Raw genomic sequence first — 57,671 nt, forward strand, 5'->3', positions numbered from 1 at the left:
CGCCGCCTCGTCGGCTGGCACGACCTGACCACAATCAGCGAACAACCGGAGGCAGCGTAATAGCAAGTTGATACTTCAACCGCTCAACTCGTCGCCTGGCCGATGCTTACTGCTTTTCCACCACTTGACCGACACTACCGCCGCCAAGGTCGCTGACAGATTGGGCATATCAATACGACAATTACCGCTATCGACTGATTATCCCATGATTAAGTGCAACATAAATCAAAAGAGCAAAATCTACCATCTTCCCTTTGACCAGCAATATGACCGCGTGAAAATCTGCAGCAAAGGCGAGTGTTATGTAAGAACTGTCGATGAAGCAGAGAGATTGGGTTTCAGAAGAGCAAAAAGATATTTCGGCTAAATTCCACAGACACTGCTCCGGCTCGCCCCGCTGTTTCCATGTTTCACTAACGGTAAGTGTTGCAGCGTTGTGAAAAGCCCCCTAAATCTGGCTTGAACGTTGCAAATATTCGTCGCAAAAAAGAAAGCGTGGTCGGCGCCACCCCATCGATGCCAAACCAGCCTGCCCACTTGTCTCATCGATCTCTATCCTCCATCGGCCAAATCGGCGCGCCGCGCAGCGTGACGGAGTCTCGTCGTGATTGTCAGCATATCTTCAGACGACTTGAAGCGCGGAGCGGAAGTGCGCTAAACGATCATCAAGGCGGAAAGCGTGACGGCACCTCGGGCCGTACCCGCGACAATCACATCCGCTGGTCGTCAGGAGGCTCCCATGCACGTCGGCTACGGCGCGGTTTTTCAGAACCCCGGCAATGCTCTTTCCGATACTGAGGTTTGGCGGCACGAGGTGCGGCTGGCCGAGATGGCCGAGCCATTCGGCTTTGATTCGGTCTGGTCGATCGAGCATCACTTCGACGACTACACGATGTGCCCCGACCCGCTGCAATTCCTGAGTTACATGGCCGGCGCGACCAAGAAGGTGAAGCTCGGCTCGATGGTCGTGGTGCTGCCGTGGCACGATCCGATCCGCGTCGCCGAGCAGGTTTCCGTGCTTGACCCATCTGTCGAACGGCCGCTTTATTCTCGGGATTGGGCGCGGGCTGGCGAAGGGCTATGGGGCTAATGGAGGGCGGCGCGATGACCAAACAGCCGCGCCGCGATATCCGCCCCTTCCCAGCCCGATCATTTCGCGGGCGCACTTACGCCGCCGCGGCCTCGCCAGAATCGATGCCGATCATGGCGAAGCTCGGGGTCGGCGTGCTGGTCATCCCGCAGAAGCCGTGGGACGCCGTCAAGCAGGACTTCGCGGTCTATCATAAGGTCTGGCGCGAGGTGAACGGGACTGAGCCTCCTCATCCGCTGAGCGGCGGCTATCTAAAGCCTTTGCGCCGAGCGGCATCAACAGCTATGGCGTCATGCGGTTGCCAATCGCGGGCCATTTTTTGCGCTTCCGCTCTTTGATCGGGGGTAATTACTATTTCAATTAGTCAAGATTTTGTCGAGCCTTGTGATTACCTTGCGCAGCGGCGAGAGAAGACCACATATAGGCGAGCACAAAGTTATGCGGCACGCCGTCGCCGTTGACGTACATTGAGCCGAGATTAATTCGGAAGGCGGGTCGCCCTGCTCGCCTCCCTTTCGATACCACTTCGCTGCTTCGGTCTCATCGTGCGGCACGCCCTCGGCTTTGGCATACATCCCGGCGAGATTAAATTGGCCGATTGCATTACCCTATTCAGGGCCTTTCGAAACCACTTCACCGCTTCGGTCTCATCGCGCGGCACGCCCGCGCCTTTGGCATACAATTAATTTCGGAAGGTGCGTCGCCCTGCTCGGCCTTGGCGCGTTCCATATCGAGCGAGGGTTCAGCGGCGCGGGCAACCGCGAACAGCACGAGTAGCAGAATAAGAAAAAAAAGTAGTGACCTAATTTGCGGATACCACATTAAACCCAGCTTCTACCGAAAGATCTCTCGCCTGCTGCTTCAGGTGGTCTTCTACCCAAAAAGAGCCATATCCTAGGTCGCCTTTGGTGCGTAGCATTCAATGTGGTGCGACCTCAGGGATTGCGCACATTCCAGTAGTTCTGCGGAGACTTCTCGCCGTTTTCGCGGCAAAAGATAGATTTGCTTCATGGTTACGTTCGATACCATCCTTAAACATCTCACAGCTTAATCTGATAAAATATCGATCGAATCGAAATGAAACACTTCTGGCTTGCAAATAGGGTAAGTTTTGCAGCGTTGTAAAAAGGCCCGTGAATACTGGGTCTAAAATGTTGCAAATGATCGTTGCAAAAAAGAAAGCGTGGTCGGCGCCACCGCCAAACCAGCCTGCCCTACTTGTCTCATCGATCTCTTCCTCCATCGGCGAAATTGGCGCGGCGCGCAGCGTGACAGAGCTTCGCCGCGAGTGTCAGCGCGCGGCAGCGAGACGCTCTGGCCGCGCGGCGCGCGCTTGCTGTTCGAGCGCGTCGAGGCGTCCGGCAACGCATCGATTTGTGCGTCCTTCCGCTTCAGCGCGGACACCTGATGCTAGAGCGTGGCGATTTGCGCATCCTTATGCGCGAGTTCGCGGGCCTGCTTCTGCACCTCGTTGAGCAGCATCGCTGCACTATTCACACCATGATTCAATTGGGTTCGCGCGGCGCAAGCGGTAAAAAGCCCGCGGAAATGCTACGGATTCGTAGTTTCCAGTTGACGCGCCGACTATCTCGCTCTAGACTGCGACGACAACCTCAACCAAGCATTCGCATCCTGATGGCCGCCTATACCGAGCTTAATAAATCCTTCGTTCAGGAGCTCGCCGAGGATTACAGTTTCGGCCGCGTAACCAAATACGCAGGCATTCCGGAAGGATCAATCAACTCGAATTACGCGGTTGAGACTGGTCGCGGACGCTTCTTGATCCGGATCGACGAGGTCAAGGGCGAGAGCGAAGTTCGGCGAGAACTCGATCTGCTGAGCTTCCTGCGCAAACACTCGTTTCCCTGTCCCCACCCTTTGCAAGATCGCTCGGGGCGCTTCTATCGCGACTACAAGACCAAATGCACGTCGGTTTTCCGCTACTACGACGGCCGTGTAATCAACCCGGAGCGCTTGCGGGCGAGTCAGCTCGAAACGATCGGCCGCACCCTCGCCGATCTGCATACCATCGGCAAAGGCTACAAAAAGGGCATCGACAACCGCTTCAGCTTCGAGCGCGTGGCCGACCTCTACCTCGGCGTGCGCGACCGGCTGCCGAGTTATTTCCGCAAGATTACGCGGACGCTCGAAGACGAAATCGATTATCTGACCCAGTATCTCGAAAATAAGCTGCCCAAGGGGATCATCCACGGTGATCTGTTCGCCGATAACCTGCTGTTTCGTGGCGAAAAACTGACCGCGGTGCTCGATTTCGACGCCGCCTGCCGCGGCAAGTTCATCTTTGATATCGCGACCGCGGTCAATGCCCTGTGCTTCGTGGACGGCAACTATTCGCTCGAAAGGTTCCTCCAGTTGCTCGCGGGATATGAGTCGGTGCGGACACTCTCACTGGCGGAATGGGACGCCTTTCCGAACGAGCTGCGCTATTCGTCATTGCGCTTTACCGTCACCCGGCTGCACGATTTTTTCCTCCGGCCGGTCGATGGCGATCAGCGCGTGCATAAGGATTTCCGCGAGTTCTACGAACGGCTGCGGGTGCTCCGCCGCGAAACCGAGGGCGGAATGGAGCCGCTGCTGATGGCGATGGCGACCGGCTACGATTATCGTAAATATCAGAAGGTCAAGGCCGACGAGCGGGTCAAGGCCTGAGGCCGCCGGCGCGCCGGCGAGCGCGATAATCAAATCAGCCAATCATCGGAAGATTTTCGCAGGATTTTCCGCCAATTTTTGAGCATCGCGGGTGACTTCGGTACTCGATAACCCGGTTAGCGGCGGCAGCCTTTTATGGGTTGAAGTCGCGCCGCCGCGCGGGATCAATCCCGAGGCACTGTTGGCCCGGCTCGCGCCGCTGCGCGGCGTGGTCGACGCGATCAACTTGGCCGACAACGCGCTCGGCCGGGTCAAGATGTCGTCGCTGGTGTTCGCGGCGATGGTCAAGGCGCGGTGCGCCATTCCGGTCGCGATCAACGTTTCATGCCGCGATCGCAACCGCTTTGCGCTCCGCTCTGATCTGCTCGGCGCCGCCGCGCTCGGCGTCGATGCGATCGTCGCCCTGCAAGGCGACAAGCTGCCGCCCGACGGCAGCGCCGGCGCGCGTCCGGTCCACGAGCTCGACACCTTCGGATTGCTCGAGCAGATCGCAGCGCTGAACCGCGGCGACACCGGCGAAGGTCGCGCGGCGCTCAAGACGCTGCCGCGGCTGCTCGCCGGGGTGGTGGGTAATCCGAACCGCAAGAACCTCGCGCGCGAGTTCGAGTTGTTGCAGCGCAAGGCTGCGGCGGGCGCGCGCTTCGTGATCACGCAACCGGTCTTTGAACAGGAGACCGCGCTCCGCTTCGCCGAGGAGGCGCATCGGCACGGCCTCAAGGTGCTGCTCGGAATTCTGCCGGTCAAGCGCGAATCGATGGCGGTTTACATGAAGGAAAAGATCAAAGACCTGAGCGGCGCGGCCCATCATTTCGACCGCTACGGCGGGATGAGCGACGCCGACGCGCGGCGCGCCTCGATCGCCGCGAACCTGGCCTTGATGGAGGGGCTTGCGGGGCGGGTGGCGGGTTTCAATATTATGAGCGGCGGCGGCCCTTCACTCGCCATCGAGCTGGCGCTCGCGTGGCGGCGCCGGCAAAGCGGCGCGGAGGCAGAGCAGTAAGATGGAACGTGATCGGACCGCGGCGGAAAATGCCGTCCGCCAGCTTCTGCATCATATCGGCGAGGATGCGAGTCGCGAAGGTCTTGCGCGGACGCCCGCGCGCGTGGTCAAGGCCTATGAATTCCTGACCAGCGGCTACGGCCAAGACCCCAAGGACGCGATTAACGGCGCGCTCTTCACCGAAGAGGATTACCAGGAGATGATCCTGTGCAAGGACCTCGACTTCTACTCCTTGTGCGAGCATCATCTGCTGCCCTTCAACGGCAAGGCGCACGTCGCCTATCTGCCGAACCGGCATATCGTCGGCCTCTCCAAGATCGCGCGGATGGTCGAGATTTACGCGCGCCGTCTGCAGGTGCAGGAGCGGATGACCACGCAAATCGCCCACACGATCATGGACGAGATCAAGCCGCTCGGTGTGGCAGTCGTGCTCGAAGCGGAACATTTGTGTATGCGCATGCGGGGTGTCGAGAAGCAGAATAGCTACGTCACCACCTCGGCGATGCTTGGGCGCTTCCGCACGCATCTCGAAACGCGGCAGGAATTCATGAATCTGCTGCGCAACAATAAATCCTGAGAGCGGGAGCGTCGCGCCGTGCAGAATTCCAGCTCTGCATCGGGTCTTGACGCGCTCGGCCGATACGCGCTGCGCTACGTCCGGGCTGGGCAGACGCTCGGTCTCGGCACCGGCCGCGCGGCGAGCGCCTTCATCCGCGCAGTCGCGGCGGCGCAGCTTGGCATATGCGGCGTGCCGACCTCGGAAGCCAGCGCCGCGCTGGCCCGCTCACTCGGGATCGAGCTGGTGGAGTTGAAAGCGGCCGGGCGCATCGCCACCGATTTCGACGGCGCCGACGAAGTTGATCCGCGGCTCAATCTGATCAAGGGTCTGGGCGGCGCGATGGTGCGCGAAAAGATCGTCGCGGTCTCGTCGCGGCGGCGAATCTTTCTCGTCGGTGAGGAAAAGCTGGTCAAGCGGCTCGGCGCGCGCGGCAATTTGCCGGTCGAGGTCGTGCCCTTCGCGCTCGCCTACATCACGCGCGAGCTTAAGAAACTCGGGCTGAAACCGAAGACCCGGGTCGGCGCGAACGGGGGCGAATTCGTCAGCGACAACGGCAATTATGTCATCGACTGCGGCGTGCGAGCGATTAGCAATCCCGCGCACCTCGAGCGCGAGTTGCTGGTGATTCCCGGCGTCGTCGGCACCGGACTTTTTGTCGGCCTCGCCGACCTGGTGCTGGTCGCGATGCGCGACGGCACGATCAAGACGTTTGCGGCCACCCGCGCGCAAATGATTCGTCCGACCTAGTCTTCTTCGCTGCTTCCAGTCTGCTTCATGCCGAAGGCGACGCCGCGCTTGCTCGCGCGAATAAAGGCGATCATTTCTGCGACCTCCGGCGCTGGCGGCCCGGCTTGTTCGAGCCGCGCGAGCGCGGATTTGAGATTTTGCCGCTCGCCAAAGAGACTGATAAAGGCGGCGCGCAGCTCCCGAATCTGATCGCGGTTAAGCCCGGCGCGCCGCAAGCCGATGGCGTTGATCCCGCGCAGCGTGTGGGTCAGGTCCATGATGCAGAAGGGCGGCACGTCGCGGCTGGTGCGGCTCAGCCCGCGCATCAGGGCAAGCCGGCCGATCCGCACGTACTGATGCACCACGCAGTTGCCCGAGACCAGCGCGCCGTCACCGACCTCGACCCAGCCGGCGAGCAGCGCACCGCCCGCAATAATCGTGCGATCGCCGACACGGCAATCGTGCGCCGCGTGCGCATTCTGCATGAAAAAGTTATCGCTGCCGATAGCCGTGTAGTCGCCGCGCTCGCTCCCGCGATGGATCGTCACACCCTCGCGAAAAATGTTGCGGTCGCCGATCATGACGCGACGCTGTCCGCCGGTATAGGCCAGGTCTTGCGGCTCGTCGCCAATCACGGCGTTCGGATGGATGACGTTGTCGGCGCCGATTTCGGTGTCGCCCAGAATCGTAACGTGGCCGATCAGGCGGGTCCGCGCGCCGATTCGGATGCGGCCGTCGAGGATGCAGAGCGGCCCGATCTCAACATCGTCGTCGAGCGTGACCTCGCCGCTCAGCACCGCGCTCGGATGTATGCGACTCGCCATCGCTCAGAGCAGCGCGTCGTTGAGCTCATAACCGAGCAGGATTTTGCCGGTGGTCTCCTGAAGCTTGAGCGAATTCATGGTGTGCTGGTTGATCGTAATCAGATCGCGCAGCGGCCGATCGAATGGCCCGGCGGCATAGACCGACGAACCGCCGAGCGCCTTGTAGAGCCCCTCGACCGCTTCGAGACATACGGTGTGCGCGTGCGCGAGCGCAATCCGGTAAGTGGCGCGCTGCCGGAGCGACAGCCGCTTGCCGGCCTGCAAGGTCGCCCAGATATCGCCGATCTGCTCGAAGATATAGGCGCGGGCCGAACCGACCAGCGCCTCGGCCCGCGCGATTGTAGTCTGCGCGTAAGCTTCGTCGCGGAGCATCACGGGATGACCCGTCGTCATGCTGATCGTAGTCGCCTTGCGCGCGGCCAGCTCGGCGAAAGTGTTGATCGCACCGCGAGCGATCCCGAGCGTCACGCCAGGCAGATTGTAGGCGAACATCAGGGGCCAGACGTACAGCGGCTCTTTGCGCAACGGCCGAAAGGGAAAGGCGGCGCTGCGTTCCGCCGGCACGAAGATGTCATTAATCGCGACGTCATTGCTGCCGCTGCCGCGTAGTCCGGTCGTATGCCAGGTGTCGAGGATTTCGCAGTCAGCGGCCGGAACAAAGCATACGCGACGCTCGGCCACGCCCTCCGCGACCAGCTTCGGCGCGTCGTTTTCATAGACGACGCAGGTGCCGGCGATCCAATCGCTATGCTGGCAGCCGCTGACGAAGGGCCAGCGCCCCTTGACCCGATAACCGCCAGCGACGCGGTCGGCGCGGCCGGAGAAGACCAGGCTGCTGCCGGTGGGCGCTTCGAGGTCGCGATACATTTCGCGAGCGACGCCATCCTCGAGGAACGCGCTGTAATAGCCGCCGTCGCTGTTGATCATCGCGCACCAGCCGACGGAGCCGTCGGCCTCCGCCAGCGCCTCGATCACCCGTATCTGCATCAGCGGATCCAGTTCCGGACCGCCCCACGCGCGCGGCATCGTCATGCCGAAGATACCCGCGGATTTCATCGCGCCGACCAGCTCGAGCGGCAGCCGGCGCCCCTGCTCGATCGCGGCCGCCGACGCGCGAATCTGCGGACCAAGCGCGCGCGCCGCCTCCAGGATCCGGTTGCTGACTTGTTCGCTTTCCGCACTCATGCGCGATGCCTCGCTCAACCCTAAGCCCGCAAATTGCTTCCTTCAAGCAGGCACTCTACGCTGGCGTCAATCCTGACTCAGTGGAGTTCGCGATGCCCAAAGCCGTGAAGCCCGCCAAAGCCGCTCCGAGTAAAAAGGCCGTCGCCGAGAAGCATCCGCTCGAGGGCAAGGCGGCGCCCGCTTTCACACTGCCCGACGAAAGTGGCGCCCCGGTCGCGCTCAAAGAATTAACCGCCGGAGGTAGCGTAGTCCTCTATTTCTACCCGAAGGATATGACCACAGGCTGCACCACCGAGGCGTGCAGTTTTCGCGATACTGCCAGCGCCTTGAAGGCAGCCGGCGCGCAGGTCGTCGGCGTCAGCGCGGACTCCTCCGCGTCGCATCAAAAGTTCATCGACAAATACGACCTTAACTTCAAGCTGCTGGCAGATCCCGACAACAAGGTCACCAAAGCCTACGGCGTGTATAAGAAAAAGTCGCTGTACGGGCGCGAGTACATGGGGATCGAACGCTCGACCTTCATCATCGATCGCACGGGCGTGGTGCGGAAGGTCTTTCCGAAGGTCAAGGTCAACGGCCATACCGAGGAAGTGCTCGACGCGCTAATGGAACTAGCTTGAGTCCTGCCAGCGCATCAGCGTTCGAGTTCTTCGCGAATCGAGTACATCTTCTGGCGCGCTTCGGAAATATAGGCGTCGAGATTGCGCCGATGGTTTGCGAAGATGCCGGTCGGCGCGTCGTTGAGGACGATCAACGGCTTCATAGTCGCGGCCTGCTGCAACGGGTCAAGCGTATCCTGCATCAATGAGGCGACGATCGGCTTGGTCTTCTGGGTCTGATTATATTCGCGAATCACGGCCTGCATCATGTAGTACATAACGTGCGCATAACCTTGCGCGTGATAAAAATAATCGTCGTCGTTCCACGGATAGATCGGGCTGCCGTCTTGCTTATGGCTCTCGTAGAGCATCGCGTGGGCGTCGCCGAGCAGGTCAGTCCAGGACTGGAACAAGCGGATCAATTCGACATTGCGCTGATTGAGTTGGCTCGAAGTCGGCGGATTCGCGTGCAATCCCGCGGCGTACATCCGCAGATGGCTGACGCCGTCGCGGTACTTGTCCTCGGCCGAGGGCAGAATCCATTTATTCGGATCGTTGCGGAAATCGGTATCCGCGATCACCAGATTCGGATCGTATTGGTTCGAGGAGATCTTGGTGAGATGGTCCTTGAAGACCCGCATCGTTTCGCGCAGCGCCATGATGATCCCCAACTGGCGATTGGCGTTGTTGTCGGCGAGCACGCGCGGGCCCCAGAGAAAAAAATCATTCGGACGCCAGCCAAAGCCGCTGTGCAATTCGTGATCCATGATCTCCGCGAGCGTGGTCGCATAAATCTCGCCGGGAATGAATGGCTTGTCGGGCGGAAAAGTCTGCTCGATCGAATAGTCGAGACGGTCATGCCGTTTCTGGCCAAAATGGAGCGCTACGATTATCGCGAACCATCCGGCAAGGATCGCCCCCGCGATGATGCTGTATTTCTTCAGCCGCATCCGCTGATTGTGCCCCGCTGAGCAACTCCGGCCAAGTCGCGCCATGGAAGTGCGAGGGGCTTCTAACATCCAGCTAGGGCGCGGGCGGCATCGGCACGGCGCCGACCGCATAGGCCGCCGCCGCGCTGGCGGTCAGCAGGTCAGCGGTTGATTGGATCATCGTATAGCGCGCGTTGGCGAGATCGCGATCGGCGCTCAGCAATTCGACGATCGTGCTGAGCCCCTGGCGATAGGTATCGAGCAGCGAGTCGTAGGATTCCTGCGAGGCGCTGAGCAGCGCCCGCGCAAAGTCATAGCGTTTGCGGGAAGACTGGAACTCGTAGTAGGCGCGCCAAACTTCGGCGATCGCTGCCAGTTCGCGGGATTGCAGGGTGGCCGCGCGCTCGCGGCGATTGGCCTCGGCCTCGCGGACTGCGTTGAGCCGTGAAAAGCCCGTAAAGACGTCCCACTTGAGCGCCAGCAGCGCGGTATATTGCGGCAGATTGCCTTGAATCTGCGGCGCCGCGTTGAAGGTATAACCCCAGTTTTGCTCGCCGTAATTGCCGAGAATATCGACTTCCGGCATGAATTCAGATCGCGCCCGGCGGATGCTGGCGTCGCCGGCTCGCACCGTCGCGACCGCGGCGGCGAGGTCAGGGCGGGTAACGATCGCCTGGTTGATCAGATCGTCAACCTGCGCGGCCAGCGTAGTGGGAATTTGCTGATGCGCGAGGCCGTTGACCTCGATCGCGTCGTTCGCCGCGATCCCGAGCGACAGCGCAAGGTTGGCCTGCGCTTCCTCCACGGACAGTTCGGCATTCGCGACGTCGTATTCAGCTTGCGCCACGCGTTGGCGCGAGAGCAGCAATTCCGGCCGAGTGGCGAGGCCGTGAGCGACGCGCTGGCTGACGGCGTCGTCGTCGGTGCGGGCGAGCTCGAGATTCCGATGAGCCGCCTGCACCGCAGCCTTCGCGGCCGCCAGCGCATAGAAGAAGCGCTCGGTGTTGAAGACCACCTCCTGCATCGCGCGATTGAAAGAGAAATTGGCCGCGGCAAGCTGTTCGCGGGCCGCATCGCTGCTCGCGCGGCGGCGGCCGAAGTCCAGCAGCGTATAGGTCAGCTCGACCATCGGGGTGATCTGCGCGGTCTTGATCCGCCCGTTGCCGCCGCCGATCTGGAAAATCGTCCGCGAGTATTCGAAGTCGGTTTCGGTCGCGACTTTCGGATAGTAGGCGGCCCGCACGCGGCCCCAGGCTGCGGCGTCGGCCCGTGCCTGCTCCCAGGCGACGCGCGTCTCCGGGTTGTGCGTGAGGGCGACATCGATCAGCTCGGCCAGCGAGTAGGGCGAGTCGCTGCGATCGCGAACGGGCGGTGACGCGGCCAGGCTCGCACCGCCGATCGTGTCGGGCGCATGGGATGTCGTGCCGGCGGCGGACCATTGTTGCGTGACTGAGCTGGCGACGTAACTGTCGGGCGTCAACTCAGGCAGTCGCGGGACTTCGCCGCAGCCGCCGAGCGTCAGCGCCAGGGCTGCGGCGGAGAGGAGGGAGAGGCGGCAGCGAGTTGCGCGGTCGGGCGACGTTTTCAGTCGGAGAAGATTTGATTTCCCGGGTTCCATCATGCTCCTCTCGCGGACTCAAAGTTATCAAAGGCTCCGCGTTGCGCGGGCGTTTTCGCTCGGTCATAGTTTCGACGGGTGACAGTATAATGATGCCGCGCAGTGCAATCAGAGTGAGTAACCCGATCCTGACCGCGACGCTCGCGGCGGCGACGTTGGCGGTTGCGATCCGGTCGTCAATATCGCCGGCGCCAATTTCCCGGCCTGGCTGCTCTGCGCGATTATTGGGGCGATCGGGATCGCGATGCTCCATCCGCTTTTTCTGCTGAGCGGACTTGACCCTTACCTGTGGTGGCGGCCGGGCTTTTACTCCAGCCTCGGCATCATGATCGCCTGCGTCGCCTGGATCATCTTCTTCAATCGGACCTGAACGCGTATGGCGCCTGTCGCGTCAGCAGCGCCGCGCGACACCCTGAGGCGATTCGCCGGTGGTTTGATAAGCGTGGCAGTTTTCGCCGCCGCCGCGGCCGGCCTGATCTATGCCACGCGCCAATACTATGTCTATCCACGCACGGATGACGCCTACGTGCGGGCGAATACGATCGGCGTTGCGCCGCATGTCAGCGGGCCGATCGTCGAGTTGCCAATCGTGGATAATCAGCAGGTGCGGGCCGGGCAGATGCTGTTCGTGGTCGATCCGCGGCCCTACCAGGCGGCCTACGACAACGCAGAAGCCAAGCTCCAGCTCACCCGGCTGCAAGTTCAGGCGTTGGAGAATTCGATTCGCTCGGCGCGCGCGCAACATCAGCAGCATCGGGCGAATGCCGCCTACGCCCACCAGTATCTTGATCGCATCGAGCCGCTGCTGCCTAAGCATTTTGTGACGGCCGACGACGTTTACAACGCGCGCACCCGCTACCAGGCGGAGCAGGCCAATGTTGACAGCGCCCAGGCCGACGTCGACAAGGCGCAAAACGATCTGGGGCAGTTAGGCAATATCAATCGCGGATCAAGGCCGCCGAAGCCGAGGCCTACACCGCCAAGCTCAATCTCGACTATTGCCGCGTGGTCGCGCCGTTCGACGGCTATGTAACCAATCTCAATATCGCGGTTGGGCAATACGCCAACGAGGGGCGCGACGTTCTGAGCCTGGTCGACAGCCGCACGTGGTACGTGATCGCGAATTTTCGCGAAAATTTCCTGGCCCATATCCGCGTCGGTATGACCGCCAACGTCTTTCTGCTGGCCTATCCGGGCCACAGTTTTCGCGCTCACGTACAGGGGGTTGGCTGGGCGCTCTATCAGCAAAACGGGGCGACCGTCGCGGGCCTCCCCGCGATCGAGCCCACGCTCAACTGGGTGCGGCTCTCGCAGCGCTTTCCGGTGCGGATCACGCTCGAACCGTCCGACCCGCAGTTTCCCTATCGCATGGGGGCAACCGCAGTCGTGACGATCGAGGGCTTCCGCTGATGGGGCGCGCCGGCGCGCACATCCGCGGATTCGCCTGACCATGGCCGCGACGCCCTACGATGCAATCCGGCTCGACGCGTTCAATGGCGGACGGCTCGAGGCAATGCTGGCGGCGTTGCGCGACGAATTCACCCTCCGTCCGCATCGGCTCCGTTCGTCTCTGCGCGCAGCGCTGATCGGCGCGCTCGGCGCCGGCCTGATGGCCGCGGCGCACGTCGATTCGCCGCTAGGCCCATATCTCATCTGGGCTCTGGCCGCGGCTCCGGTAGCAATGATGCGTTGGCGGACGGCGGTTCTGTTAACGCTGATCCGCGACTATCGTGTTCGCGCTCCTGACGGCGCGCGCGCTGGCGCAGAGTCCCGTGCTGATGCTTATGGCAATCGCCCTGTTCGGCGCATATTCAACGTATTTAATCGGTCGCTACGATCTCGGTTCGGCGGGGCTGGTCACGCAGGTCTTGGTCTTTGACGCGCTGTACGGCGTGATGTACGCCCCCGCACAGATTGGTTGGAGCTCTGCCGCCGCGTTTGGTGGGGTGGCGATCGCGCTGGGTTTGATCGCGCTCTTCGACAACTGGTTCTGGCCCGATCCGGCCGAAGAAATTCTGTTCGAGTCGCTGGCCGACAATCTCAAGCGGGTCCGCACAACCCTTATGCGTTCGGCGGCAGACTACGTCGCGGACGACCGCCGCCGGCCGGCGCCTCTTTTGGCTCACGAGATGAACGCCACTCTGAGCTTGCTGGCCCGCGCCCAGGCGGAGGGGCTCTCGGAGCGTCGGCGCGCGGTGCTGGTCGCCGCAATAACGCGGCTGTCGCGACTGCGCACGCTGGCGAATGAGATGGTGATAGCCAACGACCCACAGATCGCACGGGTCGTCCGACGGTCGGTGGCTGTGGAGATTCGTGCTGCAATGGCGGCTGTCGGCGCAGTGTTGGACGAACTCGTTGACAACCCGGCAGCCATGCTCCTCACCGGTCCTGATGCACCGCCGACATCGGCTATCGAGCAGATGCGTTCCGCGATCGCGGCGCTCGACGCGCGCGTGATCGAATTGCGGCCCTCGTATCTGCCGACGACCGGGGCGGCGGAGTTAGCGAATGTCGGCGCCTTTTTGAGCTACTTGCATGGCGTCGCGCGGCTGATCGAGCGCCCGCTCGACGAACCGGCCGACGCTGGGCCTGCGTCGCCCTCCAGCCCGGCCGCGCTTGATCCCGCGGCCATCCGCTATTGTCTCAAAGTCGCGCTCGCGCTGGTCGCCGGCTACGTCATCGGACTGAGCAGCCAGCGGGCCGATCTTTCAACCATCATGACGACCATTCTCATAACGGTGCTGCCCACGTACGGCGCCGCGGCGCGCAAGATGATTTTGCGGCTAATCGGCGCGATCGCGGGCGGCGCAGCCGTCGTACTCATGGTGATCGTCGTTTCGCCGAATTTCGAGACCCTGCCCGTATACGTGCTGGCGATTTTTGTCGTCCTCATAGTCAGCAGCTACACAGGACAGGGCAGCGGGCGAATTGCGTATGCCGGCAAGCAACTGGGAACGACCTTCCTGCTTGCGTATGTCGGGCTGAGCCCGACGACCGGCGTCGAAGCCTCGCTCTGGCGCGTATGGGCGATCCTGCTGGGGACCGGCATCGCCATCGTGGCTTCGCTCGTCTTGTGGCCTGAATACGCCGCAGCTTCTTTACTACCGCGCCTGCGTCAGTTGTTTAAATTGACCCTCGCGCTCGCGCCGGGCGGCACTGCCGACGCAGCCGCGATTCGCGCGGTCGAGACCCAATTAAACGGCGTGCTTGAACAGACGCTCGCCGTGGCTGACGATGCGCGTCTCGAGGGTAAGGCGAGCAAGGTCAACGCGGATGCCGTCGTGCAAATCGCCGGAACGTTGCGCCGTATCGCGCATCGCTTCGAGGGGCTGGCGTTCCAGCGCATCATGTCCAGCCGTCCCGAGCTTGATGCCGAAACTGAGAACGCGTTGCGCGCCGCGCTCGGCGCGATCGTCACGCAGCTCGAGATGTGGCGCGCATGGATCGAAGGCGCCGAGCGCGTCGCGAGCGCCCCACCGGATGCGCAGGCCAATCAAGCGACCATGTCGGCAGCGCTGTCCGAGCTGGGCGCGCGGATTGAAGCCGAGGGCTTCGCGCGATTGCGTGACTGGCCGCCGGAGCAACGGCGCACGCTGTTTGCGGAACTCGAATCGATGCGCCGCCTGTCGGTGCTGATGGGCGAGCTGGACGACGGGCTCGCGCGCCTGCCCTACCAATAGCCCGGAGCGCGGCGCGCGAGCCCGCCGAAAGCGTCGAGCAAACGCTCGCGCCACGCATTGACCGGATCCGCCGGTTCCAGCAACCGCAGCGGGCAGATCGAGCGCGACCACATGAAGCTGCCGAAAACGATGTAATCGGGATAAAGCGGCGCGTCACCGCCGAGAAAGGGCTGCGCCGCGAGCGTCTGGCGCAGCGGATCGAGCAGTTGCGTGAACGCCGGCAGCCGCGATTCGCGATCCTTGCAGAATTCCTCGAGCGTCGTGCCGAAGCGCGCCTCGCGGCTCTGGCGGAAGTAGGCGCGGTCCTCCTGTGCGAGATGATTGAAAATGTCGAGGGCGTTAAAGCGGATCATTGCGGGCTGTAATGCAGTATCCGCCCACGCATTGTAGAAGCGCGCGAGGCTTGGTCCCGCGGCGCCGCCGAACAGCGACGGCCGCGCCGGATACGCCGTCTCGAGGTAGCTCGCGATCGCCCATGAATCGACGACGGGCTTGCCGTCGTCGACGATCACCGGGACCCGCTCCCAGTTGGCGAAGGCAATCTGCGGCTTGTCGGTGAAGCGCCACGGAATCGTTTCCACTTCGAGTTGCTTGTGCGCCAGCGCAAGCTTGGTCCTCCAGCAGAACGGGCTCAAGCGCCGGTCCGGTTCGGCCGCGGCGAGGTCATACATTTTGATCATGATTATTACCCTTGGTTACATGAGACATCGGGTAACTCTGCGCGAGCCGCGACCGCGGGTTGCCCAAACGGTGAAAATTACGCGCGGCGGAATTTCGGCAGAGTCACTTCCGGCGTGACGTCGTCGAAGGCGACCCGCAGCGGCATCCCGAGTTGGAGTTCTTCCGGTTTGACGCCGACTAGCCAGGTCACCATCCTGACGCCCTCTTCGAGTTCGACCACGGCCGGACTGTAAGGGACGCTCTCGGCGAACTGCGGCATCATCGGTTGCGTCGCGGTGGTCCAGGAAAAGAGCGTGCCTTTGCCTGACGACGCGGACCAGCTCCATTTGAACGAGCCGCATTTCGCGCACATGTCGCGCGGGATATGCCGCCACGCCGCACAATCGTCGCAACGCTGAAAGCGCAGTTCGTGGTTTTTGCAGAATTGGTAGAACTCGGCGGCGCGGCCGCGCGCCCGCGGTAGAGGCAGAATGTAGGGTTTTTCAGCCACGATGTTTATCTCCTGAGAATCGCGAGCCCGCCGTCGCCAAAGTCGCCCCAGCCGGTGACCAGGCCGAGTTCGGCGTCCTTAACCTGGCGCGCGCCGCATTCGCCGCGCAACTGGCGCGCGGCCTCGACGATATGATTCGTGCCCCAGACATGCGCTTCGGAGAGCAGCCCGCCGTGGGTATTGAGGGGCAGCTCGCCACCCAGCTCGATCCGTCCGCCGGTGACGAAGTCTTTGACTTCGCCGCGCTTGCAGAAACCCATCGCCTCGATCTGGAGCATCACGACGTAGGTGAAGCAGTCATAGACTTCGAGAAAATCGATATCCTTTGGCGTTACCCCGGCCATCGCGAAGGCCTTAGGCGCCGCGAAAGTGAGCCCGATGACAAAGGGATCGGGACGGGCGGGAATATCGTCGGCGGGATACGGATGACCCTCAGCCACGCCGGAGATATAGACCGGCGGCTTTTTGAGATCGGGCGCGCGCTCCGCCGCACTCACGACGATCGCGCAAGCGGCGTCGGTTTCGAGGCAGCAATCATAGAGCCGGAAGGGAAACGAGACCCAGCGCGCGTCGAGGTAATCCTGCATCGAGAGCGGCCGCCCGCGCATCATCGCGCGCTCGTTGAGTTGGGCGTGCTTGCGCTCGGCGATCGCGATCGCGCCCATCGACTCGAACGGCGTGCCATAGAGCTTCATGTGGCGCGTCGCGAGCCAGGCGTAGAACTGCGCCGGCACGGTAGCGCCGTAGGGCAGGTAGTAAGCGCCAACCGTGTTGACCATCGGATTCGGCGGCGGCATCGAACTCTCCTCGCTCTTGGCGCGCGCGCCGCCGCCGCGCACCGGATTCGACGAATAGCCGTTCCAGCCGACCGGAATCAGGACGTGGTTCGCGAGTCCGCACGCCACCGCCATCGCGGCGCTTTGGAGGGCGACCACCGGACTCGCGCCGCCCATGTGCACGCTGGTAGCGTAGCGCATGTCCTCGATGCCGAGGTTGGCCGCCATATGTTCCGAGGTCGCGCCGAGCGGCGGCCCGATGATCCCGTCGATGTCGTGCGGACTGAGTCCCGCATCGGCGATCGCGTTGACCGAGGCTTCGAGCAGAAGCTGCAGCTCGGTCTTGCCCGAGCCGCGGCTGAATTTCGATTCGCCGACCCCGGTGATGCAAGCCTTATCCTTGAGTGAATACACAGAACCTCCTACATTGAACCCGCGTGCGGACGAGCGGTCAGGCAGCCCGTTCGGTCAGTAGATCACCTTCTCTTCGATCAGCTTATTGATCTCGGCGTCGCTCAACCCGAGCAGTCCGCCGAAGACCTCGCGATTATGCTCGCCCAGGTCCGGCGGCGGCGAATAGTTGAGTTCGGGTGCGGCGCTGAGCTTCACCGGCATCCCCGGCAGCGTGCGTTCACCGACCTCGCGATGGTTGAGTTTCCACCAGTAGCCCCATTCCCACAGATGCGGATCCTCGTGCAGCTCGACGCTGTCGAGCACCGGACCGGCCGGCACTCCGGCCTTCTGCAGGGTGGCCGCCAACTCGCGATGATCATAACTGCGCGCCCAGGCGCGAAGCCGCGCGTCGAGCTCGTCGCGATTTTGCCGACGGCCAAACTGATCGGCAAACTTCGCGTCGAGCGCCCATTCCGGATGGCCCATCACGCGGCATAGCGCGTGCCATTCGCGGTCGTTACTCACAGCGATCGCGATCCACTGGTCGTCGCCCTGGCACTGATAAGTATTGTGCGGCGCCATCAGATCGTCGTGATTTGCCTGTTGCCGGCGATCGCGCCCGTTTATCGCATAGTCGGTGAAATACTCATGCATCTGGCCGATCACGGTCTCGCCCATGCTCGCGTCGATCCATTGCCCCTCGCCGGTGCGATTGCGATGGCGCAATGCGGCGAGCGCGTGAAACACCACTGTCGAGGCGATTGCGTAATCGGGCCAGGTACCGCCGGTCTGTCGCGGCGGACCGCCCGGATAACCTTGGGCGTCGAACATCCCGACAAAGCAGCAGGCCATCGGACCCCATCCGACCCATTTGGACGGCTCGGTGCCGGTTTTTCCCAACAGCGAGACCGAAATCATGATGATGTCGGATTTGACCTTTTTCATCTCGGCGTAGGTGAGGCCGAGCTTCTCGGAAATCGGCGTCGGAAAGCATTCGAGGACGAAATCACTACGGCGCACGATCGCGTGTGCAAGCTCGCGCCCTCTGGCGGTCGCGAGGTTCAGGTTGATCGCCTTTTTGCCGTAGTTGAGCATGTGATAAAAGCCATTGGCGTTGTAGCCCGATTGGTTTTTCGGCATCCCCGCCGGATTGGTCCGCCCGATATCGATATAGACCTGCGACTCGACCTTGATAACCTCCGCGCCCATCGTCGCGAGCCATTGCGCGATCTGCGGGCCGTTGATGATCCAGCTAAAGTCGGCAACGCGGATTCCCTCGAGCGGAAGTCGTGGCACTACGCGGTCCTCCTGATTCAGATCACGCCCGCTGAGCGCAGCCCCTGCTGCTCGAGCAGCGAGAGGCCGAGCGCGCCGTAAACTTCGCCATTGTGCTCGCCGAGCAGCGGCGCCCGTGTTGGAGTGGGTGGCGTCGCGGTCATCGAGACCAAATGATGCGGATACTTTTGGCGGCCGGCGCTCGGATGATCGATTTCCACGAACGCGTCGCGCGCCAGCAGATGCGGATGCTCAGACGCCTGCGCGACCGTATGCACCGGGCCGATCGTCAGACCGAGTTTCTGACCCTCGCGCACCAACTCTTCCATGTCGTGCCTGGCGAGCTCCTCACGCACCAGAGGCCGCAACACATCGTCGTTTTCGTGACGTCCGGCCAATGTGTCGAAAACTTCGATTGCGAGGCTTTCCGGATTGCCGAGAAGTTGCTTGAGCGCCTTCCAGTGCGTATCGGCGGCCCACAGCGTATAGACGTAGCCATCGCGGCAGGGCAGCGGTTCGAGCCCCACCGAAACGTTCTTGCGCAGGCGGCTGAAAGGCAGACCGACATAACTCCAGACCGCCATTTCGATCTTCGCCGTGGTCGCCGCCGCCTGCCAGCAGGGCGCGTCGATCCATTGACCCTCACCCGTCGCGTCACGCTGAAACAGCGCAAACATCGCGGCTGCGGCAGCGTTGGCCGCGCCCAGCATTTCCGCCGGATGGCCGGGCGCCTTCAGCGGATTCTCGCGCTCCGGATCGTCAACCAGGGTCGGCGTGTTGTTGCCCGCCAAACTCATTCCCCATTCGATCAGTTCGCCGCCCTTCCAGTCGCGATACGGCCCGCTCTGCCCAAACGGCGAGATTGAAACGACAATCAGCCGCGGATTGAGCGCGTGCAGAGCCTCGTAGCCGAGGCCGAGCTTTTCGAGAAAGCCCGGCGGACGGTTTTCGATCAGGATGTCGGCGTCAGCGATGAGCTTGCGGAAGAGTTCTGCGCCGCTCGGCTGCGCCGGATCCAGCGTCACGCTCTTTTTCGAGGTGTTCAGGTAAAAGAAGAAGCCGCTGCGCTCGGGATGAGGTTCGTCATCGACGAACGGCGGCCGCGCGCGCGCCGCATCGCCGCATCCGGGCGGCTCGAGCTTGATCACTCGCGCGCCCATGTCGGCAAACATCTTGCCGCACATCGGGCCCGAGACCATCTCGGCATATTCGATGACCGTCAACTCTTCGAGGGCTTGCCGCGCCAAGCTTTTTCACTCCTGCCAACGGTGGCGTCGCGCAAATATAGCGCACCGCTGACGAATTGATAGGGGGCAAGCACCGGCCGCTTGTTCGGCGCGCACCCGGCGACGGTTGCGCGTTAGGTGCAACTCGCCTCACTACCGCGATCGGCCGTGAGCTCGCGGAATCGCGCTGTTGAGACCTTCCGTTTATGACCCGCCAGCGGTGTCCAAAACGTCCTGCCTGAAAACTTTCTCGCGGAAAGCGTTTCCGAAGGCTTGTACCTTTGGCCCGAAGTTTAGTATAAGCCGATCAGACCGGGGACATTAGGGGTACCCGCCAGCAACCGCAGCGAAAATCAACGGACCGCCGGCCGCGATGCCGGCACGGAGGGAAATTGCAATGGCAGAGTTCGATACAATCATTCGGGGAGGCACGGTAATTGACGGTACGCGCTTGCCGCGCTACCGCGCCGATGTCGGCATCAAAGACGGCAAGATCGCCAAGCTCGGCTATCTGAAGGCGCACGAGGGTAAAAAGATCATCGAGGCCGACGGCCAGCATGTGGTCCCGGGCTTCGTCGATCTGCACACTCACTATGACGCCCAGCTTTTCTGGGATCCGTACTGCACGATTTCCAGCTGGCATGGCGTGACCTCGATCGTTATCGGCAACTGCGGGTTCGGCTTCGCGCCGGTTAAGCCCGAGATGCGCGATCGCGCGATGATGACGATGACCCGCACGGAGGCCATCCCGTACGCCTCGATGAAGGCCGGGATGCCGTGGGATTGGGTCACCTATCCGGAATTCCTCGACAGCGTCGATCGCCACCCCAAGGGCGTCAACATGGTGCCCTTCCTGCCGATGGCGCCAGTCATGTCGTGGGTTATGGGCCTCGACGATGCCAAGTCTGGCCGGATGCCGACCGACGCCGAGACCAAAGAGATGCAGCGCATGATCCACGAGGCGATGGATCACGGCGCGTGCGGATGGTCGGCGCAGCGCTTCGGCGAGAACAGCGTGCAGGCCGATTTCGACGGTAGCCCGATGGTTACCGATCTGATGCACGATGAAACCGCGCTGGCCTTCGCCAAGGTCCTGGGCGAGCGCAACGAGGGTTTCATCCAGATGTCGTACATTCCCAACTCGAGCCGCTACGAGGGTGACGCGCAGGATCATACCGAGAAGCACTTCGAAGAATTGGCGCTCGCCGCGGGCCGCCCGATCCTCTACAACGCGATCGCCATCAACGACGCCTTTCCCGAACGCTTCCGCCGGCAAGTGCGGTGGATCGAAAACTGCGCGAAGCGCGGAATCCGCGTTTACGGTCAGGGCGCGACGCTCGATCTCGGCTTTCTGTTCACCTTCAAGGACTGGAACTTGTGGGACGACATGCCGGAGTGGCGCGAAGTCACCGTCGGTTCGATCGAAGATCGCCTGCTCAAGCTGAGCGATCCGCAGCGGCGGCCGGGCTTGCGCAAGGTCGATAATGAGATGACCGGCGCCATCACCAACAATGTCAGCGCCATCACAATCCTCACCTGCAATCGCGCCGACCTCAAGAAATACGAGAACATGACGGTTGGTGAAGTCGCCAAGGCCGAGAAGAAACATCCGGTCGATGCGATGCTCGATATTGCCACCGCCGACGGACTCAATACCGAGTTCTACACCCCACCCCTCAACGCCCGCGACGACTACATGAAGGAGATGGTCACCTCAAGCGGTATGACGATCTTCGGCGTCTCGGACGGCGGCGCCCACACGAAATTCTTCTCGGGCGGCCGCTACACCACTGAAGCGCTCATCCGCATGGGCCGCGACAGCGACATGCTCTCCCTCGAGGAGCTGCATTTCCGTCTGAGCGCCCATCCTGCGATGGCGGCCGGCTTCAAGAATCGCGGCACGCTGGTTGAAGGCGCCTGCGCCGACGTCGTCGTCTATGACCTCAACAAGCTCGCGATCAAGCCGCTGGAAATCGTTCACGACTTCCCGGGCGGCGAATGGCGGCGCGTCCAGCGCTCCGAGGGCTACAGCACGATGATGGTCAACGGCGAAGTGACCTTCGAGGAAGGCAGCAAGTGCACGGGCGCAACCCCGGGCAAGCTGCTCCGTAGCGGAGCCTGATTCGGCGCACCTCACATCCACGCGGTAACGTGAGGGTGTCAGTGAAAATTGCAGAGGCCGGGCATCCGCCCGGCCTCTCTTTTTTGCCCTCGCTCAAGCCCATCAGCGATCCGCCCTGAATCGACCTTGACGGCGCGCTTGACCTCGCAGACATCCTCTGGTCAAGGCGCCGCGAAGGCAGCGCGCAGGGGTAGACGGGAGCCTTATTGTGCCTCGCTTAGAGGCACTGTCAGTGAAACTTCCTTCTCCAATCGACAGGGAAGAAGATTAAAGGTGCTGATGGTTACAGAAACTCGCAGCGTAGTCTGCAATTCGTCCGCCGCTCTCGGCGCTAGGAGTGTGAGCATCATTTGTTGGTCACCGACTAGTGGCTGCGCGGACTTTTCGAATAGCCACTCCGCGTGTCGACCTCCGACTCCAATTGCTGCAATGACCGGAGTCTGCACCGAAAATGATAGATTACCCACCATCTTCAGCTCGCTGCTAAGTTTTAGCGATGCATCGGCAGACAGCGGCAATGATATTGCCTGGGCAAACAGCTCGACCGCGGTGTTCGGAATTTGCGCAGCTCCGTTGAGGGCCAGCACAGCCTCCATGTTTAGATCCAGCCCAGCGCGCTTCAGGAATCTGGTCTGCGGCAACACCGCCAGTACGGTGACGCGCGGGGTATCCGCGAACGTCACTGCAAAGCCGAATCTCTCGACTTTGCTGAACCCAGCTTCCCGTAAAATGCCGAGGCCAAACCCAACCAACCACACGTTATATGCTGTGAACATTTCAAAATCTGGCGGAAGCTGATTGTGAGTTGTGCGGTAGAGCAGCTTGAGGTCCCGTACGATAGGACGGTCTCCTATTCGAAGACTAACCCGTCCTTTCTGCAAATCCGGTTCATTTGATTTTCCGAAATGCCGCCGACTCGGAGCAATTGTCAGTAGAGGATCAACCGCATCAGCAAGCGTCAACGACAGTTCACGAGATGATTCCGAATCCATGAAATCCATTGGTATCCTCAAGCGATTCTATCGGTGGTCCAGCCGAGCGCATCGTTGAAAGAAAGCTGTACTACTGGGTGCATAAACTTCCCGATCTCAGAGCTGTTCTCCTGTTCCCTGTTTTCCGGGTCTGCATCTAATACTCGCTGAGCCGCGTTCCTGAGCAGGTGGTCGATGCGGAGTCCGTTAGGATCAAACGGGCCCTTTGCAAACTCGAGTAGAATATTTTCAGCCCAAGGCCCATTGAGCTCTTCGGAGAAGTATAGAACAGCAGCGGCTGCGTCGGGCTCTTTTGTCAGGTCGCTATTTCGCACCTCAACCCCCTCTCCATAGCAGGACACGAGCATAACGACTTTGCCTGTTAACGCTCCAGCGCGCTTTAACATTGCTAACTGTGAGGTTAGGTTATCATTGTTGCGTCCGGCAATAAGCAGCACGTTGGACGATTGCGTGGCGTTAACAATAGTTTCGTCAGAATAAACGGTGAAGCCATTCTTGACAAAAGGCGAGGTTAAGTTCTTTCGTAGTTCATAATCGTCAATCCCCGGGTCCATGAAAACGGCAATGTCGGCGGGACTCCGCACTACACTTCGTTGAAAGACTTTAAGGTGTTCGGTGCCTGCGCCAGCGTCCCGCGCGAGAAATACATCTCGACTGGTCTGCTGCTGCAGATCAACAACGCTTTTGGTCGGGTTCGAATCCGACCCATCGTCCACCACAATCAGAGGAGACGACGAGAGATTGCTCGTGGCGGTGACGGCCGTGAGATCAAGCGTACCGTCAGGGCGCTTAAAGTCCGAAAGGTTTATGAGCTGCGGCGCGATTGTGGTCGCCGATACCGGCGACGCGTTATTTCCTGGCGGTGGCGCCAGATTCGCATGTAAGTTGGGTAGAGCGGAAAGCTCGCTTTGGTAAACATCTTTGTCCCATTGGTAATGCTTTCTCAGATCAAGGTACGCAGATTCGAAGAGATACTGGCTCGGAAATAGTGGCTTCTTCGGGCTGAGGGCTTCGGAGACTGTATTTCCTGCAATGGAGTGTTGCTTAACTAATCCAGTGAGATCTCCTCCGTTTGTAATCAGCTGTTTGCGAGATTTCAGTGCTTCCGAAGCGCTGAAAGCTTCCGAGGCTCGAACCGTTCGGTTGGGGGCGTTTGGATAAGCCAGTCGCGGCAGATTAACCGTGCTTCGCCAGTCATTGTTGCGGTGCTCCCATTCGTCGTCGCGGTGCGCCCATTCGTCAATCCTATGGCGCTCGCGGTTATATGTATCTGTTCTCCGAGGTTCGGCGCGCAAGAATGCTTCCTGGCAAAGCGCGAAGCGTTCAGAGGAGAGCGAGACGGCCAATATAGCTGTCAGCAATGAGGTTCGAAACAGCTTGCTATAAAGCACTTGATTTTACCTCCTGTCAGTAAACATTATCCTACATTTACTAAAGTCAGGAGTTGGCGAATTTTTTTTCATTGCTCTGTCGCGGGTCGTCTGGACGAAATCCCGCTAGGGCAGCACCGCCAATTGAGAATCCCACGGGAGCAACTGGAGTGCCAGCAAAAGGCTTTCATAACTCAGGGGGCAGTCTCACATTGCTAGTATTTCTTAGCGTCCAAGCTTTGCACTGCAAACGGAGCCGTGCAGCAGGGCTACCGAGCCCGGTCCCTTTTTCGCCCTGGCTGCGATCCGTCGGCGGTCCGGCTGAATCGCCCCTTGACAGCGTGCTTATATTGACCTCGCAGACATTCAACGAGCCGACGCGCAGGAGCGACATCAATGGCACAGGTCCGATCAGTTTCACGGGTCATTCAGAGCGTCCGCACCCTCGAAGGGGCAGGCTTTGTAGTTAATCGACCGTTTCCCACCCCCGAGCTGAGCGACTTCGATCCCTTCCTGCTGCTCGACGAGATGGGCCCGGTCGAGCTCGGCGCAGGCGAAGCCAAAGGTGCCCCCGACCATCCGCATCGCGGTTTCGAGACGGTGAGCTACATGCGCGACGGGCGGCTGATTCATCGCGACTCGCACGGACATGCGGGCGAGCTGAGCCGCGGCGACGTCCAGTGGATGACCGCGGGCGGCGGCGTGATTCATTCCGAGATGCCTGAGGCGGAATTCGCCCGCCGCGGCGGCCGGATGCATGGCTTTCAGCTCTGGGTCAACCTGCCCCGGCGCGACAAGCTGATGCGTCCCCGTTACCAGGAGATTCCGTCCGCGAACATCCCCGAGGCCGTGAGCGCCGACGGCAAAATTCGCGTGCGCGTGATCGCTGGCGAAGCGATGGGCGCGAAAGCGGTGATCGACACCCGCACGCCGATCATGATGCTCCACTACACCATGGCTCCGGGAGCCAGCGTGGTGCAGGAAGTGCCCGCTGACTTCCATTCGTTCGCCTATGTTTTTGCCGGCGCCGCCAGCTTCGCCCCGGACGCTCGCGCGGTGCAGGCTCATCAGATGGCGATTCTCGCGAACGATGGCGCCCAGGTGAGCTTCGCGGCCACGGACGCGCACGAACCGCTCGAGCTCTTATTGATCGGTGGCGTGCCCTTGCACGAGCCGATCGCGCGTTATGGTCCATTCGTGATGAATACCCAGGAGGAAATCGCACAGGCGATCAGCGACTATCAGCGTGGCGCCTTCGGCCGCATCCCGCCGACAAGCTAAATGGCGGTGATCAGCTTCAGCCGCGGCGATTAAGCCGGAAAATCGCCGCGGCCAGTTCACCGCCATACTGGCTCACCGCCTGGTTGAGCGCGCCGACCGCCGCGCTTCTGTCAGCGCCCGACGAGGCCGGCACATTGATCACAGAGGTGGAAGAGTAGACCACGCGGGTCGGGTTGGTTGCGCTAACCGTCCAACGCGCGACGAGCTGCGCGGCGCCTTGGGCGTCGGTATCGAAGCGATCGACCGTCATCTCGACCAGATAGTTCGGTTGCAGAGTTTCGCCCACCCACGGGAAAACCGCGACCTGCGCGCCGTTCAGTGCGTTCGACAGGTCGTGCGCCAGCACGCGCTTGAAACTGACGTCGAGCGGTTCCGCCCAGCGCTCGTCCGACGATATCGCGAGGCGATCCTCGCTCAGGCGCGTAACCATTTCCGAGCGCGCGAGATAATCCGGAAAATTAACCGGCCCGAGCCCGATTACCAGTTTGGCGGACGCGTTCGCCGCAGCAGACTGCGGGCTGCTCGCGGCGGGACTGTCGGCCGAGAGGATAAAGTAATGCGTCGGGTCGGGCAGGGGCGCGAGTACGCTCGAGCAGCCGGCGACCAGCATCCCAAGCAAGATTGCGAGCACAGCCGGCGCGATTTCATTTCCCACAAATCGCAGCAACATTTTTCGCTCCACTAGCGTTGCTGCGGACGGCCGCGCACGATCGCGCTCGGATTGCGGTCGAGATAGTCGGCGAGATTGCGCAACGCGCGCGCGGCTTGAGACAAATCCTGCAAGGTCTGGCCCAACTGATAGTCGATCGGCGAGCCGGGACCGACGGTCGCGCGCAGCGTCTTCAGCGTCGCCTGAGCCTGATCGAGCGTCCGCGTCACGCCCGCAGAAGTTTCACGCAGCGCGCCGGCGGTGGGCCCGACCTCGCGGTCGGTATGAGCGGCCAGCCGCTGAATCGAATCGGCGGCGTCGCCGAGCTTACGGATAGTCTCCGGCATGGCGTCGATCGCGGCTCTGAGCTGCGGCGAGCCCGCGATCTCGCCGGTCCGCACGATCGTGGTGTTGAGGCTGGCCACCAGTTTGCTCAGGTCGAGCTGCCCGAGCTCGGCCAACGCCCGCATCGCCATCTCCTGCACCTGTTCGAGTGGCGTTGGCACGGTCGGAATCTCGAGGTAGTTCGAGTGCGGCGGCGCGCGAAAATGGGCTGGGCTCTGCGGCTGCAAATCGAGGCTGACGTAGAGTATTCCGGTAAGCAGGCTCTCGGACGCAAGTTGTCCGCGCAGCCCGTCGGCCACCAGATTCTTTACCACCGCCGGCCGGTCGAGGTCGAGAAAATCCGAGCCTTGATGGACCACGGCAGTTGAGCTGAGGGCGACCACCACCGGAATCGTCAGCAGCGGCGGCTTCCCCGGTTTCGTCCGATTGAGGCTGAGAAAAATCTGATCGACGTAGCCCACCTGCACGCCCTTGAATTTTACCGCGGCGCCTGGCCGCAGCCCATTCACGTTGGCGCTGAAATAGAGCACATATTTTTGACTGCGGGTGAACAACTGGTCGCCCCACAGAATCATCACCGCGACGATCGCAAGCGCCGCCGCGCCGAGCACGAAGCCGCCGACCGCGACCGGACTAACTCGCTGCTTCATCCGGCGTGGCTCGCGCCGGCGACGCTACGGCCGCGCGTGAGAAAGCGCTGCACGCGCTCATCGGCGCAGCGCGCGAGCAATTCTTTGGGCTTGCCCTGCGCGATCATGGTTTTGCTCTCGCCGTCGAGAAACACGCTGTTGTCGCCGATCTCGAGGATGCTCGCCAGCTCGTGCGTAACGACCACCACGGTCGCGCCAAGATTTGCGCGCAGCTCGAGAATCAGCTCATCGAGCAGGCTCGAAGTCACCGGGTCAAGTCCCGCCGACGGCTCGTCGAAGAAGAGCATCTCCGGATCCAGCGCGATCGCGCGCGCGACTGCGGCGCGCTTTTGCATCCCGCCGCTGATTTCCGCCGGATAGCTCTCCTCGAAGTTTTTGAGCCCGACCAGTGCGAGCTTGAATCCGGCCACTTCGCGAATCTCCTCTTCTGCCAGATCAGTGAATTGCGCCAGCGGCAGCGCCACATTTTCCCGCAAGGTCATCGAGCTCCACAGCGCGCCATTCTGGTAAAGCACGCCGCAGCGCCGCAACATCACTTTGCGCTGTTCCGCACCGGCCTGCGTGAAGTTCTCGCGCCCGTACAAGACTTCGCCCGCGGCCGGCTCTTCGAGCCCCATCAAATTGCGCAGGAGCGTGCTCTTGCCCGATCCGCTGCCCCCCATGATGATGAAAATTTCGCCGCGCCGCACGACAAAGTTGAGATCGTGCATCACGACAAACTCGCCATAGGCCATCGTCAGATTGCGTACCGTGATATGCGCTTCGCCCGCTGCCGCGCGATTCCCCGCCGTGGCGTTACCGGTCGCGGCTGGCCGCGCGGCCTCAGACTCCGATGACATGAAAAACCAATGAGAAGAGTCCGCAGGCGACCACCACCAGGATGATTCCATCCACAACCGCCGCCGTGGTCGCTTCACCCACCGCCGCGGCGCTGTTCCCGCACTTTATGCCCCGATAGCATCCCGCAATTGCGATCAGGATACCGTAGACGAGACTCTTGAACAGCCCACCGAGTACGCCAGTGGGATAGATCGCCTTAGCGCTTTCGTTCAGATAGGTGCCCAGATTGATATGCAGCATCCCGACGCCAATACTCGCGCCGCCCAGGATCCCGATAAAATCCGCGTACAGGCACAGCAGTGGCATCATTAAGACCAGCGCGATCACGCGCGGCGCCACCAGAAACTCGATCGGCGAGATGCCCATGGTCTCGAGCGCCTCGACCTCCTGCCGCACCTTCATCGTGCCGAGCTGCGCGGCGAAGGCGGCGCCCGTCCGGCCGGCCATGATGATCGCCGTCATCATCGCGCCCATGTCGCGGGTGACGCCGATCGCGACCAGGTCCGCGACGTAGATCGAGGCGCCAAAACGTTCGAGCTGCACCGCGCCCATGAAGGCCAGGATGACGCCGACGAGAAAACTGATGAGCGCAACGATCCCGACCGCCCTGCCGCCGCAAGCCGCGAGCAGCTCCCACACATCGACCGCCCGATAGCGCGCGCGCCCCGCGACAACTCGCCCCAGGGCAAGGGTGACCTCGCCGATAAAGGCCACCGCGTCGGCGGCACCCCGCCCCCAGCCGATCACCGCAGTTCCGGCGCGCTCAAGCACTGCCGGCCGCCGCGGCGGCGACGCGTCCACTTCCGCCAACGGCGTCGTCCCCGCCAGTTCGAGCAAGCGCCGGAGGCCTTCAGGAAGCCCGCCGTAATCGATCGCGATCGCCCGCTCCGCGCAAATCTGGCCGACGCGGGCGAGGATCGTCGCGAGCGCACTGTCCCATGCCCCAAGGCGGCTCGCGTCAAAGCTTACGCGGGTAGGTTTGGCGCCCTCCGTAAGCGCGCGCTCGAATTCAGCGGACTCTTGCGCCATGCCGCGGCCGAGGCGCCACGCGCCCGCCAGTTGAATCCGGCATTCACCGCTCGCCGTGCGCGCGAAAGTGACCTCGCCGCTCGCCTGTGACGCAACTCTGGTCGCCCGCCTCGCTGTCATCGCGCTGATGGTGTCTGCAGCCTCGCCCGCTAGGCCGACCGGGGTGGCAGACTTTCGAACCAGGGCAGCACGAGCCGTTCATTGATCGAATAGGGAAAGGCGTGTCCCCATTCGGACAGCTCCTCGTACTTGAGGTTGTAACCCAGCGAACTCAGCAACTCGTTCGCCTGCCGCGTGTAGGAGACCGGGAAGATAAAGTCGTGGACGCCGTGCACCACGAAAATCGGCAGCTCGCATCCGGTCCGCGTGCGTAACATCGGGTCCGCAGCCATGTGCAGCGCACCCGCGACCGGCGCGATTCCGGCAAACATTTCGTGGCGCTCGAGACCCAGGATGTAAGTAAAAATCCCGCCGTCCGAAAGCCCGGTCAGATAAGTGCGCGTCGTATCGACGGTGTAGTTTGCGAGCACCTCATCCAGCATCGTCATCACTGAGCGCGTGTCGATGCTGCCCATGGTCATCGTCCAGGTCTCTGCGAGCGACTTCGGCGACAGCAGGATATAGCCCCGGCTACGCGCCGAGCGCAGCCACGTCCAGATGTATTCATAGCCCTCGCCGTAGCCGCCGTGCAGACAGATGATCAGCGGCCAGCGGCGGTTTGGCGAATAATTTTCCGGCACATACAGCGAGTAGGCCCCCCGCTCGTCAGTGCGCTCATGATGCGCGAAGCCGGTCGCGGCGCCGCCGGCCCCAGCAGCCGCGGTCTCGACGATCGCGCTCGAGCCTGCGATCGCGAAGTACGCGCCGATCGTCGGGAGCATCGCGCGCAGGTCATAAAGCGCATACAGGCCGCGCACGAAGCTGTGGCGGCTCTTGAGAAATGCGAGCGTCCAGTTCGGGCTCGGCGCGGTCAGGAAGAGATTGAACGAGCGCTCGAGATGCGCGATCGCAATCACGAACTCCCGATGGAATTGGCTCAAGTCATCAGGCGGCGTGAGAGGCGCGAACTCGGCATTGAAGCGGCGGAAGGCGTCGCCGGTCGCCGCGAGCAGCTGCGCCTGCACCGGCCGCACCTCGCCGAGCCGGAGGTTTTCCTGGATCGACTCGAACTCACGCAGGAACGCCAGCACCTCGACTTCGTGACGGCGCAGCTTTTCCACATATGCGCTGTTTGCTTCTGCCATTGGTGGTTCTCCTCGCGACGAAGATTATCGGAATTTGACCCGCTTGCGTATGTCCGCGACAGTCGGAGCCCGCCCCGGCCCCTTGGAAGCGACCCGCCCGCCATGCCACTTTAGGTTCCCGACTACGGGAGGTCACGATGCGCCGGGAGATCTTCACCGAAGAACACGAAATGTTCCGCACGCAGGTGCGGCGTCTGGTTGAGGCTGAAATCGAGCCGAAGATTGCCGATTGGAACCGCAACGGCATGAGCGATCGCGAAAGCTGGCGCAAACTCGGCGCCGCCGGTTTCCTCGGCCCCAACGCGCCCGCTGAATACGGCGGCGGCGGCGTCGATTTCTTCTTCGACGCCATCGTTAACGAAGAGCTCGCGCGGGTCCGCGCCCATGGCCTCATGATGGGCCTGCATTCGGATATCTGTCTGCCCTACATCACCTCCTATGGCAGCGAGGCGCAGAAGCGCCGCTACATCCCCGGCGCCTGCAGCGGCGACCTCATCCTCGCGATCGGGATGACCGAACCCGGCACCGGCTCCGACCTCGCCGCGGTCAAAACCACCGCACGCCACGACGGCGATAGCTGGGTGATTAACGGCGCCAAGACCTTCATCTCGAACGGCCAGATCTCCGATGCGGTCATCCTCGTGGTCAAGACCGACACGCAGGCCAAACCCGCGCATCGCGGCATCAGCCTGATCATGGTCGATCGCGATTCCCCCGGCTTCGTGCGCGGGCGCAAGCTCGACAAGCTCGGCTTCAAGGGCCAGGACACCAGCGAGCTGTTTTTCGAGGACTGCCGCGTGCCGCTCTCGAATCTGCTCGGCCAGGAGGGCCAAGGGTTCAAGATGCTGATGGAGAAGCTGCAGCAGGAGCGGCTGACGACCGCAGTCATCGCTTTGGCGAGCGCCCGCCGTTGCCTCGACGATACAGTCGCCTACACCAAACAGCGGCGCGCCTTTGGCCAGCCGATAGCCAGCTTCCAGAATACCCAGTTCAAGCTGGCCGAGATGGCGACCGAGGTCGAGGTCGGACAGGCCTTCGTCGATCGCTGCCTGGCCGCGCACGTCCGCGGCGACGAGATCGTTTCCGAAGTCAGCATGGCGAAATGGTGGGTAACCGACCTGCTGAAAAAGGTCGCGAGCCAGTGCCTGCAACTGCACGGCGGCTATGGCTTCATGATGGAGTTTCCCGTCGCCACCGATTACGCCGACGCCGCGATCCAGTCGATCTATGCCGGCACCAACGAGATTATGAAGGTGATCATCGCGCGCCGCATGGGCCTCGAAAGCCGCGAGTGATCACGGTGCGCCTAAGCGAGCATCATCCGCATCGGCTCGAGCGTGCGTTTGAAGGGATTGAGGATTAGACCGAGAATTTCCAGCGTGACGACGCCTAGCAACGGTTCGTCGCCTGGTTCCCCGAGAATGACGGGCGTGTAGGCGTCGCCCACCGGCATGCTGATGTGACACTCGGAAATCACGCGCTCGATAATCGTCCCGTCGGCGAGGGTGAAGTCAACGGTGCGCTTGGGCGTGAGTTCCAACGCCTTCCAGATGTCATGCGGGACGAGGGTGTAGATCGCGCCGCTGTCGACGAGAAAGCGCACAGTTGCCTGACCGCCGGACGGACCCGTCAGCACCCCCTCGGCATAAGTTATACCCATCGTTTGTCCGCTTCACCGCACGAGTTGAAGTCCTCCTATCCTACGCGGCCAAGAGCTCTTCGCAAAGTTTCCCGCGCGCTACTTGATCGCGACCGCGTTGGGCGGTGACGCGATGCCGCCGTTCAGATGCAGCGGTACCGAGACCAGCATGAATTCGTAACGCTTATCCTCGGCGCAATCGCTCGCTAACTGATCGAGCACGAACTGTTCGCCGAGCGGCAGGCCCAGCAGCGAAAGCGTGCGGTAGTGCAGCGCGCCATCGTCTTTGAAATCCCACGGCCACGGCTCGACCGCCGGGCAATCGGTGCCGATCGCCGCCACGCAGTTGTCCCACAGCCAGCCGACCAGTTCGCGGCTCTTGTCGATGCCGCAGGCCTTGAGCGCATTGAGCGGCGCCATCGTGCGCTTGGCCTCGGGCGACGCCTTCAGGTAGGCGCCCATCCAGCCGGTCCGCACCAGCACGATCGAACCGGGCTTGAGCTCAGTCTTTTGCGCCCGCAGCGCGTTCTTCAGATCATCGAGAGTATAGGTTTCGCTCTCGAGCGGATTGACTGGCCGCCCGGCCTCGGCACGATCGCGGAAGGCGTCGATCAGCACGCCGCGGCCGACGAAGCGATCGGCCCAGTTGTGGATCCCTAGCTTGTTGCCACCCTTGATTTGAGCTTCGGTCACGCCATTGTAAAAGGCCTGCGCGCGCTGATTGCCGACATGGCCGAGGCCATCCCATTGGCTGCCTTCCTGCGTGTTGTAGCTGTCGAGAACGTCGTCAAAGCCGAGCAGCCCATAGCTCTCGAAACTCTTTTTCGTATGCTTCACCGGCTCGCGGTCGAACAGCGGTGGCGAGGCGTAATTCAGCGGCGTGTCGAGCCGGAAGACGCGGCCCTTGCGCACCAGTCCCGCAGCTTCGACCACGCCGTCAGCCGTGAGAAAGTTCACGCAGCCGACCTCGTCATCGTCGCCGAAGACGCCCCAGTTTGAATCCGGCGGCGCGCCCTCGCGTATAGGCAATTGCGAGAACTTGGGAATTTTTTTGAAATCGATTGTGGCCATCGCGCATGCTCCCTTGTCGGCAGTCCGGCTCAATCCCGCAGGTCGGGATGCCGAGACGCTCGTATTGCGAGAGCACGCCACGGCTGCTGCCGGATTGTCAAGCGAACCTCGCAATTTCCCTCCGGCCGAGATTGAATATAGTAGGTTGAGTCCGGCCGTCAGTAGTTTGGCAAAATCCGGAAAAATAAGGTCCTTTATGCTTGGAGAGTGCGGGCGCATGGTGAAGAATTTTGGCGTCATCTTTCGAGGCCGCGCTCGGGTCGCGGCGACGCTCACAATCGTGATGGCGCTCGCGGCAGGATGTGGTGGACGCACATTCTTTTCCGGCACGACCAGCTCATCGAGCGGCGGTGGGGGTGGCGGCGGCGGCACCGGCACGACGCGCTCGGTCTATGTCACCAATTTCGCCGACGGCAAGTTATCCGCGCTCAGCAATTCTTCCGGCGTACCGGCGAACCCCAGGACGATCAGAAGCGGGAAAGCAGGCGGACCGCTCGGGCTCGCCGCCATCCCTTCAAAAGCATTGTACGTGGCCAACAGCGCCGACAACGAGGTCCACGAATTCGCTCTCACCTCCAACGGCAATCTGAGCGCGCTCGGCACCATCACGGCCGGGACCAATCCACAGCAGGTCCTCGTCACGACTGACGGAACCGCCGCGTATGCGATCAACTCCAGCGGGTCGATTTCGCAATACATCGTCAACGCCAGCGGCGCTCTGACCGCCAACACACCCGCCTCCACCACCAGCAATCTGACCACTCCGATCAGCGGCGTCCTCTCAAGCTCAACCGCCTATATCACCGATCAGGGCGGCGGCGGCGTGGTCTCAGCCTTTGCGATCAACACTGATGGAACTCTCGGGACCCTGCTCAGCAGCACCCTGACCCTGGGCATCGCTGGGGGTAAGCCGGCCCAGATCACGATGGACACGACCGGAAGTTGGGTTTTTGTCGCCGACGCAACTAGCGGCGTGGTCTCGGTTTTTGCGATTCAGTCGAACGGCTCCCTGTTGCTGAATTCTCAAACCACGGCGCTGGGCGTAGCCGCCGCCGGTCTGGTCTTCGCAGTGACGCCGAACGGCAACGCCTTTCTCTACGTCGCAACTCCGAGCCTTAATGCAGTTCAGATTTATGCGTTCGCCGCCGGCATCCTGACCTTTTCGACCTCGGCCACGGGATTCGCTGCGCCGATCGGCCTCGCGGTCGATAACGCACTGAGCGCGGCTAACCTCTTCGTCACCAACTCAGGTAGCGGCACGGTGACGGGCTTGAGCATCGACTCAACCACCGGCCTCCTGGCCTCGGTTGGCTCCTCGGCGACCGAGAACCCCTCGAACGGCGCCAGCTCGCCGCAGTTCATTGTAGTCACGAGCTGAACCGCCGCCGCGCCTGGATTGAAGGCTGATTCTCGAACCGTCGCGGGATCTACTTGTGCAACTTCAAAAGCAGCTCGCGCAATTTGGCCGGATTCACCGGCTTCTTGAAGATGGCGCCGGTTACGCCTTCCAGGCGGCTGCGCTTGATGATGTGATCCTTGTCGTAATAGTAGGCGGTCATGAGGATCACCGGCAGCTTGGGCAATTCTTCCTTGACCTTCAGGTAGAACTCGTAACCGTCCATCTCGGGCATGACGACATCCGAGATCACCGCGTCAACCTTGACGTTGCGGATGATCCCGAAGGCGGCACTCGGCCGCGTCGCGGTGTGGACGACACAGCGCTCGGCGCGCAGCACGTCGGCCAACGACGTAACCACGGTGACGTCGTCGTCGAGCACCAGCACGGACATGCCGGTCAGGGGCCAGTCGGCGCGATGCGCCACATTGCCGTTGACCGCGCCGTTTTTTTCCGGCCTCTCCGACTTTTCTGACTTTTCAGAACGTTCCCCGAGGTCGGTCATCCGGCGTCCCTGAATATAGTCGGTGGTGATGTAGTCGCCCTTGCGCGCCATTTCGTCGAGCCGCCGGACGCTGGCCTGCACTCTTTCGATCCCGCGGCGAATGGAGTCGAGCCGCGCATTCTCGGTCACCATCTCGGAGGGGCTCAGATGAGATTCGGCGCAACCCGCGAGCAGGTCGAGATTGTTGATAATCGATTCGAGCGGATTGTTGATCTCATGCGCCAGACTCACGGCGATTTCGCCGGCCGTCAGTAACTGATCGTGACGCCGCATCTGGCGGATATCGCGCGCAAAGCCGATCGAGCCGACCTCAGCGCCTTGGTCATCATAAATCAGCGAGCCGGAAATCGCCGCGGGAAAATGCATCCCGTCCTTGTCGCACAATACGGTCTCGAAGCTCGCGATCCGCCCGCCGTCGGGCGAATCCCGCAGCGCCTTCATAACCCGGCGCGCCTCCTCGAGAGACGCGTAGATCCGTGAAATCTTCTGCCCGATGATCTCATCGGCGGTGTAGCGCAGATTCTTTCGCGCGCCGTCGTTGTAGTAGATAACCGTCCCCGAGCGATCGACTGCAATAACGATATCGGGCGAGCTTTCAACCAGCCGCCTTAAATGGCTTTCGTCAAGCGTGAACATCAAAAAAGTCACTCACTTGCGCGCCGCAAGCTTCACGGCCGCACAGGCTATAAACCTTCAATCGAATTCTGACTTGGAGCCGCGCATCCCAGACTTCATCTCCATGCCCCCCAAACCTCAAGTGCGCGATGGGTCTCCCTTGACTGACCGGCCCATACCTGAGGCTACCCTAACGCTCTCAGGGCGCTCGCGGCAAGACGGTGTTGCACGAGCTGTCAACCGGATCGCTGCCAAAGCGATCGAATAAATAAAATGGATGGTCGCTACGTCAAATGTCCTGCGCGGCTGACACGCAATGCCGCAACGCGGTGATTTGCCATCAAAAAGTCGGCGCTGTGCTGGAGCATGTTGCTAAGGGACAATCCTTGCACCTAGAATCCTCGTAGGGGTGAATTGTAGATGCCATCGGGGCTGACATTCAGCGCGCTCGCGAGTAGCGACTATGTACTCTCGAGCGCCGAAAACTTCGTGCTCTATGTGCTGCTCGAGGCGGTCGCCGGGGCCGGCGGCAGCGGTGCGGGGGCGCGCCTGCCGCTTAATCTCGGCATCGTGCTCGATCGTTCGGGCTCGATGTACGACGAACGGCGCCTCGAATTCGTCACCGAGGCGGTCAAGTTCCTCTCCGAAAACGTTGCGCCCGAGGACAAAATCGCCGTGGTCGCCTTCGCCGACTCGGCGCGCGTTATCGTTCAACCTGATCAGATTCACGACAAATCGGCGGTGCGCCGCGCCCTCGATGAAATCGACATGCTCGAGATCGGCGGCGGCACCCAGATGGCGCTCGGGATGCGCGCAGCGATCGAAGAAGTCAAAAAGAATTTTGCCCCCAACCGGCTCAATCGCGTGCTGGTCCTCACCGACGGGCAGACCTACGAGGAGACCGCCTGTATCGACCTGGCCAACCAGAATCGCGAGCAGATTTCCTTCTCCGCGATGGGCGTCGGGGTCGAGTTCAACGAAAAACTGCTGATGCGGATTGCGCAGGATTCCCACGGCAAGTATCACTTTATCGGGGACGCCGCAGAGATCCCGGGCATCTTCGAGGACGAGTTGCAGGGACTGCGCGCGGTCAGCATCCGCAACGGCAAAATCGATCTGATGCTGGCCCAAGGCGTGCAGATTCGCGAGGCCTTCCGCGCCAGTCCGGAAATCTACGCGCTCGGCGCGCCGCTAGTTGACGAACGCAAAGTTGCCTACGAGATTGGCGACCTGGAGGCGGGAACGCCGGGCTCAGCGCTGCTGACCCTCGTTCTGCCGCCGCGGCGGCCCGGGCCGGTGCGCATCGCCCAATCAACCTTTCATTACGAGCTGCCCGGCGCCGGCGCGGGCGAAACCAGCCTGGACGTGACGGTCGAGTACACGCTCGATCGCACACTGACCAGCAAGCGCAACGGTCGCGTCATGAACCTGGTGGATCAGGTCTCGATCGCCAAGCTGCAGGCGCGCGCCGAGGAAGAGTTGAAACTCGGCAATGTCGATCGCGCAACGCGGCTGTTGGGCAATGCCATCCAGGGCACGCAGCGTCTCGGCAATGTCAAGGCGACTCAGGCGCTCGCGGGTCTGATGGATCAGGTCAAGAAGACGCAAACGCTTCAGGGCAAAGCCGCCAAGACCACGCTGTTGCAGGCGCAGGCGGTCGTCAGAAAAACTCAGATGCTCGATCCGGAGGCGTTGAAAGCGTTGCAAAAGGACGAATAGCTGTGCCATCTGGTTGCGGCGCGCGGCGGGAATAGACCTGCCAGTAGGCGGGTATGAGAGGTGTGGAAAGAACATGATCAAATGCGGTGAGTGCGGCTACGAGAACATGGACGGTCTGGACTACTGCGACGGCTGCGGGGCCAAGCTCGGCGCGGCGGCGGCAACACCCTCGCCCTCGGCCAACGGCGGCGAGGGGCCCTCGGCGCTTGCCGAAGCGCCAGTAGTGCCGCCCGTTAGCGAACCTGCACTGGCCGCGTCGGAGCCCGCGGCGACAGCCCCCGAAGCTACTACGCCATCAAAAGCGCCGACCGGCGAGATGACGGCCCCCAGTCCCACCCCCGCAGCGGCTGCCGCGCCCGCGCCCTTCAAGGCCAAACTCTCGATCACCCGCGGCGGCCGGCGGAATCAGGAATTCGAGCTCGAAACCGGCAATAATCTGGTCGGACGCTGGGATCCGGAGACCGGATCGTTCCCGGAAGTCGATCTCGACGCCGACGACACCGAGGCCAAAATTTCGCGCAAGCACGCGCTGATCCGGCTCGACGGCGGCAAGATCACAATCGAAGATATCGGCAGTCTCAACGGCACGTATGTTAACCGCCAGCCGCGACTGCAGCCGGGTAATCCAACCGAACTCAAAGATGGCGACGAAGTAATTATCGGCAAGACGTTCCTGAAACTGACGATCAGTCCGATTTCTTAGAGCACCGCGTTCGGCTGATCGCGATTCGACGCAATGGGCTCGCGCCGTGAACAGTGTACAGCCGCGATGAAGCCCGGTGAGCCGCTGCCGTCCAATCATCTGCTCGACGGCCGCTATCGCATCCACAAAATTCTTGGTCAGGGCGGAATGGGGCGAGTCTATCTCGCCAACGACACGCGGCTGGCCAATCGTCCGGTTGCAGCCAAGGAGATGGTGCTGGGCGACGGTATAGCCGAGAAAAAAGCGATCGACGATTTCAAACGCGAGGCCAGCGTACTCGCGACGGTGTCGCATCCGAGTATCCCGCAGGTGATCGATTTTTTCACTGAAGGCGGACGTCACTACCTGGTGATGGAGTACGTCGCGGGGGGGGATTTGCAGCATCGGCTCGACGCTTTAGGACCGCGGGCGCGGATTCCGGAGGCGCAGGTCACCGGCTGGGCGCGCGAGATTCTCGAGGTCCTATACTTCCTGCACAGTCAGAAGCCGCCGCTGGTGTACCGCGATCTGAAGCCGGGCAATATCATGATAGATCAGCGGGGTCATGCGATGCTGATCGATTTTGGGATCGCGCGGTTTTTGCCGCCGGGCGGACACGGTACGCAGATCGGATCGGTAGGCTACGCGCCACCCGAACAGTACCTAGGTAAGATGGAGCCGCGCTCGGACCTCTACGGCCTAGCGGCGACCATGCATCATCTGTTGACCGGTCGCGATCCGCAGCTTGAGCCGCCCTTCAGCTTCCCGCCGGTACGCGAGCTCGCTCCGGAGGTCTCCGAGGCGACGGCGGCGGTGGTGATGCGGGCGCTCGACCAAAATATCGAAAAGCGGCCGCGTTCGGCGCAGGAGATGCGCGATTTGCTTCCGGCGACGGCGGCGGGCAAACCCGCGTCCGCCAGCATTGGCGTCGCAGACGGCAATGGCCGGGGCGGCGCGCAGATGGCCACGATCGTGCTCGATCGGCCGCAGGCGGCGGCGCGCGCCGCGACCCCGCGCTCACTCGTGATGCCGGCGGCCAAGCCCAAAACGGCGCGGGGTGATACGCAACGGAGCCTGAATCTGCCGGTCAAGAATATGTCGGTCAGTAATCCGCCGGCCGGGCTGACGCCGGCACGGTCGGGCGCGTCGGCCACCGCGAAGACTCGAGACTTAGGGCTGAAGGCGCAAGCGCCGCAGATCGTCAAACCCGCATCCGCGAACAAGCCGCAATCGCCGCGAGTCGTCAAAGCTGCTGCTGTATCGAGCAGGGCGAAGACGCCGGCGCGGCTGACGCCGCCGGACCTTCGTGTGGGTGTGCCTGTGCCTGTCCCGGCGCGGGCGGCGCTCGGGTCAACGATTGTGGCGACGGTGGAAGCCGGCGCTGCGCCAACGCGCATCGGCAATGGCGGGTCGCGAAATGCGATCGAACTGGAGCCGGGGAGCGTGGCGGCTGGGGCTTGGCTCGCGACAAGCGGCGACGCGATCCGTTTTAGTCTGACCGGAAGCCGGGTGGTGATCGGGCGCAACGTGAGCGGCCTCGCCGGCTCTGCGAGCAACGGGAGGCGCGGCGCTGATTATGACGACGTCGATGTCGACCTGTCGCGGCTGCCGCGCGGCGGCGATCGCGTCTCGCATCGCCACGCCGAGATTATCCGGCAGGGCGCCGATTATTTCATTCGCGATCTGGGCAGCCTCAACGGCACCTACGTGGCTGGGCGGGGACGGCTCGGGCGCGATCAGCTTTACAAGCTGCGCGATCGTGACGAAATTGTGCTGGGCGGCGCCAAGCTCGAGTTCAGGAAGAGCTGAGGAGACGGGCAGGAAAAATGATAATCTGTCCGCAATGCGGTGAGGAGTCGGCAGAGGGGACAAAATTCTGCGAGCGCTGCGGGCAGGGTCTCGCGGCCACCGTCGCGCGTCCGCCGACGCCCAAAATCGCGCCGCTGGCGGCCGGCACGGAGCTCCTCCATGGCTATCGGATCGTCAAGCTGATCAGCCAAAGCTCGCAGGAGAATCGCTACAAGGCGGAGCGTGCGGGCGCGCATGGCCGCGAGATTTTTCAACTGCGCGAGCAGCTCGGCGCGGTCAGTGAAGCGCTCACTGAGGAAGTTTCGAGTCATGAAGGGGCTGGGTCGGAAATTCAGGTGGAGCAGGATCCGGCGGGGCCGCGGGCGAAGACCGCCGATCTGAAGCTCCGTCCGCGCGCGTCCGCGGCGAACGGGAGCGGCGCGGCGGCGCCGGCGACGATCATGCCTGGCGCCGCCACGCCAACCGCCATCACGCCGGCGCCCGCGACAAATGCTGCGGCCGCGGTCGGCGGCGCGCAAGAAGAATATTCCGGCCACGACTCGACGGTCGAAGTTATCGACGCCGCGAATGCGATTGCAACGCGGGCCGTCGAACCTGCTCCGGCTGTGGTCGCCGCGCCGGATCTGGCTACGGCGCCGGATACGATTGCGGATACGGTCGAGGCGTCGCCGCAAGCGCAGCGCCCGCAACATATCGAGAGCCATACTGAAGACCTGGGCGAGACCTTCGGGCGGGTCCGCGCGCTCTCACTGACGCTGAACCATCCGGCGATCTACCGGGCGACTGACGGCTTCGCGGAGAGTGGAAGAGTCTATCTCGCCTATCCGGACGAGCAGCTCACGCCGCTGGCGAATCGTGCGGGCGGATTGCGGCTGACGGAGAACGAGGCGCTGAGCGTGGCGATCCAGCTCTGCCAGGCGGTGGCGTTTATTCATCGGCGCGGGCTGAGGGTCAACGACCTTTGCCCGGAAGCGATCGCGCTTAGCGCCGGCGGACGGGTCAAGCTGCTCGGACTCGATTACGTGAGCAACGACAACGAACTGCAGAGTGCGCCGATTTTCAACGACGGCTATACGGCGCCGGAAATCTATCGCGGCAAGAAGGCCGACAAGCGCGCCGACGTGTTTGCGATCGGCGCGGTGCTTTACACCTGTTTGACCGGCGAGCGGTTGGAAGCGGAGAGCTGGCGCGAGGAGGCCGGGGAGGTGCGCTTTTACCCGCCGCACGTGGTGACGCCGGCGCTCGAGAGTGTCGTGCGCCGCGCGCTCAGCTTCGATCCACAGACGCGCTGGGCGAGCGTCGAGGCGCTCAAGGCCGAGCTGGTGAAGCTGGCGGGCGTGGTCGAAGTCCGCGCGGCGGCGCTGACGGACGTTGGCAAAGTGCGGGAACTTAACGAAGACGCGGTGCTGACCGCGGAATATCGGCGGGACTCGCAGATCGAGCCGGCGACCAGCCTGCTCTACGTAATCGCGGACGGGATGGGCGGCGCGGAGGCCGGCGAAATCGCCAGCGCGATCGCCGTCGGGACGGTACGGGAATTCGTTGAAGCGCGCCTGGGCAGCTTCGGGGTGACCGAACTCGGCAGCTTGATCGAGCAGGCGCTCGAAGAGGCGAATCGGAAGATCCTGGAATACCAGAGGGTTCATGTGGAGGCGCGCGGGATGGGCTCGACCGGGGTCGGCCTGGTGATCGTCCCGCCCGACGCGGCGATGGCGTGGGTGGGCGATAGCCGCGCCTATCTGAGCGAACCGTCGGGTCTGCGCCAGCTCAGCAAGGATCATTCCCTGGTGCAGCGATTGATCGAAATCGGTCAGATCACGGCCGTCGAGGCGCGCACTCACGAGCACAAGAACGTGATCACGCGTTCGCTGGGGGCGCGGCCGAACGGACCGGCGGGGGTGGAAACGGTCGCCTTTCGGCTCAAGCGGGAGGATCGGCTGATTCTGTGCAGCGACGGGTTGACGGTGCACGTGACGGATGCGCAAATTCAGGAGATTGTGCGGCGTCATCAGGAGCCGGCGGCGGCGGCGCGCGAGCTAATCGCCGCGGCGCTGGCGGGCGGCGGCACGGACAATATCTCCGTGATCGCGATTTTCGCGGGCTAGCGATGCCGGATTCGCCTAAACCGCCGGAGAGTGCGGCGCTGCCCGGCCCGTTGACGGCGGGAACGCTGCTGCAACGGCGCTACCTGGTCGATCGGCTGCTGGGCGGCGGCGGCATGGGGATGGTCTATCTGGCGCGCGACCAGCGGCTCTCGAACCGGCTCTGCGCGATCAAGGAGATGGTCGATCACTTTATCGATCCGCAGCAGCGGATCGAGGCCAACGAATATTTCGCGCGCGAGGCCGATACGCTGGCGCAGCTCAAGCATCCGGCGATTCCGGCGGTGAGCGATCGCTTCGACCATCTGAATCGCCACTACCTGGTGATGGAGTACGTCGAGGGGCGCAACCTTGAAGAAGAGCTGGCGGTGCGGGGCGGCCCGCTGCCCGAGGGTCTGATCCTGGATATCGCGCGGCAGCTCTGCGAGGTGCTGGGCTATCTGCACGGACTGCATCCGCCGGTGATCTATCGCGACATGAAGCCGTCGAACGTGATGCTGACGGCCGAGGGGCGGGCGGTGCTGGTGGATTTCGGGATCGCGCGGCTGTTCAAGGCGCAGGGCAAGGGGACGATGATCGGGACGCTGGGCTTTGCGCCGCCGGAGCAGTACCAGGGGGTGGCGGATCCGCGCAGCGATATCTACTCGCTGGGCGCGACGCTGCACTACGTCCTGACCGGGCGCGATCCGGAGAAGTTTCCGCCGTTCAGCTTTCCGCCGGTGCGCGAGCTGCGGCCGGACGCGGCGCGGAACCTGGCTGGCGCGATCGACCACGCGCTGGCGTATGAGATGAGCAGGCGGCCCGCCACGATTTTGGAATTTCGCGACATGCTGCTCTACGGACGGGGCCTGGAGGCCGCGGCCGCGCAGGCGAGCGCGAAGAGCGGGACGGCCGACCTGAGCTTTCCCGCGCCGCCGCTGGAGACGGAGGCGATCGCCTATCAGCCGCGGCGGCGACGCAGCCGGCGGCGCTCGCTCGCGGTGTTTGCAGTCTTCGCGCTTTTGCTTGGCGCGCTGGCTTTCGGCGCGACCTATGTTTACCAAGATCCGCAAATGCAGGCGCGGCTGGGCCTCACGCCGTTGATCAATCAACTGCCGTGGAAGCACGCCGAACTGCTGGCCGCCGCGCGGGCTAATCCGCTGGAGTTCGAGCAGATGACGCTGGCGCTCTCAACCCGCGCGGGAACTCCGCTGGGCGCGCCGCGCGCGAATTTCACCGATGTCGAGCTGATCACGAACCCGTATTTGAAGTGGCAGGCGTCGTTTAAGAACGGGCTGGCGGGACTGGACAGTCAGAGCAGCAAAGTCGAGGCGCGCTTTTACGATCCGAGCGGAACGCAGATTACCTCGAGCTCTTCTGATGAACGCTTTGTCGGCCCGATGCAGGAGACCGTGGACCTGGGCGGCGTGGCGCTGGTGCCGAATACGGGCGCGATCAAGGGCGGCGATTATCGGATTGCGCTGTATGACGCCGACGACAAATTGCTTGGCGAGCAGCGCTTTACGGTCAGCGAAGATCTCGCGGCCAAGGCGGCCGCGCTGCGGGCGAAGGCGGAGGCGCATACGGCGGCGGCCACGCGCGACGAGGAGAGCCGGCGCCTCGCGCTGCTGCAGGCGCGGATGCGCCAGCCGTTGCAGCTTGAAAGTATCGAATTTCTCAACACCACCAAGGACGGCACCGCGCTGTCGGCGCCGTCGAACGTCTTCACGGTGTCGAAAGTGCTGTTCGTGGGCTGGCGCACGGCGTTTCAAAATCGGCTGTACGGACTCAACGAGGGTCAGTACAAGGTGGATGCGGCGTACCTGGCCCCGGACGGCAGCACGCTGGGCAGCGTCGACGACATCCAGGCGGTCGCGCGCGATCAGTCACGCGTGGTCTTCAGCGGGCGGGTCGGCAATGCGGCGGGCGGGGCTTTTTTGCCCGGCCGCTACACGGTGAATTTCTATCTGAACAACCATCTGTTCGCGCAGCGGTCGTTTCGGATCGAGGCCGACACGGCGAGCGCGCCTTATGGGGGCGGGGGAAGCTACGGCGGCAGCGCAGGCTATGGCGCCGGTGGGGGCGGAAGTTACGGCGGCGGCGGAAGTTATGGAGGCGGGGGCGGCGGCGGCGCGCCCGGTTCCGGCGTGCCGAGCGTGGCGAGCGGCTCGATCCAGGGGATTGGCGGTAACCGCAGCGCGGGCCTCGAGCTGCGTTTGCGGCCGCAGCCCAACGGCTTCCTGCATGGCGATTTGGTGGTGAATCTGGCGGGCTATGGCACGACCCCGTTGCAGGGCTTTGTGCGCGGCGATCAACTGGTTTTTACCGTGCCCTACGGGGCCGAAACCTTTGACTTCACCGGCACGCTGCTGGGTGATTCGATGACGGGAACTTTCGACTCGGCCTCGGGCGAACACGGGACCTGGTCGGCGCGGAGCAACTAGGGACTTGTGGGAAGCTAAAGGATCCGCGATTCTTCGCTACGCTCAGAATGACACTGCTACTTTTTGTATTATGAACTTTTGTTTTGCCATTCTGCGATACGCCGAGGAATGAAATACGCTGAAAGCCAAGTGCTGATAGCGACGAGGCGGGAGAGATGACGGCAAGCGAGCAGAAAGAGCGTGCGCGGCGCTTTCTCGAAAATTTCAATCACGCCGATGCGGTGGTTTTCGCCGAGCTGATCAGCGAGAATTTCAGCTTCGCGATCATGTCGGGGCTCACCGAATTTCCGCCGATCGTGGGACGGCAGAACTTCGCCGAGAGCGAGAGCGCGGCGCTCAAGCGGCTCTTTCCCGAGGGGCTGCGGCTCAAGCTCGGGACGATTATCAGCGAAGGTCCGCACGTCTTTGCGCTGGCGGAAGCTGATACAATCGGGATCAAGGGGCGTCCGTACCGGCAGCGCTACGCCTTTTACCTGCGCTTCGAGGGCGAGCTGATCGCGGAGGGGCGCGAGTATAACGATACGAACCTGGTGCGTGAAGTTTTTCTGACCTAGGAGTTTCTCGCAAAGACCGGGCGGCGCGTGAACGGCGTCGCGCGTGAGGCCGTCTGCAAGCAGTTATGGCGATCAACGTTTCACGGGAAAAGTTGCTGTTTTATGCAGCCGCCGGCGGGTTGGGCGGGCTGGGCGCGTGGGGCGCCGCGGAGCCCTTTCTCGGCATCCATAATGTGTACGCCCGCGACCTCGTGCTGGGTGGACTGATCGGGCTGTTTATCGCGGCCTTTCTCGCTTCGATTGAGGCGCTGAGCGTCGGGCAGTTCCGGCAGGCAATGCGCGGCGCGCAGTTCGGAATCATTATCGGCGCGCTCGGCGGCGGGCTTGGCCTGCTGATCGCGGAAGTGGCCTTCGATCTGTTTCACGGGCTGGTCGGGCGCGTCGTGGGCTGGGCGGTGCTGGGGCTGATCGTCGGGCTGGGGGTCGGCGGCGCGACGCGCTCGAGTGATCGGCGGCGCAACGGCGCGCTTGGCGGACTGCTGGGCGGGGCGATCGGCGGGCTGTGCTATGAAGAGGTCACGGCGGCGCTGCCGCAGACGCTCGGGCGGATGATCGCGATCATCGTGCTGGGCGCGCTAATCGGCTTTTTCATCGGCCTGGTCGGGGAGATCCTCAAGCGCGCGTGGCTGATGGTCGTGCGCAGCCAGAGCCGCAATGCGCTCGAGGGGCGCGAGTATCCGCTGCTCAAGGCGGTGACGGTTATCGGACGCGCCGAAGAGAGCGACATTGGGCTGTTCGGCGATCAGGCGGTGCGGGCTCATCATGCGGTTATCCGGCACGAAGGTCGCAGCTTCTACGTCAGCGCGACGGGCGGCGGGCAGGTGCTGGTGAATCGTGCGCCGGTCGGCGGGCGCTGCGAGCTCAAGAGCGGTGATCGCGTCGAGATCGGGGGAACATTGTTCTTGTTCCGCGAGCGCACGCAGGCCGCGCGCGGTTGAGCATCGGGACGTGCGGGCGCGGTGGCTCGGCGCGATCCTGCGGCTAAGCGCCGCGCTGTGCGTAATCGCCGCGGGATGCGCGTCGAATCAGGCGGCGAGTCCGCTCGCGGCAAACTCGGTGGAGAGCGTCCAGTACTTTCCGTTTCAGGTAAAGGGTTACGAGAATACGTATCCGAAGCGGCAGGTCGCGGTCGTGGCGGTGGTAGACGCGCGCGACTTCAAGGACGCCGGCGCGGGCGGCCACGAGCCTTTCGAGGGGCACCCGGCGATCGGGACGGTCTTCGCCGCGGATGGGCAGGTCGCGCAGCGGCTCTATGGGCCGGCGCTCGGCGATCTGTTCGCGGGGGCGATCGCGCAAGCGGGACAGGAGGCCGGGATGAGCGCGACGGTCTCGCCGACGCCGCTCAAGGCGGAGCTTGCGGCGCGCAAGGCCGACTACGTGATCAGCGCGAGGGTAAAGCGCTGCTGGGTCACAAAGCATCGCGGGCCGGACGGCTGGGCGGGCCCGTCGTGGCGCACGGAGGCGGTCGTCGCGCTCAGCGTCACGATCTACAAGCCGCCGTTCGAGGTGGCCTTCTGGCAGGGCGACAGCGCGTCGAGGTATGACGATCCGCCGGTGGGCGGCGGGGCCGGCGGGGACGAGACCGGGATTTACGATCAGCCGGGCGAAGTGCTGTCGGTGGCCCTGACGCGCGCGGTCGCCGGGCTGTTTCGACAAGACGATCTGCGCACGCTGATCGCGCAGGATCCGATAAAACCAAAATTCTGAACGCAGCCGGCAGACTTCCTTCGGCTTCGCTCAGGACAGGCTGCCTGCTCGCGGCGCTTTCGGCTTCGCCAGTGGTGCATTAAATTTGCGAGCGGTCGGCTTTCGCGACTTTCGCCGGTCGCATAGCCTTAAGTTATCCCCAAACTTGCTTGCCGGATCTGTCGATGAATGCTGAACCCATGCCCGCGCCGCGCGATGTTCCCTGTATCCTGACGATCTTTGGCGGGGCCGGCGACTTGAGTCACAAGAAGCTGCTGCCAGCGCTCTACAATCTATCGCTCGAAGGGGGTTTGCCGGAGCATTTTACGATCGTGGGCTTCTCGATGGAGAAGCTGGACGACGAGAGCTATCGCAAGTTTGCCAACGACGGGATTCAGCACTTTTCACGCCAGCCCTTGACCGACGAGGGCTGGAAACGCTTCGCGCCGATGCTGCATTTCGTCTCGGGCGGCTTCGACGACGCGGCCGCCTATGCGCGGTTAAAGGAGCGGCTCGGGCAGCTCGACGGTGAACACGGCACGGCCGGCAACCGGATTTTCTATTTTGCGGTGCCGCCGCAATTTATCGATACCTGCTCGACGGGGTTGACCGCCGCCGGGCTGACGAAGCCGACGGAGGGGGATCATTCGTTTACGCGGGTGGTGATCGAGAAGCCGATCGGGCACGACCTCGCCAGCGCGCGCGAAATCAACAACCGGCTCGCCCGCCACTTCACCGAGAACCAGATCTTCCGCATCGACCATTACCTCGGCAAGGAGACGGTCGAAAACCTGATGGTGCTGCGCTTCGCCAACGCGATCTTCGAGCCGGTCTGGACTTCACGCTTTATCGATCACGTGCAGATAACGGTGGCCGAAGACGAGGGCGTCGGTACGCGCGCCGATTATTACGATCACGCGGGCGCGCTGCGCGACATGGTGCAGAGCCATATTCTGCAGGTGCTGTGCATGATCGCGATGGAGCCGCCGCGGTCGACGGCGCCCGACACCGTGCGCGACGCCAAGCTCGACGTCATCCGCTCGCTGCGGCCGTTTGACGCCGCGGACGTCGATCGCTGGATCGTGCGGGCACAATATGACGAGGGTCTGGTCGGGGGTGAGAAGGTGAAAGGCTACCTGGAGGAGGAGCATATCCCGCCGGACTCGACGACCGAGACTTTCGTCGCGCTTAAGTGTTACGTCGAGAATTGGCGCTGGGCGGGCGTCCCGTTCTATATCCGCACCGGCAAGCGGCTGCCCAAGCGGAGCAGCGAGATCGCGGTTTGTTTCAAAGGCGTGCCGCGCATCCTGTACAATGCCCGGCCCGCACCGCCGCTGGCGTCTAACGTGCTGTCACTGCGGATCCAGCCTGACCAGGGGCTTTCGCTCAACATTATCTCGAAATTACCGGGGGCGGCGCTGCGGCTGGCGCCGGTCAAGGTGGATTTTCACTACGCGACGACCACGCCTGAGGCTTACGAGACGCTCCTGCGCGACGTGATTATCGGCGATCAGACGCTCTTCATGCGGCGGGACACGGTCGAAGCAGCCTGGAGCTTTATTCAGAATATACTTGACGCCTGGAAGAACTCGGCGGTGCCCTTGGCGCGCTATGCGGCGGGCTCGTGGGGGCCGACGGAGGCGGCGCTGATGATCGCGCAGGATGGCCGGGCGTGGCGCACGCTCTGAGATTATTGTCGGCCAAATAGCACTATGACCGCATCGACGATTCTCGCCGGCGACGTGGGCGGGACGAAAATCCATCTCGGGCTCTACCGCGCCGACGGCGGCGCGCTCGCGATGCTCGCCGATCGTCAATTCCGGACGCGTGAATGGGCGAGTCTGGAAGCGCCGCTGACGACTTTTCTCCAGGGTCGAGGCAAGATCGACGCGGCCTGCTTCGGGATTCCGGCCGCAGTGATCGACGGCGTTGGGCGGCCGGTGAATATCCCATGGGCGATGAGCGAAGCGTCGATTGCACAGCTTCTCGCCGGGACGCCGACGCGGCTGCTGAACGATCTCGAAGCGACGGCATGGGGCACCCTGCGTCTGGAGGCCGGCGAGCTTGCGACGCTGCAGAGCGGCCGTTCGCCGAGTCGATCGGCGAACGTCGTGGTGATTGCCGCGGGCACCGGACTCGGCGAGGCCGGGATGGTCCGCACGAGCGCGGGCTGGCATGTAATCGCGTCGGAAGGCGGCCACGCTGACTTCGCGCCGCGCGGCGGGGAGCAGGAGCTGCTACTGAAGTTTCTCGAGCAGGAATTCGGCCATGTGAGTTTCGAGCGGCTGGTCTCGGGTCCGGGGCTGCATAATATCTACCGTTTTCTGCTGTCGCGCGGCGGCGAGCCCGAGCCGGAGTGGCTGGCGACGCGGATGCGTGCCGAGGATCCGTCCGCGGTAATCGGCGAGGCGGGCATCAAAGATCAGGAGCCGCGATGCGTTCGCGCGCTCGAGATCTTCGCCGCGATCTATGGCGCCGAGGCGGCTCATCTGGCATTGAAATACCTCGCACTGGGAGGCGTTTACGTCTGCGGCGGAATCGCGCCGAAGATTCTCCCGATCCTGCGCGGCGGCGGCTTTATCCGCGCGTTCCTCGACAAGGGGCGGCTGCGGTCGACGCTCGAACAAATTCCGGTGCGGGTCTCCTTGAATGAGAATACTGCGTTGATCGGCGCCGCGCACTTTGCCGCCGGGATGGTGTGAGCAGTGAAATCTGATTAGTAAAAAAAGACTGGGTAGCGAAAAGTGGAATAGTCATTCAACCGAGGCCGGGATCAACCTATCTCTATCGGAACTACCGGGAGTTGAGATTTCTATGTCAAGCGCACGCGTGAAAGAAATTCTGAGTTACTATGACTCCGAAAACGCCGGGGTGCGCGCGAACCTGGCGCGGATGCTGAATCATGGCAAGCTCGCCGGCAGCGGACGGCTGGTGATTCTGCCGGTCGATCAGGGTTTCGAGCACGGGCCGGCGCGGAGTTTCGCGCCGAATCCGCCCGCCTATAATCCGCTCTATCATTTCGAGTTGGCGATCGCAGCCGGCTGCAATGCGTACGCGGCGCCCCTGGGCTTCCTCGAAGCCGGCGCCACGCAGTTCGCCGGCGAGATTCCGCTGATTCTCAAGCTCAATAATCATGATCTGCTGCTCGACGAGCGTGATCCAATTTCCGCCGTCACCGGCAGCGTGCGCGACGCGCTGCGGCTCGGATGCGCTGCAGTCGGCTTCACGATCTACCCGGGTTCGGCGGTCCGCCGCGAGATGTACCAGCAGCTTCAGGGGATCGCCGAGGAGGCCAAGGCCCACGGGCTCGCCGTGGTGGTGTGGTCGTATCCGCGCGGTTCGGGACTCAGCAAGGAGGGCGAGACCGCGCTCGATGTCGTCGCCTACGCCGCGCAGATCGCGGCACAGCTCGGCGCGAACATTATCAAGGTCAAGATGCCGAGCGCGCGTCTCGAAGTGGCCGAAGCTAAAAAAGTCTATGAGGCTGCGCACATCCCGCTCGAGCCAATGGCGGAACGCGTGCGTCACGTCGTGCAGAGCTGCTTCGACGGCCGGCGCATCGTGATTTTTTCCGGCGGCGCGCGCGAGACCGACGAGGCTTTGCTCCAGGAGGTCACGGCGATCCACGCGGGCGGCGGCTTCGGCTCGATCATCGGGCGCAACTCCTTCCAGCGGCCTAAAGCGCAGGCGATCACATTGCTGCGCCGGATCATGGAGATCTACGCGACTTAAGCGAAATTGCGAGAATCACGCCAAAATTAGCTAAGGAGTTCGTCTATCAGATGCTTCATCCGTTCGCGTCCAGATTTCCTGAAAGTCTTGAAGGCACTTTTGCAAGGGTGCGTCCAAGGTCGATAATTTGAAATGGTCCTTTTGTAGATCGAGTACGTTGATAATCAGGTTATGGGCCGTGATTAGGGCGGTACTTGCGTCCTTCCTTTGGGCGCCCGAGTCGAAGCTGATAAGCGAGCCGCCTTCCTTTTCCGTGAGTCTTTTGAGAACAGCCGCTACGGTGCTGTGTGCTCGTTGCGTGGGAAGATAATACGCCTCAACAATTCGATCGCCCGTCGGACCAGTGGCTCGGGCCATGGAGACGAAATCCAGCTTGCTCCAAGTGTAATTAGGCCGCTTCGTTCCGCACTTTTTGCAATCCGTGACCATGAAGCGTGGGAGAGCCGCGTCCCGCCGGGATTTCAAATCCGTCAATTTCGCGTTATCCAGTGTTCCTTCAGGGAATACTTTCTCAATTGCTTGCGCCAGTCTGTATTGGTCAACCCAGTGGAAGTCTAAAAAATTGTCGATCTCAGCTGGATGGATACACAGGTAGCGAGCCGTCACCAAGCGCTCGTACATCCCTCGGAGCAACTTTGTCGCGCCGACACCGTAGCCGTTTGCGCAGAGTAAGAGCACCTCCATAAAATCCTCGACACACAATCTTCCGAGGTAAAAAATTATCACGTCGATCCGACATTTCGCCGTCTCCTTACGAACAAACGCAATCTCTAAGGCTGCTTTTAAACTGCTGAAGCGCTCTAGAAAAGGCCGATGGGTTTCCGCAAAATATGCTTGCTCAGTAGCACTACCGAAGGAGAAGTTTGGAGCATCGCTCATGGTCATTTAGACCCCGCGCTTTTGAATCTAGTGTTATTATAGGAGTGCGAGCGAGCACACAAAAATAGGGCAATCTCTGACAAGCGAGTTTTCCACCAAGGCTCATCTGCGGTATGCAAGTCTGACGCGCCGGACCAGATCGGCGTGACGTTCAGTGAGGGGAAGGGAAACACCATGCGTTACGACGAATACCAGTTTTTGCTGTTCGAGCGGCATCCCGACGGCGTCCTGCTCGTCACGATCAACCGTCCCGAAGTGCTCAATGCGACCAATCGGCGCCTGCACTGGGAGCTCAGCCGGGTCTGGCGCGATATCGATGATGATCCGGAAACCAATGTCGTGATCGTCACCGGCAAAGGCCGCGCATTTTCGGCGGGCGGCGATCTCGACATGATCGACGAGCTGAAAGGCAGCCATGCGAATATCGCGGCGACGATGCGCGAGGCCAGCGATATCGTTTACAACATGATCGATTGCAGCAAGCCGATCATTTCCGCGATCAACGGGGTCGCGGTCGGCGCCGGGCTCGCGGTCGCCTTCATGGCGGACATCCCGATCGCCGCGGAGAATATGCGGATCACCGACGGCCATCTGCGGCTCGGCGTCGCCGCAGGCGATCACGCCGTGATCATCTGGCCGCTGCTGTGCGGCATGGCGAAGGCGAAGTATTACCTGATGACCGCGGAGTTTATCGACGGCAAAGAGGCCGAACGGATCGGCCTGGTGGCGCTGTGCGTGCCCCTCGAGCAGTTGATGGAGCGGGCGTTCAAGGTTGCGAACCAACTGGCGCGCGGGCCGCAGCAGGCGGCGCGCTTCACCAAGCGCGCGCTCAACGGCTGGCTCAAGATGTTCGCGCCGGCCTTCGAGGCGTCGCTGGCGATGGAGATGATTGGCTTCTTCAGCGCCGACCTCGAAGAGGGCGTCGCGGCGCTGAAGGAGAAACGGCCGCCGATCTTTCCCCACTTGAAGAAGTAATGCGGGCGGCGGTCTTCAGGGCGCCCGGCGCGCCGCTCGAAATCGCGTCGGCGCCCGATCCGGTCGCGGGCGCCGGCGAGGTCATCGTGCGGGTCAAAAACTGCGGCGTCTGCGGGTCCGATCTGCACGCCGCAGGCTCGCAAAAGCTCAAGCTGCCGGCGGGCACGATCATGGGCCACGAGTTTGCCGGCGTGATCGATGAAGTCGGCGCGGGCGTGACCGGATTCAGCGCGGGCGACGCCGTTGCCGGGATGTCCATGGTCGCGTGCGGGGGGTGCGCGATGTGCCGGTCGGGCGCTGCGGTGCGCTGCCTCGCCGCGAAGCCGCTCGGGTTCGGCGAGGTTGCCGGCGCCTTCGCTGAGCTGGTCAAGACCCGGCCCGGCAGCCTCTACAAGGTACCGGCCACAATCAGCTTCCGCGCCGCGGCGACGGTCGAGCCGCTGGTGGTTGGACTGCACGGACTGCGGCGCGCGCGTTTTCAGGCGGGCGACAGTGCACTCATTATGGGCGGCGGAACAATCGGACTGGTGACGCTGTTGTGGGCGCGCTTCGCCGGCGCCGGCGCGATCGTGGTCTCGGAAGTCCTGCTGCCGCGGCGCGATCTCGCGCTCAAGCTGGGCGCCGACGGCGCCGTCGATCCGCGGATGCGCAATCCCGCCGCCGAGATGGTCCGCTTGAGCGGTGCGCCGCCCGACGTGGTCTTCGAGTGCATCGGCGCGCCGGGGACGCTCGCACAGGCGATCGATTATGCGGCGCGCGGCGGGCGGGTTGCGGTGCTGGGCGCCTCGATGGAGGATGACGGCTTTGCGCCGGGCGCGGCGATGAGCCGAGAGTTGGAGATCTATTTCAGCCTCGGGCTGGAGGTCGGCGAGGTCGAGACCACGATCGCGGCGCTGGCGGCCGGACGGATTGCGAGCGAAGCCATGATCACCCATACAGTGGCGCTCGAGGAGCTGCCGCGCGCCTTTGCCGCGATGGCCGAGTCGGGTCTGCCGGGAAAACTGATGCTAGAATTTTGAGGCAGCCCGCCGCCGCCCTTGCCAATAGAACTTCCTAATCAATGAATCCGTTGAAGGAACGCTATGATGTCGCGATTATCGGCGGCGGGGTGGTCGGGAGCTCGCTCGCGATGGCGCTGGCTGAGCGGGGGCTGAAGGCCGTACTGATCGACCTCGATCTGAGCGGGAGACTGAGTTCCAGCGAGCGCAATGCCGGGGGCGTGCGCGCGACCTGGTGGCGGCCGGTTAATATCTCGCTGTGCCGGGCGTCGATTCGCTATTACGAATCGATTCGCGCGGAGGTCGGCTTTCGCCAAAAAGGCTATCTCATACTCTACGATGACAGTCGTTGGGCCGAGGCGCTGAAGGCCTTGCCCCTCCAGCGCGAACTCGATCATCCGATCGAAGCCTTGAGCGCCGCCGAGGTCGCCAAACGGGTGCCGGAGATCGATAGGCTCAACGGCATCGCCGGGGCGACCTTCTCGGCGGGCGACGGCTTTATCAACTCCAACCTGCTCAAGATGCAGTACCGCAGCCGCGCGCGCGAGCGCGGCGCAGAGCTGATCGATCGCGCGTACGTTTACGCGATCGATCCCGGCGCTCCCGTGGCGCGGCTGTTTTGCTGGCGCTCCGAGGCCGCCCTAAACGACGGGCAACTCACCCGCATGATGACGCAGGATGGCGCGGGAGAGGCGGGCGACGGTCGGTTGATCGAGCTCAGCGCGCAGGCGGTGGCGATTACGGCCGGGGCATGGGCCCCCAACGTTATGCGAATGGTCGGCCTCGACAGTCCGACGCAGGCCGTGCGCCGCCAGCTCTGTCTGGTCGACAGCCGGGTCACCACGCTCGAGCCCTACGGCATGATTTTCGACACCTCGGGCGTCTATTTTCATAATGAAGGACCGCATATCCTCGCCGGCTATTCGCCGCCCGAAGAGCCGCCGGGCTATTCGTTCAAATTCGACGGCGCGGCCTTCTTCGAACGCGAAGTCTGGCCGCGGATGTACGCGCGGGCAAGTTGCTTCGAACGCTTGCGCTTCCTCGACGGCTGGGCCGGGCTGTACGAGATGACGCCGGATCGCAGCGGGATCGTGGGGCTCGCCCGCGAGCGCGTATACGAGGCACACTCATTCAGCGCCCACGGCGTGATGCAATCGTACGCGGTCGGGCAGGCGCTCGCTGAGCTGATCGCGACCGGCTCATACGGGGCGCTGGATGCGCACGCGCTGCGGCGCGAACGTTTTGCGTCCGGCGAGTTGATGTACGAAGAGCTGCACTGGTAGTGACCGTGCGTCGCTACCACGCCGGGGGGCAACTATGCGGCGCCAATTCTCGGAGACGCGCAATTTGCCGTGGGCGAAGGCCCATAAGTTAACCGGCGCGCAAAGGGACGGGCTTTCGAGAGTGGCCGCGGCGGAATAGGATAGTGCAGGATGCGGCGCGGTCGGAAAATGATTCCCGCGGAGGGACGCGAACGGTGGAACTGCTTGTCAGGCAAGAGCGAACTGAAAGATAAAGCGCCGCCGACGCCGCGCGTGGCAGTGGACTTCGATCTGCTGCGGCGGGTCGGCGGAAAAAATTTTCGCGATCTCGGCGGCCATCCGACGGACAACGGACGGCGGGTGCGCGGTGCGATGGTCTATCGCTCGGCCCATCTGGCCAATCTGACTATTGACGAGCCGCATCCGGTCAAAGAGATCCGGCTACGCACGCTGGTGACGCTGCAGAGCCGGCTGGAAGTGCGCCATCTGGGACGGCCGCGCGAGGAATTTTTGCAACCGGGCGTGCGCTGGGAACACATCCCGATCGGCGATCCGTGGTTTCGCGAGGACGGCTTTCACAAGATTGACGCGCCGCTCGGCCACGAGCATCTGGTTATCTTGACGGAGTTTCTCGACGGCTGGCGCGCTTTCTTCGACCTGCTGGCGGAGCGCGAGGTCTATCCGCTGCTGTTCCATTGCTCCGCCGGACGCGATCGCACGGGCGTCGGCGCCGCGATTCTGCTCGAGATGCTGGGCGTCAGCCGCGAGCGGATTATCGAGGATTTTCTCGTCAGCAACGAAACCTTTCCCACCATGCTGCTCGGCCCCGATCAACTCGCGCCGATCTTCGCGATGATCGATGAGAACGGCGGGATCGAGCGCTTCGTACGCGAGGTGCTCGGACTTGCGCCGAGCGCGATCGCGGCGATACGCGAAGATCTACTTGAATAACCTGCTCCAATAACTTCAACCGTCCGGGACGAGCCGGCACGGGATCGATCAAGTCAGCCCGACAAGGTGCGTCGTGGCGTCGAGCAGTTCGACGCGCCAGCGCGAATCGCCGTCGCGGGCGAAAATTTGAATCGAGCCTAATTCGATGAGTGGCGCGACACCGGTGAGCCTTCGCGCGATCGTGCGGAGAACGCCGCGATGGGCCACCAGCAATGCCGGCTGCTCTTGCGCCGGTGCATTTCGGGCCGCGGGCGCGTCGAGCAGCGGGAGCATCCGTGCGAGGCCGCGCTCGACGCGGGCGGTGAAGCCGGCGCGGCTCTCGCCGTGCGGATAGGTGAAGCTCGGGGCCAGGCGGTCGCGATTCCAGCGCGCGAATTCGTCGGGAAAACGCGCCGCGATCTCATCGGCCGTAAGGCCTTCGAAGTCACCGAAATCGACCTCGCGGAATTCTTCGATTTCATCTAACCTCGCGTCGTCGCCGCAAATAATGCGGGCGCCCTCGCGCGCGCGGCGGAACGGACTCGAAATGATCGGACTGAAGGGCGCGCCCGGGCCAAACTGCGCCGCCAGTGCGATCGCTACGGCACGCATCTGTGCGCGCCCGAGTTCCGACAGTTCGAGATCGGTGCGGCCATAGTAGCGAATGCTCGAATTGCCGACAGTCTCGCCGTGGCGCACCATCACGAGCCGCTTGCGATTGGCCATGGGAGCTGCTAGGGCGCCAGAAATCTCTTGATGGCAGCGAGCGCCTCGGGCTCGAGCAACGACGGCGCATGATCGACGCCAGGAATCTCGACGACGGTCGTGCGGCGCTGGACCGTGCGCATCCGCTCAGCTGCTAGGGCGCCATAAATCTCTTGATGGCAGCGAGCGCCTCGGGCTCGAGCAACGACGGCGCATGACCGACGCCAGGAATCTCGACGACGGTCGTGCGGCGCTGGACCGTGCGCATCCGCTCAGTGGTGGCGTGCGACAGGATATCACTCTCGGCGCCGCGCACCACGAGCACTGGCGCAATAATCCGTGCATACGGCACCCACATATCCATCGCGCGGGCGGCGGTGCCGCTGCGCGGAATGTTCCGCACGGCGGGATCGAGCTTCCACTCATACGCGCCTGCGGCGTTTGGGCGCACGGCCCATTTGACGAATTCGAGCAGGGCGTCCTGCGGCGCTTCGCGCAGCGCGGGATAGTTCTCGCGATAATAAGCGGCGACGCCGGCGAGGGTCGCAAAGCTCGTCGGCGCAGCGATCATGTAATCGGTAATGCGCACAACGCCCGCGGGATCAATCTCGGGTCCGATGTCATTGAGGACCAGCCGTTCGACCTGTTCCGGGTAGCCGCCGGCATACATCATCGCGATCGAGCCGCCCATCGAAGTGCCGATGAGTGAGACGCGCGGCAGCCCCAAGGCGTCGATCAGCGCCGCGAGATCGCTCGTGTAAACCGTCGCGTTGTAATCGCCCGGAGGGCCCCACTCGCTATCGCCGCGTCCGCGCACGTCGACCGCGATCACGCGCCGGTGCGCGGTCAGATGGGGCGCGAGCCCGTCGAAGCTATGGGCGTTGCCGCTCAGTCCATGCAGACAGATGAGCGGCGGTTTGGCCCGGTCGCCGTGATCGAGGTAGTGCAGACGCAGGCCGTTGACGCTGACAAACTGACTCGTCGTCATCGGAGGTTGTGCAGCGCAATTTTCATTTACTCACTTTGGCACTTTTCACGCGCCATTGCTCGGCATCGGCGCTGAGCGCTCGCGGCTATCAGCGCTGACCGCGCGGGACGGGAGATGGCGCCGGAGCGGCGGCCGCGCGGTCGAGACTGCGTAACCGTTCCGGCACGATAATCAAGCGGCGGCCGTCGCGGATGATCATCTTCTCGGCTTCGAACTCGATCAACTGTTCGGTGGTGCGCTGGCGGGAAGCGCCGACGATCTCGGCAAGGTCGGCGTGCGTCAGTTTGAGCGTCAGCAGGATGCCGCGAGCGTCGTCGGCGCCGAACTTGCCGGCCAGTTCCAGGAGCGCGCTCGCCAGCCGCTCGCGCACCGAGAGCCCGATAAAATTGGTGTAGCGCTGGAGCATCGACCACCAGCGGCCAACCGTGACTTCGAGGGTGCGGCTGAAGCGCTCGAGCGGCACGCCGAGCGTCAGACCAACAAAGGTTGAAGGGCGCGTCACGCCCACGAGGCAATCGCTGAAAGCTTCGCAGCGGAACGGCCGCGTCGCGCCCGGCAACAGGGAGGAGACGCCGAAGACCTCGCCGGCGCCGACCAGACCGACCAGGACCTTTTCATCGCGGTTGAGAAAAGAAAGCTTGGCCACGCCTGAGAGCAGAACGTAGACGCGATCGGAAACCTCACCCTCGTAGAAGATAGTTTCGTGGCGTTTGACCCGCAGCGGCTCAAGGGCGGTGGCCAGGCCCGCGACCTGATCA

General features: G+C 62.8%; 53 protein-coding genes (1 of these 53 running past the window's edge). 30 read left to right on the top strand and 23 right to left on the bottom strand.

The window, feature by feature from the left end; genetic code table 11:
• The first annotated feature begins 739 nt into the window (after positions 1–739).
• From VKS22_07745 to rpiA, 6 genes are all read left to right on the top strand, one after another.
• A complete protein-coding gene (locus VKS22_07745) occupies positions 740–1,090 on the top strand; it encodes an LLM class flavin-dependent oxidoreductase (GenBank protein HLW70501.1) in 351 nt (116 codons plus the stop codon).
• A gap of 14 nt (positions 1,091–1,104) precedes the next feature.
• The gene (locus VKS22_07750; protein HLW70502.1) at positions 1,105–1,428 is read left to right on the top strand and encodes a hypothetical protein; all 324 of its coding nucleotides are present in this window, start codon (positions 1,105–1,107) and stop codon (positions 1,426–1,428) included.
• A 1,297-nt stretch (positions 1,429–2,725) separates the two neighbouring features.
• Complete coding sequence (locus tag VKS22_07755) at positions 2,726–3,760, top strand: homoserine kinase (protein ID HLW70503.1); 1,035 nt, start codon at positions 2,726–2,728, stop codon at positions 3,758–3,760.
• A 91-nt stretch (positions 3,761–3,851) separates the two neighbouring features.
• On the top strand, positions 3,852–4,760 hold the full coding sequence (locus VKS22_07760) for a methylenetetrahydrofolate reductase (protein HLW70504.1): 909 nt from the start codon (positions 3,852–3,854) through the stop codon (positions 4,758–4,760).
• A 1-nt stretch (position 4,761) separates the two neighbouring features.
• Entirely contained in the window at positions 4,762–5,337 is a 576-nt protein-coding gene (gene folE, locus VKS22_07765) for a GTP cyclohydrolase I FolE (protein ID HLW70505.1), read from the top strand.
• Between the two features lie 18 nt (positions 5,338–5,355).
• Positions 5,356–6,066, top strand: coding sequence for a ribose-5-phosphate isomerase RpiA (gene rpiA / locus VKS22_07770; protein HLW70506.1), 711 nt, complete (start codon positions 5,356–5,358; stop codon positions 6,064–6,066).
• Here the strand turns inward: rpiA and lpxA are convergent.
• The gene (lpxA, locus tag VKS22_07775; GenBank protein ID HLW70507.1) at positions 6,063–6,869 is read right to left on the bottom strand and encodes an acyl-ACP--UDP-N-acetylglucosamine O-acyltransferase; all 807 of its coding nucleotides are present in this window, start codon (positions 6,867–6,869) and stop codon (positions 6,063–6,065) included. The two genes, rpiA and lpxA, sit on opposite strands and share 4 nt — an antisense overlap.
• A gap of 3 nt (positions 6,870–6,872) precedes the next feature.
• Positions 6,873–8,054: an acyl-CoA dehydrogenase family protein gene (locus tag VKS22_07780; GenBank protein HLW70508.1), complete on the bottom strand. Its 1,182-nt coding sequence runs from the start codon at positions 8,052–8,054 to the stop codon at positions 6,873–6,875.
• A gap of 92 nt (positions 8,055–8,146) precedes the next feature.
• On the opposite strand from VKS22_07780, the gene bcp reads away from it, so the two are divergent.
• Complete coding sequence (bcp, locus tag VKS22_07785; protein ID HLW70509.1) at positions 8,147–8,674, top strand: thioredoxin-dependent thiol peroxidase; 528 nt, start codon at positions 8,147–8,149, stop codon at positions 8,672–8,674.
• Between the two features lie 14 nt (positions 8,675–8,688).
• On the opposite strand, the gene VKS22_07790 is transcribed toward bcp, so the two are convergent.
• Both VKS22_07790 and VKS22_07795 read right to left on the bottom strand, forming a co-directional pair.
• Positions 8,689–9,603, bottom strand: coding sequence for a DUF2333 family protein (locus VKS22_07790; protein HLW70510.1), 915 nt, complete (start codon positions 9,601–9,603; stop codon positions 8,689–8,691).
• A 73-nt stretch (positions 9,604–9,676) separates the two neighbouring features.
• Positions 9,677–11,200 carry a TolC family protein gene (locus VKS22_07795; protein HLW70511.1) on the bottom strand — a complete coding sequence of 508 codons (1,524 nt, stop codon included), beginning with the start codon at positions 11,198–11,200 and terminating at the stop codon, positions 9,677–9,679.
• A 181-nt stretch (positions 11,201–11,381) separates the two neighbouring features.
• Between VKS22_07795 and VKS22_07800 the strand changes: the two genes are divergently transcribed.
• The 4 genes from VKS22_07800 to VKS22_07815 all read left to right on the top strand — a co-directional run bounded on the left by VKS22_07800 (position 11,382) and on the right by VKS22_07815 (position 14,880).
• The gene (locus VKS22_07800) at positions 11,382–11,570 is read left to right on the top strand and encodes a YtcA family lipoprotein (GenBank protein ID HLW70512.1); all 189 of its coding nucleotides are present in this window, start codon (positions 11,382–11,384) and stop codon (positions 11,568–11,570) included.
• A 72-nt stretch (positions 11,571–11,642) separates the two neighbouring features.
• Positions 11,643–12,233 carry a biotin/lipoyl-binding protein gene (locus VKS22_07805; protein ID HLW70513.1) on the top strand — a complete coding sequence of 197 codons (591 nt, stop codon included), beginning with the start codon at positions 11,643–11,645 and terminating at the stop codon, positions 12,231–12,233.
• Complete coding sequence (locus tag VKS22_07810) at positions 12,206–12,610, top strand: efflux RND transporter periplasmic adaptor subunit (protein HLW70514.1); 405 nt, start codon at positions 12,206–12,208, stop codon at positions 12,608–12,610. Before VKS22_07805 ends, VKS22_07810 begins: the two co-directional genes overlap by 28 nt.
• A gap of 320 nt (positions 12,611–12,930) precedes the next feature.
• Complete coding sequence (locus tag VKS22_07815; protein HLW70515.1) at positions 12,931–14,880, top strand: FUSC family protein; 1,950 nt, start codon at positions 12,931–12,933, stop codon at positions 14,878–14,880.
• On the opposite strand, the gene VKS22_07820 is transcribed toward VKS22_07815, so the two are convergent.
• The 5 genes from VKS22_07820 to VKS22_07840 form a co-directional block, all read right to left on the bottom strand.
• Positions 14,871–15,560: a glutathione S-transferase family protein gene (locus tag VKS22_07820; GenBank protein ID HLW70516.1), complete on the bottom strand. Its 690-nt coding sequence runs from the start codon at positions 15,558–15,560 to the stop codon at positions 14,871–14,873. The two genes, VKS22_07815 and VKS22_07820, sit on opposite strands and share 10 nt — an antisense overlap.
• A gap of 77 nt (positions 15,561–15,637) precedes the next feature.
• Positions 15,638–16,051: an OB-fold domain-containing protein gene (locus tag VKS22_07825; protein ID HLW70517.1), complete on the bottom strand. Its 414-nt coding sequence runs from the start codon at positions 16,049–16,051 to the stop codon at positions 15,638–15,640.
• Between the two features lie 5 nt (positions 16,052–16,056).
• A complete protein-coding gene (locus VKS22_07830; protein HLW70518.1) occupies positions 16,057–17,241 on the bottom strand; it encodes a hypothetical protein in 1,185 nt (394 codons plus the stop codon).
• Positions 17,242–17,295: 54 nt separating this feature from the next.
• Positions 17,296–18,516 (bottom strand): CoA transferase, encoded by a 1,221-nt coding sequence (locus VKS22_07835; GenBank protein ID HLW70519.1) that lies wholly within the window; start codon positions 18,514–18,516, stop codon positions 17,296–17,298.
• A gap of 17 nt (positions 18,517–18,533) precedes the next feature.
• Positions 18,534–19,742, bottom strand: a complete 1,209-nt coding sequence (locus VKS22_07840; protein ID HLW70520.1) for a CoA transferase — start codon at positions 19,740–19,742, stop codon at positions 18,534–18,536.
• 376 nt (positions 19,743–20,118) lie between these two features.
• Here VKS22_07840 and VKS22_07845 point away from each other — a divergent pair, with 376 nt between their 5' ends.
• On the top strand, positions 20,119–21,843 hold the full coding sequence (locus tag VKS22_07845) for an amidohydrolase family protein (protein ID HLW70521.1): 1,725 nt from the start codon (positions 20,119–20,121) through the stop codon (positions 21,841–21,843).
• Between the two features lie 203 nt (positions 21,844–22,046).
• On the opposite strand, the gene VKS22_07850 is transcribed toward VKS22_07845, so the two are convergent.
• On the bottom strand, positions 22,047–22,844 hold the full coding sequence (locus VKS22_07850; protein ID HLW70522.1) for a hypothetical protein: 798 nt from the start codon (positions 22,842–22,844) through the stop codon (positions 22,047–22,049).
• Between the two features lie 8 nt (positions 22,845–22,852).
• Positions 22,853–24,226, bottom strand: a complete 1,374-nt coding sequence (locus VKS22_07855) for a hypothetical protein (protein HLW70523.1) — start codon at positions 24,224–24,226, stop codon at positions 22,853–22,855.
• A 375-nt stretch (positions 24,227–24,601) separates the two neighbouring features.
• On the opposite strand from VKS22_07855, the gene VKS22_07860 reads away from it, so the two are divergent.
• Positions 24,602–25,486: a pirin family protein gene (locus VKS22_07860; protein HLW70524.1), complete on the top strand. Its 885-nt coding sequence runs from the start codon at positions 24,602–24,604 to the stop codon at positions 25,484–25,486.
• A gap of 16 nt (positions 25,487–25,502) precedes the next feature.
• Here VKS22_07860 and VKS22_07865 read toward each other — a convergent pair whose 3' ends face one another.
• Genes VKS22_07865 through VKS22_07885 form a run of 5 tightly spaced genes read right to left on the bottom strand, consistent with a single transcriptional unit; the run spans position 25,503 to position 30,243 of the window.
• Positions 25,503–26,156, bottom strand: a complete 654-nt coding sequence (locus tag VKS22_07865) for a PqiC family protein (GenBank protein HLW70525.1) — start codon at positions 26,154–26,156, stop codon at positions 25,503–25,505.
• A gap of 11 nt (positions 26,157–26,167) precedes the next feature.
• A complete protein-coding gene (locus tag VKS22_07870) occupies positions 26,168–27,130 on the bottom strand; it encodes an MlaD family protein (GenBank protein ID HLW70526.1) in 963 nt (320 codons plus the stop codon).
• A complete protein-coding gene (locus VKS22_07875; GenBank protein ID HLW70527.1) occupies positions 27,127–27,969 on the bottom strand; it encodes an ATP-binding cassette domain-containing protein in 843 nt (280 codons plus the stop codon). Before VKS22_07875 ends, VKS22_07870 begins: the two co-directional genes overlap by 4 nt.
• Positions 27,953–29,119, bottom strand: a complete 1,167-nt coding sequence (locus tag VKS22_07880) for an ABC transporter permease (GenBank protein HLW70528.1) — start codon at positions 29,117–29,119, stop codon at positions 27,953–27,955. Before VKS22_07880 ends, VKS22_07875 begins: the two co-directional genes overlap by 17 nt.
• Positions 29,120–29,148: 29 nt before the next feature.
• Positions 29,149–30,243, bottom strand: coding sequence for a hypothetical protein (locus VKS22_07885; protein HLW70529.1), 1,095 nt, complete (start codon positions 30,241–30,243; stop codon positions 29,149–29,151).
• A gap of 137 nt (positions 30,244–30,380) precedes the next feature.
• Between VKS22_07885 and VKS22_07890 the strand changes: the two genes are divergently transcribed.
• On the top strand, positions 30,381–31,538 hold the full coding sequence (locus VKS22_07890) for an acyl-CoA dehydrogenase family protein (GenBank protein ID HLW70530.1): 1,158 nt from the start codon (positions 30,381–30,383) through the stop codon (positions 31,536–31,538).
• Between the two features lie 11 nt (positions 31,539–31,549).
• On the opposite strand, the gene VKS22_07895 is transcribed toward VKS22_07890, so the two are convergent.
• On the bottom strand, positions 31,550–31,903 hold the full coding sequence (locus VKS22_07895; GenBank protein ID HLW70531.1) for an aspartyl protease family protein: 354 nt from the start codon (positions 31,901–31,903) through the stop codon (positions 31,550–31,552).
• A 78-nt stretch (positions 31,904–31,981) separates the two neighbouring features.
• Positions 31,982–32,953, bottom strand: a complete 972-nt coding sequence (locus tag VKS22_07900; protein ID HLW70532.1) for a cyclase family protein — start codon at positions 32,951–32,953, stop codon at positions 31,982–31,984.
• Positions 32,954–33,170: 217 nt separating this feature from the next.
• Between VKS22_07900 and VKS22_07905 the strand changes: the two genes are divergently transcribed.
• Positions 33,171–34,331 carry a beta-propeller fold lactonase family protein gene (locus tag VKS22_07905; protein HLW70533.1) on the top strand — a complete coding sequence of 387 codons (1,161 nt, stop codon included), beginning with the start codon at positions 33,171–33,173 and terminating at the stop codon, positions 34,329–34,331.
• Between the two features lie 49 nt (positions 34,332–34,380).
• Here VKS22_07905 and VKS22_07910 read toward each other — a convergent pair whose 3' ends face one another.
• Positions 34,381–35,490, bottom strand: coding sequence for a PAS domain S-box protein (locus VKS22_07910; protein ID HLW70534.1), 1,110 nt, complete (start codon positions 35,488–35,490; stop codon positions 34,381–34,383).
• A 399-nt stretch (positions 35,491–35,889) separates the two neighbouring features.
• On the opposite strand from VKS22_07910, the gene VKS22_07915 reads away from it, so the two are divergent.
• From VKS22_07915 to VKS22_07965, 11 genes are all read left to right on the top strand, one after another.
• Positions 35,890–37,188 carry a VWA domain-containing protein gene (locus VKS22_07915; protein ID HLW70535.1) on the top strand — a complete coding sequence of 433 codons (1,299 nt, stop codon included), beginning with the start codon at positions 35,890–35,892 and terminating at the stop codon, positions 37,186–37,188.
• 73 nt (positions 37,189–37,261) lie between these two features.
• The gene (locus VKS22_07920; protein HLW70536.1) at positions 37,262–37,891 is read left to right on the top strand and encodes an FHA domain-containing protein; all 630 of its coding nucleotides are present in this window, start codon (positions 37,262–37,264) and stop codon (positions 37,889–37,891) included.
• A 66-nt stretch (positions 37,892–37,957) separates the two neighbouring features.
• Positions 37,958–39,679, top strand: coding sequence for a protein kinase (locus VKS22_07925; protein HLW70537.1), 1,722 nt, complete (start codon positions 37,958–37,960; stop codon positions 39,677–39,679).
• A gap of 17 nt (positions 39,680–39,696) precedes the next feature.
• The gene (locus tag VKS22_07930; protein HLW70538.1) at positions 39,697–41,784 is read left to right on the top strand and encodes a protein phosphatase 2C domain-containing protein; all 2,088 of its coding nucleotides are present in this window, start codon (positions 39,697–39,699) and stop codon (positions 41,782–41,784) included.
• A 2-nt stretch (positions 41,785–41,786) separates the two neighbouring features.
• A complete protein-coding gene (locus VKS22_07935) occupies positions 41,787–44,204 on the top strand; it encodes a serine/threonine-protein kinase (protein ID HLW70539.1) in 2,418 nt (805 codons plus the stop codon).
• Positions 44,205–44,359: 155 nt separating this feature from the next.
• Positions 44,360–44,758: a nuclear transport factor 2 family protein gene (locus tag VKS22_07940; protein HLW70540.1), complete on the top strand. Its 399-nt coding sequence runs from the start codon at positions 44,360–44,362 to the stop codon at positions 44,756–44,758.
• A 65-nt stretch (positions 44,759–44,823) separates the two neighbouring features.
• Positions 44,824–45,696, top strand: a complete 873-nt coding sequence (locus VKS22_07945; protein ID HLW70541.1) for an FHA domain-containing protein — start codon at positions 44,824–44,826, stop codon at positions 45,694–45,696.
• 10 nt (positions 45,697–45,706) lie between these two features.
• Positions 45,707–46,465, top strand: a complete 759-nt coding sequence (locus VKS22_07950) for a hypothetical protein (GenBank protein HLW70542.1) — start codon at positions 45,707–45,709, stop codon at positions 46,463–46,465.
• A gap of 164 nt (positions 46,466–46,629) precedes the next feature.
• The gene (zwf, locus tag VKS22_07955; protein HLW70543.1) at positions 46,630–48,132 is read left to right on the top strand and encodes a glucose-6-phosphate dehydrogenase; all 1,503 of its coding nucleotides are present in this window, start codon (positions 46,630–46,632) and stop codon (positions 48,130–48,132) included.
• Positions 48,133–48,156: 24 nt separating this feature from the next.
• Complete coding sequence (glk, locus tag VKS22_07960) at positions 48,157–49,146, top strand: glucokinase (protein ID HLW70544.1); 990 nt, start codon at positions 48,157–48,159, stop codon at positions 49,144–49,146.
• A 112-nt stretch (positions 49,147–49,258) separates the two neighbouring features.
• Entirely contained in the window at positions 49,259–50,176 is a 918-nt protein-coding gene (locus VKS22_07965) for a class I fructose-bisphosphate aldolase (protein HLW70545.1), read from the top strand.
• Positions 50,177–50,206: 30 nt separating this feature from the next.
• Here the strand turns inward: VKS22_07965 and VKS22_07970 are convergent, their stop codons facing one another.
• Positions 50,207–51,055, bottom strand: coding sequence for a DUF5677 domain-containing protein (locus tag VKS22_07970; protein HLW70546.1), 849 nt, complete (start codon positions 51,053–51,055; stop codon positions 50,207–50,209).
• Positions 51,056–51,229: 174 nt separating this feature from the next.
• Here VKS22_07970 and VKS22_07975 point away from each other — a divergent pair, with 174 nt between their 5' ends.
• The 4 genes from VKS22_07975 to VKS22_07990 all read left to right on the top strand — a co-directional run bounded on the left by VKS22_07975 (position 51,230) and on the right by VKS22_07990 (position 55,241).
• Positions 51,230–52,030, top strand: a complete 801-nt coding sequence (locus tag VKS22_07975) for an enoyl-CoA hydratase/isomerase family protein (GenBank protein HLW70547.1) — start codon at positions 51,230–51,232, stop codon at positions 52,028–52,030.
• Positions 52,030–53,049: an alcohol dehydrogenase catalytic domain-containing protein gene (locus VKS22_07980; GenBank protein HLW70548.1), complete on the top strand. Its 1,020-nt coding sequence runs from the start codon at positions 52,030–52,032 to the stop codon at positions 53,047–53,049. The genes VKS22_07975 and VKS22_07980 overlap by 1 nt, the downstream gene beginning before the upstream one ends.
• A 41-nt stretch (positions 53,050–53,090) precedes the next feature.
• Complete coding sequence (locus VKS22_07985; GenBank protein HLW70549.1) at positions 53,091–54,311, top strand: FAD-binding oxidoreductase; 1,221 nt, start codon at positions 53,091–53,093, stop codon at positions 54,309–54,311.
• A gap of 150 nt (positions 54,312–54,461) precedes the next feature.
• On the top strand, positions 54,462–55,241 hold the full coding sequence (locus tag VKS22_07990; protein HLW70550.1) for a tyrosine-protein phosphatase: 780 nt from the start codon (positions 54,462–54,464) through the stop codon (positions 55,239–55,241).
• A 48-nt stretch (positions 55,242–55,289) separates the two neighbouring features.
• Here VKS22_07990 and VKS22_07995 read toward each other — a convergent pair whose 3' ends face one another.
• The 3 genes from VKS22_07995 to VKS22_08005 form a co-directional block, all read right to left on the bottom strand.
• Positions 55,290–55,946 carry a histidine phosphatase family protein gene (locus VKS22_07995; protein HLW70551.1) on the bottom strand — a complete coding sequence of 219 codons (657 nt, stop codon included), beginning with the start codon at positions 55,944–55,946 and terminating at the stop codon, positions 55,290–55,292.
• A 133-nt stretch (positions 55,947–56,079) separates the two neighbouring features.
• Positions 56,080–56,913 (bottom strand): alpha/beta hydrolase, encoded by an 834-nt coding sequence (locus tag VKS22_08000; GenBank protein HLW70552.1) that lies wholly within the window; start codon positions 56,911–56,913, stop codon positions 56,080–56,082.
• Positions 56,914–57,001: 88 nt separating this feature from the next.
• Positions 57,002–57,671: the 3' portion of a Crp/Fnr family transcriptional regulator gene (locus VKS22_08005; GenBank protein ID HLW70553.1), read on the bottom strand. The gene runs 107 nt beyond the window's last position; 670 of the gene's 777 nt are visible here — the last part of the coding sequence; its start codon lies off the right edge, out of view; its stop codon occupies positions 57,002–57,004.

The sequence above is a fragment of the Candidatus Binataceae bacterium genome, from assembly GCA_035308025.1.
Classification (GTDB): Bacteria; Desulfobacterota; Binatia; order Binatales; family Binataceae; genus JAJPHI01.

Bases quoted from the DNA above. Each gene is read 5' to 3' on its own strand.
- VKS22_07750 (HLW70502.1), top strand. From the start codon at position 1,105: ATGACCAAACAGCCGCGCCGCGATATCCGCCCCTTCCCAGCCCGATCA.
- VKS22_07870 (HLW70526.1), bottom strand. From the start codon at position 27,130: ATGAAGCAGCGAGTTAGTCCGGTCGCGGTCGGCGGCTTCGTGCTCGGC.
- VKS22_07780 (HLW70508.1), bottom strand. From the start codon at position 8,054: ATGAGTGCGGAAAGCGAACAAGTCAGCAACCGGATCCTGGAGGCGGCG.
- VKS22_07900 (HLW70532.1), bottom strand. From the start codon at position 32,953: ATGGCCACAATCGATTTCAAAAAAATTCCCAAGTTCTCGCAATTGCCT.
- VKS22_07940 (HLW70540.1), top strand. From the start codon at position 44,360: ATGACGGCAAGCGAGCAGAAAGAGCGTGCGCGGCGCTTTCTCGAAAAT.
- VKS22_07910 (HLW70534.1), bottom strand. From the start codon at position 35,490: ATGTTCACGCTTGACGAAAGCCATTTAAGGCGGCTGGTTGAAAGCTCG.
- bcp (HLW70509.1), top strand. From the start codon at position 8,147: ATGCCCAAAGCCGTGAAGCCCGCCAAAGCCGCTCCGAGTAAAAAGGCC.
- VKS22_07920 (HLW70536.1), top strand. From the start codon at position 37,262: ATGATCAAATGCGGTGAGTGCGGCTACGAGAACATGGACGGTCTGGAC.
- VKS22_07745 (HLW70501.1), top strand. From the start codon at position 740: ATGCACGTCGGCTACGGCGCGGTTTTTCAGAACCCCGGCAATGCTCTT.
- glk (HLW70544.1), top strand. From the start codon at position 48,157: ATGACCGCATCGACGATTCTCGCCGGCGACGTGGGCGGGACGAAAATC.
- VKS22_07970 (HLW70546.1), bottom strand. From the start codon at position 51,055: ATGAGCGATGCTCCAAACTTCTCCTTCGGTAGTGCTACTGAGCAAGCA.
- VKS22_07875 (HLW70527.1), bottom strand. From the start codon at position 27,969: ATGTCATCGGAGTCTGAGGCCGCGCGGCCAGCCGCGACCGGTAACGCC.
- VKS22_07845 (HLW70521.1), top strand. From the start codon at position 20,119: ATGGCAGAGTTCGATACAATCATTCGGGGAGGCACGGTAATTGACGGT.
- VKS22_07985 (HLW70549.1), top strand. From the start codon at position 53,091: ATGAATCCGTTGAAGGAACGCTATGATGTCGCGATTATCGGCGGCGGG.
- VKS22_07935 (HLW70539.1), top strand. From the start codon at position 41,787: ATGCCGGATTCGCCTAAACCGCCGGAGAGTGCGGCGCTGCCCGGCCCG.
- VKS22_07755 (HLW70503.1), top strand. From the start codon at position 2,726: ATGGCCGCCTATACCGAGCTTAATAAATCCTTCGTTCAGGAGCTCGCC.
- VKS22_07885 (HLW70529.1), bottom strand. From the start codon at position 30,243: ATGGCAGAAGCAAACAGCGCATATGTGGAAAAGCTGCGCCGTCACGAA.
- VKS22_07905 (HLW70533.1), top strand. From the start codon at position 33,171: ATGGTGAAGAATTTTGGCGTCATCTTTCGAGGCCGCGCTCGGGTCGCG.
- VKS22_07790 (HLW70510.1), bottom strand. From the start codon at position 9,603: ATGCGGCTGAAGAAATACAGCATCATCGCGGGGGCGATCCTTGCCGGA.
- VKS22_07895 (HLW70531.1), bottom strand. From the start codon at position 31,903: ATGGGTATAACTTATGCCGAGGGGGTGCTGACGGGTCCGTCCGGCGGT.
- VKS22_07865 (HLW70525.1), bottom strand. From the start codon at position 26,156: ATGTTGCTGCGATTTGTGGGAAATGAAATCGCGCCGGCTGTGCTCGCA.
- VKS22_07945 (HLW70541.1), top strand. From the start codon at position 44,824: ATGGCGATCAACGTTTCACGGGAAAAGTTGCTGTTTTATGCAGCCGCC.
- VKS22_07995 (HLW70551.1), bottom strand. From the start codon at position 55,946: ATGGCCAATCGCAAGCGGCTCGTGATGGTGCGCCACGGCGAGACTGTC.
- VKS22_07980 (HLW70548.1), top strand. From the start codon at position 52,030: ATGCGGGCGGCGGTCTTCAGGGCGCCCGGCGCGCCGCTCGAAATCGCG.
- VKS22_08000 (HLW70552.1), bottom strand. From the start codon at position 56,913: ATGACGACGAGTCAGTTTGTCAGCGTCAACGGCCTGCGTCTGCACTAC.
- VKS22_07965 (HLW70545.1), top strand. From the start codon at position 49,259: ATGTCAAGCGCACGCGTGAAAGAAATTCTGAGTTACTATGACTCCGAA.
- lpxA (HLW70507.1), bottom strand. From the start codon at position 6,869: ATGGCGAGTCGCATACATCCGAGCGCGGTGCTGAGCGGCGAGGTCACG.
- VKS22_07795 (HLW70511.1), bottom strand. From the start codon at position 11,200: ATGGAACCCGGGAAATCAAATCTTCTCCGACTGAAAACGTCGCCCGAC.
- VKS22_07975 (HLW70547.1), top strand. From the start codon at position 51,230: ATGCGTTACGACGAATACCAGTTTTTGCTGTTCGAGCGGCATCCCGAC.
- folE (HLW70505.1), top strand. From the start codon at position 4,762: ATGGAACGTGATCGGACCGCGGCGGAAAATGCCGTCCGCCAGCTTCTG.
- VKS22_07890 (HLW70530.1), top strand. From the start codon at position 30,381: ATGCGCCGGGAGATCTTCACCGAAGAACACGAAATGTTCCGCACGCAG.
- VKS22_07850 (HLW70522.1), bottom strand. From the start codon at position 22,844: ATGGATTTCATGGATTCGGAATCATCTCGTGAACTGTCGTTGACGCTT.
- VKS22_07820 (HLW70516.1), bottom strand. From the start codon at position 15,560: ATGATCAAAATGTATGACCTCGCCGCGGCCGAACCGGACCGGCGCTTG.
- VKS22_07915 (HLW70535.1), top strand. From the start codon at position 35,890: ATGCCATCGGGGCTGACATTCAGCGCGCTCGCGAGTAGCGACTATGTA.
- VKS22_07860 (HLW70524.1), top strand. From the start codon at position 24,602: ATGGCACAGGTCCGATCAGTTTCACGGGTCATTCAGAGCGTCCGCACC.
- VKS22_07880 (HLW70528.1), bottom strand. From the start codon at position 29,119: ATGACAGCGAGGCGGGCGACCAGAGTTGCGTCACAGGCGAGCGGCGAG.
- VKS22_07925 (HLW70537.1), top strand. From the start codon at position 37,958: ATGAAGCCCGGTGAGCCGCTGCCGTCCAATCATCTGCTCGACGGCCGC.
- VKS22_07990 (HLW70550.1), top strand. From the start codon at position 54,462: ATGCGGCGCGGTCGGAAAATGATTCCCGCGGAGGGACGCGAACGGTGG.
- VKS22_07930 (HLW70538.1), top strand. From the start codon at position 39,697: ATGATAATCTGTCCGCAATGCGGTGAGGAGTCGGCAGAGGGGACAAAA.
- zwf (HLW70543.1), top strand. From the start codon at position 46,630: ATGAATGCTGAACCCATGCCCGCGCCGCGCGATGTTCCCTGTATCCTG.